The organism is Nitrosomonas halophila, assembly GCF_900107165.1.
In the GTDB taxonomy this organism is placed as follows: domain Bacteria; phylum Pseudomonadota; class Gammaproteobacteria; order Burkholderiales; family Nitrosomonadaceae; genus Nitrosomonas; species Nitrosomonas halophila.
Map to the genome: position 1 here is coordinate 1 of NZ_FNOY01000007.1, position 57,671 is coordinate 57,671.

The window sequence follows — 57,671 nt, forward strand, 5'->3', positions numbered from 1 at the left end:
CCGAGGTCGACGATGCGCTGCTCGTTCCCATCGTAGTTGCCATCTCTATTCCTCCTGTTCACTACATTTTTGTTAGAAACAGTAATGAAATACTCTGCTTTCATTACTCACTTTAGCAAATAACCACATTTTTTTTATGGTCTTTGCTTGATCTATGACTAAATACTTCATGTTTTGTTCCAGCAAAGTTTCATCCACCTCCACTAGATACATATGAAAGGCTAGTCACCTTACGACTTTTAGTCAAGCTTTTTTTCCACACCTTTATTAGGGAATTATAAAAATAAATAAAATCATAGGGTTTTATATTTACTCAATTACGGTATTTTGGCGTCGTAGATGGGCAAAATGTCCTCATAACATTACTGTTATAGTGGTTATATGGTCGGCTTTTTTGGAGTAAAAATTTGCACCATACAACCATACCACTCACCTCTTCTTAAAGCCCGATTGATTAACGAATCAGTCTTGACATCCAGACTGATATTTGAGCCAGGATTGTCGACTCAAATCCGTGCCTGCAGACCAGCCGATTAGTCCGCCCTGGCTTCAAAGTATATGCATTGGCGACGCGCTAGAAGTTAATCTTGGGGTGCAAGCGAGGCTTCGATGAAAACACCAAATGCCAAAGATAACTTGCTGATTTCTTTGCAGAGCGCATGATTTACAATCAAATCGCCATGGTCAAGCAGATTCGACAAGGTAAGATGACCATGCTTACCCTGATGCTGCAATACGTCATGCAATTGAATGGATTCACTACTGGGAATCACCCTGTCGCGCTGCCCATGGATTAAATTGACTGAAAATGTGACTTGCTCCAGCTTGTCTGCAAGATTGAATTTTTCTGCCCAGGATTCGCTTTGATCAACATCTGCAAACGCCCCGTAAACAATTCCCCGCCTGAAATCCACATCGTTCAGCATTTTCCAGAAAACACCTATATTATCGGGTGATGTGGCCTGTAACACTTGAGGAAGTCGCGGAACCTTTCTTCGGAAACCATTATCGGCTATCGCTACATCAAGCAAATTTACTAGCTCGTTATTATGCCGATCACTTCGTTGCAGAAAATTGCGCAGCAAAATATACCTTGCATATTCATCGATAGCTTCTTCTTCAACAACAAATCGCAGCACATTCCGGAAATCGGCGAAAGCACCCAGCAGGCAAATTGTATTGACACATGATGCAGTTTGGTAACGGGCTGCCGCCAGCATCGCGATTCCGCCAGAATACGATGCGGCAAAAATACTGATGGCGCGCTTACTCGAATTAATGCTGTCATCAGCGCGTATTGCCTCGATCAGAGCGGCAAACTTATCGATGGAAACCGGATGTATGCGCAACTGATCAATATCCGCCACATAGGGAGTTACGACTCGCATCCCTTGGCGCGCAAAAGCGCGTGAAAGTCTGGCCAGGCGCTTATCTCGATACCCATGAACAGAAAAGCCCGAAAAAGTGATCAGCGTCGCTGCAACCTTTCCGGGCGGCTCATAAACAAGAATTGGATAATTTTCATTCGCGGCGCGAATGATTTGCTGCGAAACTCGAACCCGACCAAAGTCAGGGATATAATTATTCAACAAAAAACGATAGCCCAACCGATAACAGGACATTTTCGCACTGATGGCAAATTGAAAATTACTCGCTCAGCTTCCGCTTGAGTATCGAATTGACTTGGGCTGGATTCGCTTTTCCTTTCGACACTTTCATTACTTGACCAACCAGTGAGTTGAAGGCCTTTTCTTTCCCGGACTGGTAATCGGCGACTTGCTGGGGATGAGCGATCAGCACGTCGTCCACCAATTTTTCAATCTCACTATCATCCGAAATTTGTTTGAGGCCTTTTGCCGCAATGATGGCATCAGCGTCATTTCCCTCACCAGACCATATGCTATCAAACACCTCTCTAGCCATTTTCCCCGAAACGGTTCCATCGCTAATCCGTCGCAACAGGCCCGCCAATTGCTCAGGATTAACCGGGCATTGCGCGATCTCAAGCCCTTCCTTATTCAATCGACCACTCACTTCACCCATGATCCAGTTAGCACTAAGCTTGCCTTGCCCGGGTAGCATCTCTACCGTTTGGTCGAAATAGTCCGAGAGTTCGCGTGTGACGGTCAGCACGCTGGCATCATATGCCGACAGACCATGCTGTTTGACGTATCGGGAACGCTTGTCTTCCGGCAACTCGGGCAGACTCTTTTTGGCATGTTCAATCCACTCTCCAGAAATGACTACCGGCAACAAATCAGGATCCGGGAAATAGCGATAGTCCTGCGCATCCTCTTTACTGCGCATGCTGCGTGTTTCATCCCGGTCCGCATCATATAGCCTGGTTTGCTGGATAATGCGGCCTCCTTCTTCCAGAATATCAATTTGCCTCGCCACTTCATGATCAATGGCTCTTTCAAGAAAGCGGAAGGAATTCAGGTTCTTGATTTCGCACCGCGTTCCCAGTTTTTCCGTCCCCAGTGGCCTTACCGAGACATTCGCATCACATCGGAATGACCCTTCCTGCATATTACCATCGCATATCCCAATCCAGCGCACCAGAGAATGCAGTGTCTTGGCATAGGCAACCGCCTCGGCACTGCTGCGCATATCGGGCTCAGAGACAATCTCCAGCAATGCTGTACCCGCGCGATTCAAATCGATGCCAGTCATGCCATGAAAGTCTTCGTGCATCGATTTTCCTGCGTCTTCTTCCAAGTGCGCGCGAGTCAGGCGTATGGTTTTCTCTCTGTCACCAACCTGGATACTGACATGCCCTCCCTCCACGATTGGGCGCTCGAATTGGCTAATTTGGTAACCTTTTGGCAAGTCGGGATAGAAATAGTTTTTACGCGCAAAAATCGAAGGCGAATTGATTTTTGCATCAATAGCCAGCCCGAATTTGATTGCACGTTCTACCGCTCCCTGATTTAAAACTGGCAGCACGCCTGGTAAGGCTATATCCACGGCGCATGCTTGTGAATTCGGTCGGGCGCCATAGGCAATCGATGCGCCGGAAAATATTTTAGACCGCGTTGAAAGTTGTGCATGTATTTCAAGACCAATTACAATTTCCCATTGCATGATCAGGCAATCCTTATCTTCTCTAAATTTTAATCAAGATTCACTGGTTAGGCGGACAAAGCGTGTGATTTCGCGGATGTCAAACAGCATACATCCTATGAATGACTCTTTTATGTCAAGGCATTGCAGCAGGGCCTAACGTCGTCCTGGTAAAGACGCCCAGCGTATGCTCAAGTTATTTATTAACGAGCCCTGAGGCCCAACCTTATAGACTCATGCCTTGACATCCGATGGCATCCGATGATGCCAATCCGTCACCTGCTGATAACGATGGGCAGCATTCAACATTTGCGCCTCCTTGAAATAATTGCCAATGATATGCAATCCTACCGGGCGATCCTTTTTGCCGAATCCGACTGGTATCGACATGCCTGGCAATCCTGCAAGACTGGCAGCGCTGGTATAGACATCCGACAAATACATCTGAATCGGGTCATCACATTTCTCGCCTATATCAAAAGCGACCGTCGGAGAAGTTGGCCCCATGATCAAATCGCATTGCTGAAAGGCATCAGTGAAATCCTTGGCAATCAGGCGCCGTAATTTCTGGGCCTGAAGGTAATAGGCATCATAGTAACCATGGGACAATACATAGGTACCAATCAAAATACGCCGCTTCACTTCCTCGCCAAATCCTTCCGCTCGCGTTCTTTTATACATGTTTTCCAGATCAGTGTATTGCGCGGCACGATAACCATAGCGCACACCATCAAAGCGGGACAGATTGCTGGAAGCCTCAGCCGGCGCCAGTACATAATAGACCGGGATTGCAAGCTTGCTATTCGGCAAGGATATGTCCACAAAGGTTGCACCCAATTTGCGGAATTCGTCCAGAGCAGCTTCTATCGCGCTGGCAACATCGGTGCTCATACCTTCTGCAAAAAATTCCTTCGGCAACCCAATACGCAATTGCTCAATCGGCTTTTCCAAGTCGCGCGCATAGTCCTCGATATCACGTTGCAAGCTCGTCGAATCGCGTTCATCGAACCCTACCATCAGATTCAAAAGCAACGCGAGATCTTCCGCGGATTTTGCCATCGGCCCGCCCTGGTCAAGACTGGAAGCAAACGCGATCATCCCATAGCGCGAAACCAAGCCATAAGTTGGCTTGATACCACTGATTCCGCACAATGCGGCAGGCTGGCGAATCGATCCACCCGTATCGGTCCCGGTGGCAGCCGGTGCCATGCGCGCGGCGACCGCACAGGCGGAACCACCAGAACTGCCACCGGGAACCGCCGATAGGTCCCAGGGATTTCTGACGGGCCCATAATAGGAAGTTTCGTTGCTGGAACCCATGGCGAATTCATCCATATTGGTTTTACCGAGATTCACCAGCCCAGCCTGATTAAATCGTTCGATCACGGTCGCATCGTAAGGCGACACAAAATTCGAAAGCATTTTCGACCCACAGGTAGTCAACCAACCCTGCGCACAAAAAATATCTTTCTGCGCCAGTGGTATTCCTGTTAACGGCATTGACCGCCCTGACGCAATCATCTCGTCAGCGTCTCGGGCCTGGGCCAGGCTTTTTTCCTCATCAAGAGTGATAAAGGCATTCAACCCGGAATTGAGCGTCTGGATACGGGCCAGAAATTCACTGGTAAGTTCGACGCTGGAAATTTTTTTTTCAGACAACAACAAGGAAAGTTGCTTAAGGCTGGCGTTTATTAGCATGTCCAATCAACAAGATTCTTGAAAAGAAGGTGATCGCGTAAATGCGCACAAGAGATTTCATTCAATCACTTTGGGAACCAAGTAAAATCCCGCTTCGACTTGAGGCGCAATGGATTGAAACAATACATGCTGATCAGACTCGGTGACGACATCCTCGCGCAGTCGTTGCACCATGTCCTGGGAATGACTCATGGGCTCGACGCTTTCGGTGTCAACGGCCTGCATTTGTTCGATTAAATTGAATATCCCCGATAAATGGGCCAGCGTTTGCTGCGCATCGCCCTCGCTAATTTCTATACGGGCCAGATTCGCAATACGTTTAACATCGTCAAGTGATAGGGTCATTTTCCTGAAGCTTTATATTGAGACACATAATAGAGTATCATGACGCGTTTGTTGAACGCATGATTTTTAATGCCTATAGCGTATAGCGTTTACTCGAAGAGACTTACCCCATACATACACATATACGAATCTGCCACGCTGGAATACTGCCATCATGTTTAACTTCCTAAGCAATAATTTTCTGGGTCATTATTTTTCGACCGATATGGCAATTGATTTGGGTACGGCCAATACACTGATCCATGTCCGTGGTCAGGGAATCGTACTCAATGAGCCCTCAGTCGTCGCTATCAGGCAAGAAGGTGGCCCGGGCGGCAAGCGCATGATTCAGCAAGTAGGTCTGGCTGCAAAACAAATGCTGGGCCGTACACCCGGCAATATCACCGCTATCCGGCCGATGAAGGATGGCGTCATTGCAGATTTCACCGTCACCGAGCAAATGCTCAAACAATTTATCAGAAAAGCCCACCCACCCCGCTTGTTCTCGGCCAACCCACGTATTGTGATTTCGGTTCCGTGTGGCTCGACCCAGGTAGAACGCCGGGCCATTCGTGAAGCAGCCTACGGCGCCGGTGCGCGCAAGGTTGAATTGATTGAGGAGCCGATGGCTGCAGCACTGGGTGCCGACTTACCGGTTGAAACACCCACGGGTTCCATGGTGGTCGATATTGGAGGGGGCACGACTGAAGTCGCAGTCATCTCGTTAGGTGGAATCGTGTATTCAAATTCTGTTCGCGTAGGGGGTGACAAGTTCGATGAAGCGATCGTCAACTACATTCGACGCAATTACGGCATGATGATAGGCGAAGTCACTGCAGAAATCATCAAATCGGAAATCGGCTCAGCTTATCCCGGCTCCGAAGTACGAGAAATAGAAGTCAAGGGACGTAATTTGGCTGAAGGCATTCCACGCAGTTTTACTATCTCCAGCAACGAAATCCTGGAAGCATTGGCCGAGCCCTTGAACAGCATTGTCAGCGCAGTCAAGACCGCACTGGAACAGACCCCCCCTGAACTCGGCTCCGATATTGCGGAAATGGGCATGGTCATGACCGGTGGCGGCGCATTATTGAGCGATATCGATCGGCTATTAATGGAAGAAACGGGACTATCAGTTATCGTCGCCGATGACCCCCTTACCTGTGTTGTCCGTGGCGCTGGTATCGCCCTTGAAAACATCGATAATTCAATTGGAATTTTTGCCAGAGACTATTGATTGCTCTCTGACAAGGCAATCCTCGAAACATTGATGCTGATCGATAGCGACGGATTACGCATATGATCTGGTCATGACTGAATTATGGTTGCAATCAACCCTCTTGCCTCGCCCAGTACTGACAAACCACTCATTGATGTGCGCAACCAGTCTAGGCATTGCCCGGAAAACGGCTTATCATACAAAAATATATGCCGGGCAGCGCCGGCCTTGTGTGATCAGTCTGTTGGCCTATCATAGTATTTTTCCCGGATCTGCTGACTCCCTAACACCTTCCTGAAATGTTGAAAAGTTAAGGCTGCATGCAAACTCCTCCACGATTCTTCAGGTTAGGCCCCAGTCCACTGGCTAAGTTGTTTTTTTTTGTATTGCTATCCATTTTTATCATGATAGCGGATCACCGGTCTGAACTGCTTTCAGAAGTACGACGCGTTATCGGCACCATCATCTATCCCTTGCAACAACTCGCGCATACCCCTTTTCAGTTGCGCAATCGACTGGAACGCTATGTATCCGATTTCAGACTCATCAAAGAAATCGATTTTCTCAGACGCGAATATCTCACCAGTCAGTACAAGTTTTTCCAGTTAAAAGCATTGACCGCCGAAAACAAACAATTGCGCGCTCTGCTTGGAGCTGCGCAACAAACAGAAATTGAAGTCGTGCTGGCAGAAATATTGCATACACCACGCGACCCATTCAATCGCAAAATAACCTTGAACAAGGGCAATACCAGCGGCGTCAAGGAAGGTCAAGTCGTCATCGATGATCTGGGCGTTATCGGACAAGTCACACAAGTATATCCGTGGACGTCGGAAGTCACTCTTATCACTGACAAGGATCATTCTGTCCCAGTACAGATCGCCCGCAATGCATTACGAACAGTGATTTCCGGTGCAGGCAGAAATAACCAATTAGAGTTACGGTTCCTGTCAATCAATGCCGATGTCCGCAATGGCGACTTGCTCATCACCTCGGGTATAGGCGGTGTTTATCCAGCAGGCCTGCCAGTAGGCCGCATCACCCATATCGAATATGACCGTTCGCGGGAATTTGCGCGAATTATTTGTGCGCCGGTGGCTGGTGTAGACCGCCACAGACAGGTACTGATTCTTATCGCCTCTCCGCTCACAACTTTTGAAGAAAAAACCAAACATCCCGACGCCCATGCCACTCAGCCCAACCAACAAACCCAAAGTCACGTGCCATGACTACCTTGGTCAGGAACTGCCGCTTCCAGCCAAAAGTTCACTGGTTTATTTAAGTCTCATTGCAGCTATTCTGCTTAATTTGCTGCCATTTGAGAACATGGCCGCCATACTCCGTCCGGATTTTGTTGCGCTGGCCCTGCTTTACTGGAGTATCCATCAGCCGCAGCAAACCGGCATGAGCATCGCCTTCGTCATGGGTCTGATCATGGATGTCATCGATGCAAGCATCATGGGGCAGCATGCGCTGGCTTATTGCCTGCTTACATTCTTTGCTCTAATCCTGCATCGGCGTTTACGCATGTTCAATGCCTTCCGGCAGATCCCGGCCGTTTTATGGATGTTATTCCTGGCTCAAATCGTGGTATTTTTGACCGGAACTCTGGCAGGCACATATTTCCCTGAATGGTATGTTTTGCTTTCGAGCGTCACGGGGGCACTTTTCTGGCCCTTAATTTCAATTATCCTGGGCAAATTCCTTAAACAACGCACCGATCCAGATGAAATATGAAGGAAACCGTCGAACTTCGCGATCATTTGCACGAACTCCGGCAATTCCGCATCAGATTGACAATCAGTGCAATTGGAATTCTGCTCCTATTCTGCCTATTATTCGGCCGCTTTGTTTATCTCCAGGTTTTACGCAGCGAACATTACAATACGCTCGCGGAAGCAAATCGCATTGCTATTATGCCGCTGGTTCCCAATCGTGGCCTGATATTCGACCGGAATGGCGAAATTTTGGCACAGAATTTCACGGCCTATACCCTGGAAATCATTCCTGATCAAGTCGCCGACCTTGAAGCAGTCATCGATGAATTGGCAACCTTAATCGAAATCACGCCCGAAGACCGCAGACGTTTCAACAAGCTCAAGCGGGAAAGCACGCGTTTCAAAAGCTTACCGATACGCTCCCGTTTAACGGATATCGAAGTCGCACGATTTGCCGAGAACCGCTACCGTTTTCCGGGGATGGATATCAGGGCACGTCTGCTTAGACATTATCCAAAAGGGGAATGGGTCTCACATGTCATCGGCTATATCGGCCGTATTAACGATAAGGATTTGGAACAACTCGAAGCCAATCAACAGTTAGAGAATTATCGTGGCTCTCTTCATATTGGCCGTACCGGCATTGAAAAAAGCTATGAAAGTGCGCTGCATGGATTGACTGGATTCGAGCAAGTCGAAACGGATGCTGTCGGCCGTCCTGTTCGCACTTTGCTGCGCGCACCACCCGTTGCTGGCAGCGATCTTACGCTTACTCTCGATATAGGTTTACAACAAGCGGCCATAGAAGCATTTGGTGAATTCCGTGGTGCGCTGGTAGCCATGGACCCTTCCAATGGCGAGATATTGGCCTTTGTCAGCAAACCGGGCTTTGATCCCAATTTATTTGTTGATGGCATTGATCACTATAACTGGCGCCTGCTGAATGAATCCAAAGACAGGCCACTGAATAATCGCGCCCTGCGTGGTGTCTACCCGCCAGGCTCCACCTTCAAGCCTTTCATGGCACTGGCCGGATTGGAATTGGGCAAACGCACACCTCATTACGCCATCAACGATCCAGGATTTTTCAGTCTGCCCGGCAGCTCTCACCGTTTTCGAGACTGGAAGCCGGGAGGGCACGGCCGGGTTGATTTGCATAAATCCCTGGTTGTATCCTGTGATACCTACTACTACATGCTCTCGCATGATCTGGGTATCAGCAACATTCACACCTTCATCGCACAATTTGGCTTTGGCAACAAAACCGGGGTCGATATTCCCGGCGAGATGAGCGGACTGCTGCCCTCCCCTGAATGGAAAAAAGAACGCTTTAACCAACCCTGGTTTCCAGGCGATACGATTTCAGTCGGGATTGGTCAAGGGTTTAACCTGGCTACGCCACTGCAACTCACTTTCGCAACCATGTTACTGGCAAATAATGGCAAGGCCTTCCGGCCGCATTTCATCAAACAACAGGCAAATCACCAGCAGGATTTGATCAAAGATAACTTTGCCGAGGAAATGTACAGACTGAATCTGAAGCAAGAACATCTCGACCATATCAAGCAGGCTTTGGTCGATGTCACACGTCCTGGCGGTACTGCCGCACATGCCGGCGCCGATGCAGCTTATACCTTTGCCGGAAAAACCGGCACGTCCCAAGTCATCAATATCAAACAGGGAGAACGCTATATCGCTAGCAAAATCGACGAGCGGCATCGCGACCACGCGCTTTTTACGGCCTACGCGCCTGCAGAACACGCTCAAATCGTCCTGACAGTACTCGTTGAGAATGGAGGATCGGGGGGGGCGACAGCAGCGCCGATTGCACGCAAAGTTCTCGACTATTTTTTTCTTGGGATAATGCCCGAGCCCATCGAAAAACCAGGATAATCCAACTGCTTGCTGAATCCGTTGGCGCTTTTGTTTTGATGGCTTGACCAGAGCACCCGACAGAAAATCGCCTCATGGCGCTCAACCGAGAAATCCAAGTTTATTGACGTCAGAATCCATTTTTCATGAATGCAGGCTAGAAACATGATCACTCTGAACGCAGAAAAATTATGGTATTACCTGACTCGCTATATCGATAATTTTCTGCTGGCGGGCATATTCTTACTAATGATCACAGGCATAGTCGTTCTGTTTAGCGCAACCGGCGGCAACACTGCTCGTGTGATAAGCCAGCTGCTCAACATGGCCATCGCGCTTGTGATCATGTGGAGCATTGCGAACATCCCTCTGCAGAAAATTATGCGCCTTGCCTTGCCCCTGTACATATTAGGTATCGTGCTCTTGATTGCCGTGGCATTATTTGGCGAGATTCACAATGGTGCGCGCCGCTGGCTGAATCTAGGGCTTACTCGTATTCAACCTTCAGAATTATTGAAAATCGCCGTCCCACTGATGATGGCATGGTATTTTGACAAGGCTAATCTCACCTTGCGGTTGCGCGATTATCTCGGTGCAGCTTTGATTTTATTGTTGCCGGTACTGTTGATCGCACGCCAACCCGATCTTGGCACGGCTTTGATGATCTCAGCCAGTGGATTTTATGTATTATTCTTGGCTGGATTATCATGGCGCATCATAATCAGCCTGACGATCGCAGCGGCGATCAGTCTGCCTCTTTTCTGGAGCTTCGGCATGCACGATTACCAACGCAAGCGCGTCATGACCATGCTCGATCCCTCGCAAGATGCACTGGGCGCAGGTTACCATACCATCCAGTCCAACATTGCCATCGGCTCCGGTGGGATCTCGGGCAAGGGGTGGCAGAAAGGCACGCAGTCTCAGCTCGATTTTCTGCCCGAACCCAGCACTGATTTCATTTTCTCGGTATTTTCAGAGGAATTTGGGCTGATTGGTAACGGTTTGTTACTGTTGCTTTACATAATAGTGATCGGACGCTGCCTAGTCATCACGGCCAAAGCCCCGACGCGGTTCACACGCCTGGTTGCCGGCTCGATCACATTGACTTTCTTTACTTATGTATTTGTCAATATTGGCATGGTCAGCGGCATTCTGCCTGTAGTTGGCGTTCCTCTTCCGCTCATCAGTTATGGGGGAACCTCAATGGTGACCATCCTGCTGGGTTTTGGTATTTTGATGAGCATTCACACGCACCCCAAACTGGTTAAAACTTGACGCAGCGCAAATATGACGAATCAACCTGATCTTTCTCGCCGCAACATGATGCCACTGATCCCCTTTCTGGTGATCGCTACGCTATATCTGACCAGTTGCAACAGTCTGTCTCCATCCAAACAATCAGCAAACCGCATTGATAAACAATATTCTTCACATGCAATCAAAGGGGGCGGCTATTATCTCGATGATGGTCCCGGGCACAACCCGCCCGCCAATCTGGATGCCATTTCCGATGCCGTGCCCCGCAAGGAAGCATTGAGAACCGCCAACATGCGTCCATATGTCGCCCTGGGCAAAACTTACACCCCGATGACCCGACTCGAGCCCTACAAAGAACGAGGGCATGCATCCTGGTACGGCAGGCGTTATCACGGCAAAAAGACAGCTTCGGGCGAGATTTACGACATGTACGCCATGACTGCCGCCCACCCCACCTTGCCGATACCAAGCTATGCCCGGGTCACGCATCTGCAAAACGGCAAATCTGTGATCGTTCGCATCAATGATAGAGGGCCCTTTCTATCCAACCGCTTAATCGATCTATCCTATGTTGCTGCCTATAAACTGAATATCCTTGCCAATGGCAGCGCATGGGTTGAAGTTGAAAGCATCGTTCCTGGACAAGCAAGCGCGCACCTTGATCAGAACCAGACCCCGTCCGCCATGGCACTCAAATCCAGCAGCCAGGCAAGCGAGCTCTATTATTTACAACTCGCCGCATTCGGCTCCGCCCGCAGCGCACATAATTATCTTGCACAATTGCGCTCGGATCTGCCGGCAATGAGTCAACAGGCTCGTATCGACGAAACCAGTGGTTTATATAAAATTCTGGTCGGACCTTTTGAAAACCGGCATTCTGCCGGGCAGGCAGCGGATATCATTACAGAATCAATCTCGATAAAACCCATGCTGGTCCAACATACAGCTGTGGATTGAGCGCGACCAGGCCGGGGAATCGCTCGCGGGCAGTGCCCACTCCCAAGGAAACGTGGATTCCCCTTGATTCTCACAAGATCAGTAGAACTGCACAAACCCATCAGCCTACGAACCAGCCAGCCGTTACTTATCATTCCCGCAGCCCTTGGCTAGGAGGCTGTCCGAGAATAGCAATCGTAGCGAGGACGAAGCTGGCTGAGCGGGATTTTTCGATCATTTGAGGCGAATAGTGGTTCTATTCAACGAAAAGGATCGGAAAATCCAGCCTGGCAGGTTCGTCCGCAGTAGATCAGTCTGTTCTCGGACAGCCTCCTAGTATCAGAAAAAATGCCAACATTTTGAACTGGTATGCATTTTCTTGCACAATGTCACTCTGCGCAGCCTTGCTGATTAACACTCTTATCGGCAAAGCCGATCATTCCGAATGCATCGGGCCTGCGCAAAAACTTTCCTCTTCCCGGTAAAATTGCAATATTAATATGCAATGCTGGCCTGTTTCTGGTTCCGAAATTGACTATATTTCGTTTAGCCGTTATATGATAGAAGGCCTTTAATACACAATGGGAAAAATATGATTAGAAAAGTACAATGCATCAAACTTGGACGTGAAGCGGAAGGGCTTGATTTCCCTGTTTATCCTGGAGAACTGGGGCAGAAGATATATCACAATATTTCGAAACAAGCTTGGGGGGAGTGGCTTAAACATCAAACCATGCTGGTCAACGAAATGCGGCTTAATTTGGCGGATATCAAAGCACGCAAATACCTTGCCAGCCAAATGGAGGCCTATTTCTTCGGTGATGGCGCGGATCAACCGGCTGGTTACATCCCGCCGGAGCAATAAAATTGCATCACAACCAATCAGCTTCTGTATACGTTATAACAATAACAGTCCTATCCCATGGCAGATAACGAATCCAGCCTTATTGCGACGAACAAGTCTGACATTCCCATTTCCAAGCAATTCCTTAATCGCGAACTCAGCCAGATCGAGTTTAATCGCCGAGTATTGGCACAGGCCGAGAATGAACAAGTTCCCTTGCTGGAACGTCTCCGTTTTATCTGTATTGTCAGTAATAATTTCGATGAATTTTTCGAGGTCCGTGTTGCTGGCCTGAAAGAGCAGATTAAATTGGACTCTCCCGGATTTGGACCCGATGGCATGGCGCCAAGCCAAGCTTTCAATCTGGTCTCGGAACGAGCCCATCAGGTGGTTGCGCGTCAATACCATCTTTTTAACAACAGCATTTTACCGGCACTGGCAAAACAAGGTATTCAATTTCTGCGCCGCAACACCTGGAACGATGCGCAACGCGAATGGATCAAGAGTTTCTTTTTTCGGGAGCTGATGCCCATGCTCACGCCGATCGGTCTGGATCCTTCACACCCTTTTCCGCGTGTACTGAATAAAAGTCTGAACTTTGCAGTGGAGCTGGAAGGTAAAGATGCATTTGGCCGCAACTCGGGTATTGCCATCGTCCAGGCGCCACGCATCTTGCCGCGAGTCATACGACTGCCCCAAGAAGTTAGCAAAGATCCCTATGGTTTTGTATTTCTATCATCCATTATTCATGCACATGTAGGAGAACTGTTCACGGGGATGCATGTTGTCGGTTGCTACCAGTTCCGCGTCACCCGGAACAGTAATTTATTCGTCGACGAAGAAGAAATCAAGAATCTTCGTATTGCTTTACAGGGCGAATTGCCCCAACGCCATTTGGGAGATGCGGTCAGGCTCGAGGTTGCCGATAACTGCTCGCAACATATGGCCGAATTCCTGTTGGAGCAGTTTTCCTTAAAAGATGTCGATCTGTTTCAGGTGAATGGCCCGGTCAATTTAGTGCGGCTCATACAAGTCTCTGATCTAATCGATCGCCCCGAACTCAAATTTCCCAAGTTCATTCCTGGCTTGCCATTTCTGTCGCAGAAAAAGAAGGCCAATAATATTTTTCAGGTCATCCGCAAGGGAGATATTTTACTGCACCACCCCTATCAATCATTCCAGCCGGTCATCGAATTCATTCAGCAGGCTTCAATCGATCCGGATGTCGTGGCCGTCAAACAGACCGTTTACCGGGCAGGGTCGGATTCGACTTTGATGGAGGCGCTCATAGCGGCAGCCAGCATGGGCAAAGAAGTGACGGTAGTGGTGGAACTGTTGGCCCGTTTTGATGAGGAAGCCAACATCAACTGGGCAGGCCGGCTTGAAGAAGTGGGTGCACATGTCGTCTATGGCATCGTTGGACATAAAACACACTGCAAAATGGCCATAGTAGTCCGACGAGAAGCTGGCCAACTCAAACGCTACGCACATCTTGGCACAGGAAATTATCATCCCGGCACGGCACGCCTTTATACCGATTTTGGCTTACTGACCTGTCATGAGGAAATTTGTGCTGATGTCAATGAAGTCTTTCTACAGCTGACTGGTCTTGGCAAAGCGAGCAAGTTGAAACATCTCTGGCAATCGCCATTCAGCCTTCACAACCAGATTCTCAATAGCATCCAGCAGGAAATCGAGCATGCGAACAAAGGCAAGCCGGCTGCAATCATCTCCAAGATGAATGCCTTGCTGGAGCCGGTGGTGATTCAGGCACTGTACGCAGCTTCCAGGGCGGGCGTCAAGATCAATCTGATTGTGCGTGGCGCCTGCGCCCTCCGTCCCGGTGTGCCAGGCCTGTCGGAAAATATTCGGGTACGTTCCATCATCGGCCGCTTCCTCGAACATTCCCGTATTTTTTATTTTCACAATAACAATCACCCTAACGTCTATCTCGCCAGTGCCGATTGGATGGATCGTAATTTTTTCCGGCGCGTTGAAGTCTGCTTTCCCGTTCTTGACTCCCGACTTAAGAAGCGCATAATCACAGAAGGACTCAAGCCTTATCTGCGGGACAACATACAGGCATGGGAAATGAACAGTGAAGGCGACTATAAACATAAGTCAGCCCGACGCAGCAGAAGATATTGCGCCCAGGAGGATCTGCTTGCAAAACTCGCAGCTGTCAAACAAGACTCGATCGAATGAACTGATGCCAATAGAAATCGAACTCAAGCTGGCACTACCCGCCCCCTGTTGCGCCAAGCCGGCGCAGGAAATGGCATGGCTGGAGCCACTGAATATCTCGGCAGCCATCACCCAAAAGCTGTATAGCATCTATTACGATACGCCCGATCTGAAACTCAAGCAAATGGGTTGCTCATTAAGGTTACGACGTATTGGCAAGGACTGGGTACAGACGATCAAGGCGGGCGGCAGTATTGTTGCAGGCCTGCATCAGCATGATGAATGGGAGACGCCATTAGCCGCTGCATATCCCGATTTCAGCGCAATTCAGCACCGCGGAATCAAACAACTCTTCAAAAATCCTCAATTTCGGGCAGCACTGCAGCCTGTATTCACCACTAAATTTACCCGCCATTTGCAACACTTGCACCTGGAGAATGGGAGTGAAATCGAGATTTGCCTCGATCATGGCAGAATCATCACCGGTACCGGTAACAGGCAAATGCCAATTTGCGAGATCGAGCTTGAACTCAAATCAGGGGAACCGATCAAGCTGCTGCAATTGGCACGCAGCATAGTCGATCGCGCCCCCTTTCCACTTAGGCTGGAGAATGCCAGCAAGGCCGAACGTGGCTACATCCTTTTTTCCCGGCAGCACCCCTCTCCGTTCAAAGCCATCAAGACCGAGATCAAACCAGAAATGCGCCTGCACCAGGCACTCAGAATGATCATGCATAACTGCCTCATTCAGGTTGGCAGAAATGAAAATGATATGCTCATGGCCAACGGCGATATTGAATACCTGCATCAAATGCGTGTCGCCTTACGGCGATTTCGCTCGGCCTTAAATACCTTCTCCGAAACCGCTCCAGGCGATGAAGTGACTGCTATCGGGAAAGAGTTGAAGTGGCTCTTTCGACAACTGAATCCAGCCCGGGACTGGGACATACTGGTAACCGAAACTCTTCCAGACATCATCTCCCACTTCCCCAAACAGACAGGACTTCCGTTAATCCGCGAGCATTGCCAGAAACTGCGTCAGCAATACAATGCAGCCGCACGCAAGCGTGTCAGTTCCAGGCGCTATACCAGATTGATGCTGGATATATTGATTTGGCTGAATAAGATTGACCAGAATGAATCGCTGGCCTCATTCGTTGGGCGTGATCAAGCGTCACCGCCAGGTGACATCAAAACATTCGCCACAACCAGCATGGCTGCAATGCATCAGGCAATCATGCAAACGGGTGAAAAGTTAAAAGGGCTGGATGCTCCGGCTCTGCACGCCTTGCGGATAGACATTAAGAAACAGCGCTATATCGCTGATTTTTTTCAGGCACTCTATCCCCAGGCATCCTGTAAACGTTATATCGCTCTACTTGCAGCACTGCAAGACGATCTTGGCGCGATCAATGACTATGCCGGCACCCAGAAATTTCTGGATGAACTGGACATCAAAAAAAACCAACGCGAGGAGCAATATGAAGCCATCGGCATTATTCGCGGATGGAGTATAAGCTGCATGCTTGAAAAGAAGAAAGCACTTGATCAATCCTGGGATGCATTCAGAAAAGCCAAACTTTTCTGGGGGAGGACAGTTAATTGATCAAACGCCGCATTGATCCGATTGCGACCTCTGTTTATTCGGATCATGCAGCGTTATATCAGTAGAACAAGGTTATTTAATGATGGCCTTTAATTCGCCACGCGCATAGCGGCCAGCCATTTCGTCCAGCATAATGGGCTTGATTTTGCTGGCCTGACCTGCGGAACCAAATGCTTCAAAGCGTGCTTTACAGATGTCCTTGGCGGCAGCGGTTGCATCCTTCAGGAATTTACGCGGATCAAATTCACTTTTGTTTTTGGCCAGATGGCGGCGTATCGCACCAGTCATTGCCAAGCGAATATCGGTATCGATATTCACCTTGCGCACCCCATGCTTGATCCCTTCCTGAATTTCCTCCACCGGAACACCATAGGTTTCTTTCATTTCACCGCCATATTCACGGATGATCTCCAACCATTCTTGCGGAACAGAGCTGGAACCATGCATTACCAGATGGGTATTGGGAATGCGTTGATGGATTTCCTTGACGCGCTCAATCGCGAGAATATCGCCTGTGGGTTTACGAGTAAATTTATAAGCACCATGGGAAGTCCCAATCGCAATCGCCAAGGCATCCACTCCGGTTTTCTTGACGAAATCTGCAGCCTGCTCAGGATCAGTCAATAATTGATCATGCGTCAGTTGGCCCTCGGCACCATGGCCGTCCTCGGCTTCTCCCATGCCGGATTCCAGCGATCCCAGGCAGCCTAATTCGCCCTCAACGGAAACACCCACGGCATGCGCCATCTGCACCACTTGAGACGTAACCTGTACATTGTATTCATATGAGGAAGGCGTCTTGCCGTCTTCTTCCAGTGAGCCATCCATCATGACGCTGGAGAAACCACTGCGAATCGCATTGATACAGACAGCTGGAGAAGCACCATGGTCCTGATGCATGACGACGGGAATATGCGGATAAGCCTCAACTGCAGCGGCAATCAAGTGACGCAAAAACGCCTCGCCCGCATATTTACGTGCGCCAGCCGAGCCTTGCATGATGACTGGACTATTGCATTCATCAGCCGCTTGCATGATGGCATGAATTTGCTCAAGATTATTGACATTGAAAGCTGGAAGCCCATATCCATTTTCTGCTGCATGATCCAATAATTGGCGTAATGATACGAGTGCCATTCAGGTCTCCTTTTATATAAATTTTGTATGATCTTTAAATAAAACTGGTATGCGCATGCGAGCATTCCGCGTAGCATCGGAAATCCCGCTAGCCTCATAAAAACCCAGAATAATGTGTAGACAGACAGCTATTACAGTAGAGTGACGACCGCCCCGCCATATAATTGCCCAATTTTACAAATTCAGTATCTATCGTCCTCGATTATACGTTGCCTTGCGATAGATGCATGCCAAGATTAGATACAACATCCAACCACCACCCCCGCTTTGTTGCCCGGCATCCAGCTGCCACTTCAGACATACTTTTTTCCTGCATTTCATCCGCACTCATCTTGTGGGGCAAAACAGAACAGTTGTCTCGACGAATAACGGCCCACTTCCTACTGGCAGGTGTAACAGGGCAGCATGTCCAACCTAAGGATCGTGGTCAACCATGCAAGATTATAGCAACGATGCGGATGCTTTTGTGGGTTCCAAATTGCCGGCATTATGACTCTCTGTTGGCACAAGAAATCTAAGCGGTCTCCTTGCCTGGCTGGGAAGAAAGCTTTTGATCCCCGACTCTCACGATTTTCAGGGTATTGGTTCCGCCCGCTTTCCCAACTGGTTCGCCGATCGTCATCACGATCAGGTCCCCTTCTCGTACGGCGCCGCGCTTGAGCAATTCTTGCTCGGCCATGTCAAGAATCAGTTCAGGATCACACAAACCCTGTCCAAATTCAATCGGGTATACGCCGCGAAACAAGGTCATTTTACCAAGGGTATCTTCCTGCGGGCTCAGCGCAAAAATAGGCACCTTGGAACTTCTGCGAGACATAAATCGCGCTGTCACACCACTCTGAGTCAGCGCGGCAATTGCACGAATCTTCAGGCCGGCTGCAGTATACATGGTCGCGCGTGCAATCGCCTCTTCAATACTTTCCGGCAACGAATCGGGAGGACGACGAAAATCCAGATTGACTGTATACTCCTTCTCAGCTTCCAGACAAACCCTCGCCATCGCTTCGACAGACTCGACTGGATACTGCCCTGCAGCCGACTCGGCCGACAGCATAACCGCGTCAGTGCCATCCAGAACAGCATTGGCGACATCCGAGACCTCTGCCCGGGTTGGAATCGGACTGAAAATCATCGATTCCATCATTTGTGTTGCCGTCACGACCAGTTTATTGGTTGCTCGCGCTGACCGGATCATTCTTTTCTGCAATGCAGGGACGGCCGCATCCCCCACCTCTACAGCCAGATCACCACGCGCCACCATGATCGCATCTGAAGCATCGAGAATATCATCCAGTGCCAGGATCGCCTCGGAACGCTCAATCTTCGCCATCAGCAAACTATGCCCCTGGGCCTCCTGCATCAACGCTCTGGCCATTCGTATATCCTCACCGGAACGAGGAAAGGATACAGCAAGATAGTCGGCTTTAAGAACCGCAGCAGTCTTGATGTCCAGCAAATCCTTGGCAGTCAGGGCCGGTGCACTCAAACCACCACCTTTGCGATTGATGCCTTTGTTATTGGAAAGGATGCCGCCTTGTACCACCTGGCAATGGATCTCGCTGCCGTTAACTTTGTTAACAGTGAGCACAATGCGCCCATCATCCAGCAACAAGGTTGCGCCAGCTTCCACATCATTGGGCAACTCGCGGTAGTCAAGTCCGACTCTCTCCTGGTTGCCTAATTCGCACTCGGCATCGAGTATAAATTCGCTTCCGGTTTTGAGGCTTATTTTTCCCTGATCGAATTTCCCAATGCGGATTTTTGGCCCTTGCAAATCAGCCAGCACGCCTACAGTCCGGCCGACCGAGCGCGCCAGCGAGCGTATCTGTTCCACATAGGCGATATGCTCTTCTCGAGTACCATGCGAGAAATTGATGCGAACAACGTCCACACCGGCTTCAATCATTCGCTCCAGGACTGCCGAGCTGCTGGATGCTGGCCCCAGCGTGGCCACAATTTTTGTTCTTCGCATCATTCCCAGGAAATGATTTCTTCAGGTTTCAACGTGCACGCAATTCAAGAATTTCAACAGCAGGCAATTTTTTTCCTTCCAGAAACTCCAGGAATGCACCACCGGCAGTAGATATATACGAGACCTTGTCATAGATATCGTATTTTTGAATGGCTGCGATAGTGTCTCCGCCACCGGCTAGAGTGAAAGCGCTGGTTTCGGCAATCGCTTTGGCAATCGCACGTGTACCTTCGCCAAATTGATCAAATTCAAACACACCGACTGGACCGTTCCAAACGACCGTCCCAGCCTGCATGATAATGTCAACCAGTTCCTGCGCGCTTTTGGGACCGATATCAAAAATCATGTCGTCATCAGCAACATTGTCCGCAGTCTTCAAAACTGCCGGCTCATCCGCTGAAAAATTCTTGCCCACTACGACGTCGACTGCGATTGGAATAGTCGCATTGCGCGCCTGCATTTTTTCCATCAGAGATTTGGCAACCGGCACCAGATCGTCTTCGCAGAGCGACTTGCCAACATTATGACCCGCTGCTCTGAGAAAGGTATTGGCAATTCCGCCACCAACCACTAGCTGATCCACCTTTTCGGAAAGGGATTCCAGAACCGTCAGTTTGGTAGAAACTTTGGATCCCCCGACAATCGCCACCATTGGTCGCGCCGGCTCATGCAGCGCCTTGGTGAGCGCATCGAGCTCCTCTGTCAGCAGAATTCCTGCGCAGGCGACCGGTGCATATTGTGCGACCCCATGGGTTGACGCTTCTGCCCGGTGCGCAGTACCAAAAGCATCCATCACGAAGATGTCGCATAGACTGGCATATTTGCGTGCAGTCTCCTCGTTGTTCTTTTTCTCACCCTTGTTGATTCGGCAGTTTTCCAGGACCACCAGCTCGCCCGCTGCGACTTCAAATCCCCCATCCATCCAGTCCTTGATCAGACGAACAGGCTTTCCCAGTCGTTTGCTAATATCATCAGCTACGGGTTGAAGGGAATTTTCCACAGTCCATACACCTTCTTCAGGGCGACCTAAATGGGAAGTAACCATCACTCTCGCGCCTTGTGCCACGCAGTGATTGATGGTAGCCATGGATGCAGCAATTCGCGCATCGGAAGTGACTTTCCCGTCTTTAATCGGCACATTGAGATCGGCGCGGATAAAGACACGTTTATTATTTAAGTCTAGATCGATCAGTTTAATGACGGACACATTAACTCCATATCTTGCGGATGTTGGTAAAGAAGCGGAAGATGGTTACCTTCCGGTATTTGAATTCAGGAAGAATAATCGCGAAAGCCCTGTTGCCGAAAGGCAGAAATGCGTGTTACTCGATGGTTGTCTCAAGCTGTTTATTCCTGTCTGCAATCACCAGGCACGGGATATAACAATTGACTGCATGACAATTGCTTGAAGGCTTGCCCGCTATGATTTTCAAGGAAAATTCACTGGTCTACCCCTGACGAAGTATGCGAAACCGATCCGCATGCTTCGTCAGGGACGTCCAATTCGGGCCATACGAGCACCTTTCATGGACACCATCCACTCTTGCAGGCTCTTGCTAATTCAGCATGGTCAGTGCCCGGCGATCACCCGTACCATTTCCAATACTTTGCAGGAATAGCCCCATTCGTTGTCGTACCAGGCAACAACCTTCACAAAGTTCCGGTCCAGCTGAATACCTGCTTCGGCATCAAAGACCGAGGTACAGCTCTCGCCCCGGAAGTCAGTAGATACCACTTTCTGATTGGTATAGCCCAATACGTTCTTCATCGGACCATCAGAGGCCGACTTCATGGCGTTACATATATCCTCGTAGGAGGCATCTTTTTCCAGCTCGACGGTCAGATCCACAACCGAAACGTCAGAGGTTGGCACACGGAATGCCATCCCTGTCAGCTTTTTATTCAACTCAGGAATGACCACGCCAACCGCTTTGGCAGCCCCCGTCGATGACGGGATGATATTCTCCAGAATACCGCGTCCGCCCCTCCAGTCCTTGTTGGAAGGCCCATCTACGGTTTTCTGAGTGGCGGTTGCAGCATGAACCGTCGTCATCAGCCCGCGCTTGATCCCCCAGGTATCATTCAATACTTTAGCAATCGGCGCCAGGCAGTTTGTCGTACAGGAGGCATTAGAAATAATGGCTTCGCCATGATAACTCTTGTCATTTACTCCATAGACATACATCGGCGTGTCATCTTTGGAAGGTGCTGTCATAACGACTTTCTTGGCACCTGCCTGCAAATGTTTGTCACAGCTTTCCTTAGTCAGGAAAAGTCCAGTTGATTCCACGACCACGTCAACGCCGGCTTCATCCCATTTCAATTCAGCTGGATCTTTGATTGCGGTCAGACGTATTTTTTTGCCATTGACGACCAGATTGTTGCCTTCTACCGATACTTCACCATTGAAACGGCCATGCACGGAGTCGTGCGTCAACATGTAAGCAAGATAATCCGGTTCAAGCAAATCATTGATCGCGACGACATCTATATCACTAAACTTCTCAATAGAAGCGCGAAAAACCATTCGCCCAATACGCCCAAAACCATTAATACCAACTTTAATTGTCATACAACTCTCTCCTTATGCAAAAACTTGTGCCATCGACGAAAAATAAATTTCATCCATTCATTTACAGAATCTTTTTCACCGCATCAACGACGTTGTCGACCGTAAATCCGAAATACTTGAATAGCTCCCCTGCTGGTGCCGATTCACCGAATGTATCGATTCCGATCACCACGCCATCCAAGCCGACATACTTGCGCCAATAATCGGTCACACCGGCTTCCACCGCCACACGCTTGATCCCGGCCGGCAATACACTCTCGCGATAGTCCTGTTCCTGCCTATCGAATACGCTCGTGCAAGGCATTGAAACGATGCGCACCATCACATTGGATTCAGCCAGCACTTTCTGCGCAGCCATGGCCAATCCCACTTCGGAGCCGGTCGCAATAATGATTGCCTGAGGTTTTCCATTGGTTGCTTCGGACAGAACATAGCCACCTTTGCTAACCAAACCAATTGTCATCGCATCCCGTTTCTGGAACGGCAAATTCTGACGGCTAAATATGAGGGAAGTGGGTCCCTCACGCCGCTCTATGGCACGCACCCAAGCAATGGTAGATTCCACGGTATCACATGGCCGCCAAACATCCATATTCGGAATCAGTCGCAGCGTTGCTGTCTGTTCGACTGGCTGATGGGTCGGTCCATCTTCACCCAGGCCGATCGAATCATGGGTAAATACAAAAATATTACGAATTTTCATCAATGCTGCCATGCGCAAGGCATTGCGAGCATACTCCGAGAACATCAGGAAGGTGCCACCGTACGGGATAATGCCCCCATGCAGTGACATGCCATTCATGATGGCACTCATACCAAATTCCCTGACGCCATAGTAAACATAGTTACCCGTACTGTCCGCACTCACCCCCTGGGAGCCTGACCACATTGTCAGATTGGAACCTGCCAGATCAGCTGATCCGCCCACCAATTCAGGCAACACCGGCGCCAGCGCCTCAATCGCATTCTGCGAGGCCTTGCGCGTAGCAATAGTTTCCTCTCTGGCATTGATTTGACTGATGACCCCATCGACATAATCAGACCAGTTGGCCGGCAGCTCGGCAGCCATGCGGCGATTGAACTCCGCAGCCTCAGCTGGGTATTTGTTGGCATATTCTGCAAACATCGCATTCCACTGGCTTTCCAACGCTTGGCCCTTGGCTCGCGCATCCCATGCATCGTAGACATCTTGCGGAATTTCGAAAGGCAAATGATGCCAACCGATATGCGGACGGGCAGCAGCAATTTCCTCGTCTCCCAATGCCGCACCATGTACTGCGTGGGTATTGGCCTTATTTGGCGAGCCCATTCCGATAACCGTTTTGCAGCAAATCATGGTGGGTTTATCCTGCACTTTTTTCGCCGCCTCGATGGCCGCCTCGATCGCTTCAGGATCATGTCCATTCACATCAGGTATGACGTGCCAGCCATAGGCTTCGAAGCGTTTGGGCGTATCGTCCGTGAACCAACCTTCCACATGACCATCAATGGAAATCCCGTTATCGTCATAGAAACAGACCAGCTTACCCAGTTTTAACGTGCCGGCCAACGAACAGGCCTCATGCGAAATACCTTCCATCAGACAACCATCACCCAAAAACACATAAGTGTGATGATCCACGACCGGGAATCCGGGGCGATTGAATTCTTGTGCGAGAATTTTTTCCGCTAGTGCCATGCCCACTGCATTGGTTATGCCCTGCCCCAATGGGCCTGTCGTCGTTTCAACCCCCGGTGTATAGCCATACTCTGGATGACCGGGCGTCTTGGAATGCAATTGACGGAAATTCTTGATATCCTCGATGGTTACGTCATAACCCGACAAATGCAGCAATGCGTACAACAACATGGAACCATGGCCATTTGACAGCACGAAACGATCACGATCGGCCCATTTGGGATTGGCGGGATTATGGCGCAAATGATGAATCCACAGCACTTCGGAGATTTCTGCCATGCCCATTGGCATACCAGGATGACCGGAATTGGCTTTTTGGACAGCATCCATAGCCAGTGCGCGGATGGCACTAGTCAAATTTTTGAATACTGGCGCGTCGAAATCCTTAAATGCTTCCTTCATTTATTCTCACCCTTGAATTATTCAAAAGACTCAGCCCGATCTTCCGCGCCATACGACAACAAAAGCCGGCAAAAACGTATATTATCTCTTAAGTTAAAATACTTCACAACTGAATGTTTGCTTGTCTATTCACATTACAGGATTTATTCCGGGGTTGCTGTAGAGGCGCTCACTGGTAAAATGCTCCTGGAGCAGGTATCATGCGCACAAGCACAGCACGAGTAACTGGAAGTCAAGCAGCATAGGAAGAGTGGCCGAGTGGTTGAAGGCACTGGTCTTGAAAACCAGCAACAGGAAACTGTTCGTGGGTTCGAATCCCACCTCTTCCGCCACCTATCCGGAATGTTTCTGAACAAACCAGGGCGATACTGACCAGTCTTTGCATTTAGACTATGTGTTTATTCAAGACTCTTTCGACAAAAAAACGCCTGACAAGAGATGAGATGGATTGGCCACTACTGACCGCCGTCATTCTTCAACGCCTGGCGGTGAGAGCGCCCAAACAAACAGAATAGATGCGCATACCTATAAATGGAGAAATTTTAAATGAGCGTCCCATTTTTGCAGCAATATCGAGTCGGTAGTTACATTCTCAAACAAAAACTACAGGGCAATAAACGCTACCCGCTGGTATTGATGCTCGAGCCTCTGTTTCAATGCAACCTGGCCTGCGCGGGATGTGGCAAGATTGATTATCCAGAGGAGACGTTGCGCCGCCGCTTGAGCGTGGATGAATGCTTGCACGCAGTCGACGAATGCGGGGCGCCGGTTGTTTCCATCGCTGGTGGAGAACCGCTCATTCACAAGGAAATGCCTCAGATCGTACAAGGCATCATCGAGCGCAAGAAATTTGTCTATTTGTGCACCAACGCGCTCTTGCTGGACAGTCGCATGGATGACTACCAGCCATCACCCTACCTGACTTTCTCCATTCACCTGGATGGCAATCGGGAGCGGCATGACACCTCCGTCTGTCGGGAAGGCGTGTATGACAAAGTGATCCCGGTCATTCGACAAGCGCTAGAAAGAGGGTTCAGGGTTACGGTCAATTGCACCCTGTTTCAACAAGAAACCGCAGAAGAAGTGGCCGAATTTTTCGATACCGCCACCGAACTGGGCGTCGAAGGCATCAATGTTTCACCGGGTTTCAGTTACGAGCATGCCCCCCGTCAGGATGTCTTTTTGCAACGTTCTGTTAGCAAGCGGCTATTTCGTAACATTTTTCAGCTCGGCAAGAAGCGCAAACAACCCTGGAAATTCAATCATTCCAGTCTCTATCTGGACTTTCTGGCCGGCAACCAGAATTACCAATGCACGGCCTGGGGCAATCCCACGCGCAATCTCTTCGGTTGGCAACGGCCCTGCTATTTACTGGTGGATGAAGGTTACGCAACGAGCTTTCGCGAGCTGATGGAGGAAACCGATTGGGATCAGTATGGCGTAGGGAACAATCCAAAATGCGCGAATTGCATGGCGCATTGCGGCTTCGAGCCCACTGCAATCAACGACACCTTCGATCATCCGATTAAAGCACTGCGTGTGAGCATGCGCGGCCCACGTACTGAAGGGCCCATGGCGCCGGATCCCTCACAGAAACCCAATCTGTCTCCAGACAACGGCAGCAAACAGTCAGCCTTTCCTTTACCGGTGACCGTTGAACGCAAGGCTTCCGCAACATCGCAGGATAACTCCTCACGTTCGGACAATTAAGCAGCGTTGCCGGGCAGCCGCCCTGGCCGCCCGTCAGGAAACGACTGGAGCGCAGAGAACCAGTGATCTGGAAACGCCTATCCCCGGCTTGACACAGAACGCGCCCAACGAAAAAAGGGCGACGTTCCCCAGCGCACTCTCAGGAACTCAAGTTGCGGTCCGTCATGCATATCTTAACTATTGAACGCATGCCACTCTATCCGTAACAATGAGTACAGTTGCAATCTACTTGGCGCTTGCCGGCACATTTTTCTGGTGGGTGATTTTGCTGGCCCCATGGCAGGCTTGGCGCACCCGCGAATTGCTCGAGCCCAACGAAAGGCTAGTCGGAGCCGATACGGCAGCCCGGGCATTCAGCGAAGTGACCATTTTGATTCCGGCACGCAACGAAGCCCAGGTTATTGCACAAACCTTAGACGGCTTACTGGCCCAAAGTCACGACCTGCGAATAATTGTCATCGACGATCAATCAGATGACAATACCGCCGCTTTAGCAAGCCAAAAAGGGGCGCAGGTAATATCTGGCACATCTCCGCCCAAAGGCTGGAGCGGCAAACTCTGGGCATTGCAACAGGGATTACGGGAAGCGCATACCCGCTACACGCTCCTGCTGGATGCGGATATCACATTGGCACCTGGAACTTTAGCTGCCCTACTCGATAAAGCGCAGCAGGAAAACCTGTCGCTGATTTCCTTGATGGCCAAACTGTCGACCGAACGTTTTTTCGAGCGCCTGCTGATACCAGCCTTTATTTTTTTCTTTAAACTGCTATATCCATTCAAACTGGCGAATGACCCGGCATCCCGCATGGCAGCCGCTGCGGGAGGATGTATGCTAGTCGAAACCCGCGCACTTCGGGCTATCAATGCATTTGCCAGTATCCATGACGCGCTCATTGATGATTGCACGCTGGCAAAAAAAATCAAACTGGCCGGTTTCAAGACTTGGATAGGACTCAGCCATGCAGCACAAAGCCACCGGGGTTACAATCGCCTGGGAGAGATTTGGAACATGGTTGCACGAACCGCCTATACGCAACTGCATTACTCCTTACCCTTGCTGCTACTATGTAGCATGATCATGACAAGCATGTTTTGGTTTGCGCCCATGTCCGTCATACTTTCATCAGATACACTCTTCCTCGTCACGGGAATACTGGCTTGGCTGGCCATGTCGGTCGTTTATATACCGACGCTCAGGTTCTACCGCTGTTCATTACTCTGGGTATTGACCCTGCCCGTAATCGGCACGCTCTATCTGATGATGACATGGACCTCAGCGATTCGCTACTGGCAGGGCCAACGTGCCCAATGGAAAGATCGAAACTATGAGACTCCCAACAATGTTTAAAAAAGCGCTTAGTTTTCTGTTAATTGCGACCATGCTGACAACGGTGACTGCCACCTGGGCAGAGCAACCGCACCAGCAGGATCCCGAACAAGTGATCACCATACTTCAAGAGACGCTCATTCAAGCCATGCAGCAAGGGCAGCAAATCGGCTACGCCGGGCGTCTGAAGCTACTGGCGCCCGTTATCGAACAATCGCATGATCTCGCAACGATCATCCGCACCGCACTGGGCGCGCATTGGGCCGGACTGAGCACCGAGCAGCGGCAAGCCATCATCAAAACGTTCTCGGAACATAGCATCGCCACTTATGCGGACAGATTCGATCAGCACGACGGTGAGCACTTTACCATCATCGAACAACGACAGCTTCCACGCGAACGAATACTGGTTCGCAGCCAGCTCGTTCAGGCTGATCGCACGACCATCACCTTCGATTACGTGCTGCATTATGTCGGCAATCAATGGCGCATTATCAATATCGTAGTCGATGGCGTCAGCGACCTGGCATTAAAGCGCGCCGAATACAACGCCGTCCTGCAGAAGGATAATATTGAAACCTTGATTGGCATCCTGGAAGATAAAACCGCTCAACTGGGCCGGAATTGACCATCACCAGCATCAATCGAAAACGCAACTATATAAAAAATGACAATTTATCATCTTTATAACCATATGTTATCTATATAGAATCGCGATCAACCCAGAATTCCAGGTTCAATATGCCCAACCCATACAGCACCAGCCAACGACTTTTTCTTGGCTGGATCGAATTTTCATATCGTCATGCCGCCTGGATCCTGTTGACTTTACTGCTGCTGGCAGTCATTGCAACGGGCTACACTGCACGCAATCTGGGTATTTATACCGACACGGCAGATATGCTTTCCGAGGATTTGCCATTCCGCGTCAATCTCGCGCGCTTTAATGAGTCCTTCCCTCAATACGATGAGACACTATTATTGGTACTGGATGCGCCCACACCTGAGCAAGCGCACCAGGCCGCCACACGGCTGACTGCTTTTTTGCAGGCTGCTCCCGCTAGCAGCGGAGAAATATACCACCTCAGCGGTGAAGAATTTTTCCAAATCAATGGCCTGCTCTACAATGACCCCGACGAACTGGCGCAACTGGCTGATCGGCTGTCCGCCGCCCAGCCACTGATCGCCAGAATCTCGCGTGATCCGACACTCCATGCTTTTCTCGAGGTGCTGAATGAGGCAATCGAAGCATTGCGCACAGGCAGGGAACTGGAACTGGCCGCCATTCTGCGAGATGTCGCCACCACACTCAAGGCCAATGAAAGCGGAACAAGGCATCCATTATCCTGGCAGGCATTGTTTCAGGAAGATGACAGAAAAACCAGCTATCGCGAATTCATCACTCTGAAACCGGAATTAGATTTTGAGCAACTTTTTCCAGCTGAGCAGATCATCTCCACCATCCGTGACGCCGTGCGCGAGCTCGACTTGGAGGGCCAATACGCAACCCAATTGCGCATCACGGGAGAAGTCGCCTTATCACACGAGGAGCTCAACAGCGCCATGCTCGGCGCGCAGGATGCTGGCGTCATCGCTCTGATCTGTGTTGCAGTCATACTGTTCGTCGCGCTGCGCTCGATCGGATCCGTGATCACGGTACTCGTCAGTCTGATGCTGGGGCTGATGCTGACCGCAGCTTTTGCCACCGTGGCTGTCGGTCATCTCAACCTGATCTCGATTGCATTTGCCGTACTCTATATCGGGTTGGGCGTAGATTACGCGATTCATCTGCTGCTGCGCTATGCTGAATTGGCGAAAGACCACCGTCCCGGCACCGAAATTCTGTTGATCGCAGGACGCGACACGGGGCGATCATTGATCATTTGCGCCCTCACCACGGCGATTGGCTTCTATGCCTTTACCCCCACGGACTATAGCGGCATCGCCGAACTCGGTGTAATTTCCGGCACAGGCATGCTCATCAGCCTGGTTGTTACCCTGACCGCCGTCCCCGCACTGCAACGCTTCCTGCCGGTCAAGGCAGAAGCGCTTCACAAAAGAACTATCACATCATGGCTGGCGACACACTGGCTACGCAAACCCAGAGCCGTTTTACTGGTTACCCTGCTAACTGCCCTGGCCTCGGCGACAACACTGCCCTATGTGCAGTTTGATCACAACCTGCTGAATATGCAAAATCCGCAAGGAGAAGCCGTTCGCACCTTCCGTGAATTGCTGGCCGATAAGGATCACACACCTTGGTTTGGAGCGATTCCGGCACACAGCCTCCAGAAAGCAGAACAATTAACCCGGGAACTGGCCCAGCTGCCCGAAGTCAACAAAGTGATTAGCATCTCGGATTTCGTGCCCACGCAGCAAACCGAGAAACTTGCTCTGATCGATGATATTGCCTTAACTCTAGGGCCGGATTTTTTTGCAGAAATACCGCAGCGGGCGAATGCCCATCCCATCGAACAACAGCAGGCGATACTGGAGACGTTACAACAATCCCTGGAACGTTTTGTGGCAGAAAGGCCGGAACACCCCACCTCATCAGCTGCATATGAACTCAGCACCACCATCGGCGCATTGCGCTCGCGTCTGGCTGCACTGAATCCGCCTCAATCCATGGCATTGCTGGAAGCAATCAATCAGGATTTGCTGGGATTGCTGCCCGATTCGCTTGAACGCCTACAAAAAGCACTGACTGCCGAGGCAGTTGATATCCAAACACTTCCAGAGTCCCTGCGCGTGCGCTGGCAGAGCGCAACCGGTGACTATCTTGTCCTGGCCTACCCCGCCAGCAATATTGACGATAACGAAGCATTGCGAAGATTTGTGCGCACGGTACAACAGCATGCGCCGCAGCTCAGCGGCACCCCTGCGATCATTCTTGAAGCCGGCGATGCGGTCGTGAACGCTTTCATACAGGCCTTCGCGCTGGCACTGATTGGCGCTGTACTCACATTGCTCTGGCTGCTCCGGAGCGTGGCTTCAACCGTGTTGGTTCTGATCCCGCTGCTACTGGCCGCCTTGTTCACCGTTACGGCAACTGTTGTATTCCACATTCCGTTCAACTTTGCCAACATCATTGCCCTGCCATTATTACTGGGAATCGGCATCGACAGCAGCATACACATGGTGACCCGTAGCCGCCACCATCGCCTGACTGGCCACGGTCTCTTGCACACCAGCACGGCACGTGCAATTTTCTACAGCGCCATGTCGACAATGGCAGGCTTTGGCAGCCTGAGTTTCTCCACTCATCTGGGAACCGCCAGCATGGGATTGCTGCTTGCCATAGGCGTATTTTTCATCCTGGTCTGTGTATTCCTGGTTCTGCCCAATCTGCTGCAAGTACTGGACAGGACATCCATGACAATCAACAAACGTGAATCAGGCGCTTGATGCTAAAATGGCTCGCTGTCAGTCTATGTACAACCGAGTAACATGCCGCTCCCCGGTCTCATAGCCAAGGCTTCACATGTGGGTGATGAAACATGGAGGCTGATTCTAATCCCTGGAAAAATACATTACGCAAAATTCTCTGACCGGCCGATCATGACTATTCTTTACGTGGTTATTGCATCATTTCCCTAGTAAAAAACCTTCATTCGCGGCCTGATTAACATTATTTCACCATTACCGAAGTCTATACATGGATCAATTCGCAAAGGAAACCCTGCCCATCAGCCTTGAAGAGGAGATGCGGCGTTCTTATCTCGACTATGCAATGAGTGTCATCGTGGGCAGGGCCCTGCCCGATGTACGTGATGGACTAAAACCTGTTCACCGCCGCGTACTTTACGCCATGCATGAATTATCCAATGATTGGAACCGGCCCTACAAAAAATCCGCTCGTATCGTGGGTGACGTGATCGGTAAATACCATCCACATGGCGATACCGCTGTCTACGACACCATCGTGCGCATGGCCCAGCATTTCTCTTTACGCTATATGCTGGTTGACGGCCAGGGCAATTTTGGTTCGATTGATGGCGACAATGCAGCCGCCATGCGTTACACTGAAATCAGGATGTCGCGTATTGCGCATGAGTTATTGGCTGATCTTGACAAGCACACAGTCGATTTCGGGCCGAACTATGATGGCTCGGAACAAGAGCCGCTCATTCTACCGGCCAAAATACCCAATTTATTGATCAATGGGTCATCGGGTATTGCAGTGGGAATGGCCACCAATATTCCGCCGCACAACCTGAACGAAGTCATTGATGCCTGCCTGCTGCTGCTCACAAATCCCGAAGCCGATATCAGCGAATTGATGACCTACATTCAAGCGCCTGACTTTCCGACAGCCGGCATCATCTATGGCACGGCCGGGATAAAAAACGGTTATCAGACCGGGAGAGGACGCGTGGTGATGCGGGCCCGCACACACTTTGAGGACATCGATAAAGGTCACCGTCAGAGTATTATCATTGATGAGTTACCTTACCAGGTTAACAAAGCCAATTTATTGATCCGTATCGGCGAATTGGTCCGCGACAAGAGAATCGAAGGTATTTCTGATTTGCGCGATGAATCGGACAAATCCGGCATGCGTGTCGTCATCGAGCTCAAGCGAGGGGAATTACCTGAGGTCATCCTGAATAATCTGTACAAAGAAACACAGATGCAGGATACATTCGGCATGAATATGGTCGCCCTGGTCGATGGACAGCCGCGCTTGCTCAATCTCAAGCAAATGCTGGATTGCTTCTTGCGCCATCGGCGCGAGGTCGTCACACGGCGAACACTTTTCGAGCTCAAGAAAGCACGGGAGCGGGGCCATTTATTGGAAGGCCTGGCCGTCGCACTATCGAATGTGGACGAGATCATCGCCTTGATCAAGGCAGCACCCAATCCACCCGAAGCCAAGAAAGCCCTGATGGCCAGACCATGGCGTTCACAATTGGTTGAGGAAATGCTGCGACGTGCCACCATGGATGCCGCCACTTTCCGCCCCGATACACTGGCAGATGGGTTCGGCCTGTCGGATCACGGTTACCGTTTGTCGGACGCGCAGGCTCAAGCCATTCTCGACCTCAGGCTGCAACGCTTGACCGGTCTCGAGCAAGAAAAAATCGTCACAGAATACCGGGAGATCATCGACAAGATCGTCGATCTCATGGACATTTTGGCAAACCCGGAACGCATCACGACCATCATCAGTGAAGAGCTCACGGCTATCAAGCAACAATTCGGCGACCCCCGGCGCAGCGAAGTCGTGATCGATACCCAGGAACTGAATACCGAGGATTTGATCACCCCGGCCGACATGGTGGTCACTTTATCGCATGCCGGTTATATCAAATCCCAGTTACTGGATGATTATCGTGCACAAAAGCGCGGTGGCCGTGGCAAACTGGCCATCACCACCCGAGAAGATGATTTCATCGACAATTTATTCATCGCCAACACGCATGATTACATTCTGTGCTTTTCCAGTCTGGGACGCATCTATTGGATCAAGGTATACAATGTCCCGCAAGGGAGTCGCTCCGCGCGCGGCAAACCGATCAACAATCTGGTTCCCTTGGAACACAATGAAAAAATCAATGCTGTCTTGCCGGTTAAATCCTTTGACGACACCCGCTATGTGTTTATGGCAACAGCCTATGGCACCGTTAAAAAAACACCGCTCTCCGAGTTTTCACGGCCGCGCGCCAGTGGCATCATCGCCATCGGCCTGGATGAGGGGGACTACTTGATTGGTGTTGCCCTGACCGAAGGGAAACACGATGTCATGCTTTTCTCCGATGCCGGCAAAGCCATGCGTTTCGATGAAAATGATGTCCGTCCTGTAGGACGCAGTGCACGAGGTGTACGCGGCATGAAACTTGGAGCAGGCCAGCAAGTAATTTCCCTGCTGGTAGCTGATAACGAAAACTTGACGGTACTCACTGCCACCGAAAATGGTTACGGCAAGCGCACACCTATCAGCGAATACACCCGACACAGCCGCGGTACTCAAGGTATGATTGCAATTAATACCAATATTCGTAATGGAAAAGTTGTCGCGGCGCAACTCGTCGAGCCCAATGATGAAATTATGTTGATTACAACTGGTGGCATCATGATTCGTACCCGTGTCAGCGAAATTCGCGAGATGGGCCGGGCCACGCAAGGTGTCACCCTGATCAATCTGGATGTAGGTGAGAAACTTGCCGGATTGGAAAGAATCGTTGAAACTGACGAAAATTCACCGAGCATATAACGTCATGAATAAAGTCTACAATTTTAGCGCAGGACCAGCCGTTCTGCCGGAGGAAGTTCTCCGGCAGGCTCGTGACGAAATGCTGGATTGGCATGGCAGCGGCATGTCAGTCATGGAAATGAGCCATCGTGGCAAAGAGTTCATGGCTATAGCAGAGAAAGCTGAACATGATTTACGTGCCTTGGCGGATATCCCCGCAGACTATAAAGTGCTTTTTCTTCAGGGCGGGGCATCCAGTCAATTTGCCATGGTGCCGATGAATCTTCTGGGCGGGCACCATTGTGCCGACTACATCAATACTGGCCAGTGGTCACAAAAAGCCATCGCCGAGGCCAGACGCTACAGTACCGTTCATATTGCGGCCTCATCAGAGCCAGATGGATTCAATTCCATACCGCTGCTCGATCAATGGAAGATCACACCTGACACGGCTTATCTTCATTACACCCCCAACGAAACCATCGGTGGCGTCGAGTTTCACTGGACCCCTGATCCATCCGCTGTGAGCGGTGGGAACAGAGATATTCCGTTGGTGGCGGACATGTCGTCCAATTTTCTTTCCCGGCCACTTGATATTCGCAAATTTGGACTCATTTATGCCGGTGCACAAAAAAATGTCGGCCCTGCTGGGCTGGTCATCGTCATCATTCGGGAGGATCTGCTGAACCTTCCCCCGCTTGATGGCACGCCCACCATGTATCGTTACAAAACACACGCCGAGCATGCCTCCATGTATAACACACCACCCACTTACGCCATATATATCATGGGACTGGTCATGGAGTGGCTGCAAAAGCAAGGTGGGCTGGCAGCGATGGAACAACGCAATATAGCCAAGGCCAACCTGATTTATGAGCGTATCGACAACAGCGACTTTTATCGCTGCCCAGTCACCAAAACCGACCGGTCGCGCATGAACGTTCCCTTCACCTTGCATGACGCCCGCCTGGACGAAGTTTTTTTACAGCAAGCCAAGGCCCGCGGTTTGATACAACTGAAAGGCCATCGTTCTGTTGGCGGCATGCGTGCATCAGTCTACAACGCCATGCCGCTGGAAGGTGTGCTGGCTTTGACAACATTCATGCAAGAATTCGAGCAAACCCATGCCTGACATGACACGCCAGATTTTCAAGGTTCTCACCCTCAACGCGATCGCTGCAGTGGGACTCAAGCGCCTCCCTCCGGAGCTTTTCCAAATCGGCCAGGACATGACCGATCCGGATGTGGTATTGGTGCGTTCTCATAACATGCATGACATGCACATTCCCGAGAGCGTCATCGCAATCGGGCGCGCAGGTGCGGGCACCAACAATATTCCGGTCAACCGGATGAATGCACGCGGCGTCCCAGTCTTCAACACGCCTGGTGCCAATGCCAATGCCGTCAAAGAACTCGTGCTGGCCGGCATGCTGATGGCGTCACGCAACCTGATTCCTGCCCTGCGCTTCGTCGACAACCTGGAAGGCGATGATCAAACCCTGCACGAACAAGTTGAAGCCGGCAAGAAGCAGTTTTCCGGCATGGAACTGCCTGGCCGGACGCTGGGCATCGTGGGCCTGGGCAAAATCGGCCGGTTGTTGGCAGATGCCACGCTCAAGCTCGGCATGAAAGTACTGGGTTACGATCCCAAGATCACGGTCGAGTCTGCATGGAGCCTCTCGGCAGAAGTGCAAAAAGCGCATCAAATCGAAGATCTGGTCCGCCGCAGCCACTTCATTTCGCTACATGTCCCGCTCAACGACTCTACCCGCCATCTGATCGATCACGACCTGGTGGCATGTATGCAGAAAAATACTATTTTGCTCAATTTCTCCCGCGACGCCATCGTTGACGAGGATGCCATACTCATGGGCATCGAAAATGGGACCATCAAGTATTATGTCTGCGACTTCCCGAGCCGGAAATTACAACATCAACCAGCAGTCATTACGCTTCCCCATCTCGGTGCCTCGACCCAGGAAGCAGAAGAGAACTGCGCCATGATGATCGCTGACCAGATCATCGACTATGTGCAAAACGGCAATATCCTGCATACCGTTAATTTCCCGGATGTCACAATGGAGCGGGAATCCCCTTTCCGAATTGCCGTCGCCAACGCCAATGTTCCCAATCTGCTCGGACAAATCTCAACCTGCATGGCAAATGCCGGCTTGAATATTCATAACATGGTCAACAAATCGCGGGGAGAAATGGCCTATACCCTGGTTGATACTGACAACCCCGTCCCGGCGGAAACCATTACGGCCATTGCCGGGATCAGCGGTGTTCTTATGGTGCGTTATTTACCCGAACCCTCATTCAAAGCAAATTTATGACCATGACCCCCAAGCCTGGCCAGGTGGTGCAATAAGCAAACCCGATGAGAGACGTGACAACCACAAATAACGGCTGACTTAAATGTTTTTACCGGTTGACAGACTGTAAATTTATACTCGATGACTGAACAATTGACACGATTGCGCGACGAAATCGATGCGATCGATAATGAGCTGCTCCAACTACTCAACACGCGCGCCCGACTGGCTCAAGAAATCGGACGAAAAAAATCTGGTACTGCTTATCGCCCGGAGCGCGAATCGCAAATTTTTACGCGCCTGAAACAATTGAATGCTGGGCCACTGAGCCACGAGCGCATCATCCAGCTTTTCACAGAAATCATTTCAGCCTGCCGCGCACTGGAGGAGCCCTTTACCGTCGCATATCTTGGACCACAAGGGACTTTCTCCGAGGAAGCGGTTACCAAACGATTTGGCAGCGCCATTAATACGCTTGCCAGCAGCTCTATTGACGATGTTTTCCGCAAGGTGGAATCCGGAACGGCTCATTACGGCGTGGTACCGGTAGAAAACTCAACCGAGGGCGCTGTCGGCAGAACCATGGATTTGCTGCTGCAAACACCTTTAAAAATTTGTGGAGAAATCGAACTGTCCGTGCATCAATGCCTGATGGCACAACATTCCGAGCTAACCAAGATCAAGAAAATTTACTCGCATCCACAATCATTCGCACAATGCCAGAAATGGCTCAAAGAGAATCTGCCCAACCTGCATGTCATGGATCGCATCGATGCCGCCAGCAATGCGGATGCAGCTCGTCTGGCCGCGTCTGACCCGCATGCTGCCGCCATAGCCGGCAAAAAAGCGGCAGAAGTATTTGGACTGACACTGTGCGCCCGCAACATTGAAGACAACCCCAATAATACTACGCGTTTCCTGATTATCGGCACTCAGCATATTGCGCCTTCCGGCAAGGACAAAACTTCGCTGGCCATGGCAACCAATAATAGGCCGGGCGCGGTTCATGAGCTATTGGCCCCCCTGGCACACCACCGGGTCAGCATGACTCGCTTGGAATCACGCCCCTCGCGTGCAAATCTGTGGGACTATGTCTTTTTTGTGGATATTGAAGGCCATCAGGAAGATGAGCATATCGCCAAAGCGCTCCAGGCGTTACGCAACAACGCAACTTTTCTGAAGATACTGGGCTCTTATCCTGCTGCGTGAAATCACCACTTATCCTTCTTAAAAATATTACTGATTCCGAATTATTATGAACCTTTGCGAACTCGCCCCGGAATATATCCGGGCCATCCAACCGTACCGGCCAGGCAAGCCCATTTCAGAGCTGGTACGGGATCTTGGGCTCAATAAGAGCGAAGTCATCAAACTCGCCTCCAACGAGAACCCGCTCGGCACCAGCCCGCTTGCCAAAGAGGCCATGATACAGGCGCTCTCGGAAGCGGCACGTTACCCGGACGGTAGCGGCTACGAGCTTAAAGAAGCGTTATCCGAACGTTTGGGGGTATCGACCGAGCAAATCGTGCTGGGAAATGGCTCCAATGATGTGCTCGAGCTTGCCGCCCGCATTTTCCTGAGACCCGGTGCCGCTGCGATATATTCACAGTATGCTTTTGCCATCTATCCCCTGCTGGCTCAGGCTGTCGGTGCAACTGGAATCCGCGTGCCTGCACGAGATTTTGGCCATGACCTGGCAGCCATGCTGGACGCGATCACACCGGAAACTCGGATCGTATTTATCGCCAACCCCAATAACCCGACTGGCACCCTCTGCGAAGCCAGGGATCTCCTGCGTTTCATGGAACGGGTCTCGCAGGATGTACTGGTCATTCTGGACGAGGCTTATGATGAATATCTGCCGGAAGCGAATAAGGCCAACAGCATTGCCTGGCTGAAGAATTTTCAGAATCTGGTCATCACCAGAACCTTCTCCAAGGCCTATGGCCTAGCCAGTGTCCGGGTCGGCTTTGCGTTAGCCCACACCGATCTGGCCAATCTCATGAACCGCATCCGCCAGCCTTTCAACGTCAACAGTATCGGGTTGGCTGGCGCGCTTGCGGCATTACAAGATGTCGAATTCGTCAAGCATTCTTATACGACCAACCGGACGGGCATGCTGCAAATGACCAGCGGCCTGCGCCAATTGGGCATCGAATATATTCCATCTTATGGCAATTTCGTCAGCTTCCATATCTCCGGTAATCCAACCAATGGCTTGAAGGTATACAAAAACCTCCTGCAACAGGGCGTCATCGTTCGTCCTCTAGGCAACTATGACATGCCCAATCATTTGCGGGTCACAATTGGCCTGGAAGCAGAAAACAAGAAATTTCTGTTTGCCCTGGAACAAGCACTAAAGGAAATTGGTTGATCAGTCAAGAAACTGCGCCCGCTGTCCCGCCCCTGCCGCACATCTCAAAACTGGTCATCATTGGCGTAGGGCTGATCGGCGGTTCATTTGCCCTGGCCCTGCGCCAGGCCGGCCTTGTTGAACATGTCCTGGGGATTGGACGCAGTCCCGAAAACATGCAGCGTGCGTTGGCACTGGGCGTCATTGATGCATACACTGACGACTTCGCTGCTGCTCTGCCAGGGGCCGATTTCGTTTTGCTTGCCGTACCCGTCAGGCAAACCGCTCATATCATGTCCAACATGGCGCCCTATCTTGATACCAATACCATTGTCTCGGATGTCGGCAGCACCAAACAACATGTGGTACTGGCCGCCCGCGCCCACTTGCATGCACACCTAGACCGGTTCATACCTGCACATCCGATTGCGGGCACAGAGTTCAGTGGTGCACAGGCAGCCGACCCAAATCTGTTTCGTAACAAACCGCTCATTCTGACTCCCTTGCCGGAAAACAGTCCGCAAGCACTCGCTTTCGTAGAGGCCCTATGGCAGCACTGCGGCGCGAAAATCTCACACCTGCCAGTCGAGCGGCATGATCAGATTCTTGCTGCGATCAGCCATCTCCCGCATATGCTGGCGTTCACGCTGATGCAGCATATCCGTACCCTGGGTGGAAATGATCCGATGGCACTCTTGCGTCTCGCAGGCACCAGTCTGGATGATATGACGCGTATTGCCGGCAGTTCACCGGAAATGTGGCGCGATATCTGCCAAGACAATCGTGCAGCATTGCTGGCCCAAATCGAGGCCTATCAGGCTCAACTCTCAAACCTCCATCAAATGCTGGCCCAACATGATGACCAGACGCTGGAGCGGCTATTTGCCGAAGCACGGGAAACCCGCAGGCATTGGCTTGAGACTAAAAACCAGTCCCCCTAGGAGGCTGTCCGAGAATAGCGATCGTAGCGAGGGCGAAGATGGCTGAGTGGGATTTTTCGATCATTAGGGCTCGTTAATGAATAACTTGAGCATACGCTGGGGTCGCTTTTGGCGCAGACCAAGGCGCAAGACACGCCGTTGTGTCATTCACAACAAGTGGCTTGCAACGCCGGTATGCGCCAAAAGCGACCCCAGCCCGAAGGGTTGTTGCGTATTCGGGCATCTGCGGCGTTGCGAGGCTTGCATCTTTCCCGAATACGTAACAACGTATATCCAAGTTATTCATTAACGAGCCCTAAGAGGCGAATAGTGGTTCTATTCAACGAAAAGAATCGAAAAATCCAGCCTGGCAGGTTCGTCCGCAGTAGATCAGTCTCTCGGACAGCCTCCTGGTACTTCTGCCCAGCAAGTCCGGTCAACCTATCTTTTGTTCCGCACCGGCTCACAAAGCAGCTTGCCTGAGGATCCTCAATAGATACTGCCCATAACCATTTTTGGCCAGAGGCTGGGCAAGCGTTTCCAGTTGCGCCTGATCAATCCACTTATTCCGGTAGGCCACTTCTTCCGGGCAAGCAATTTTGAGTCCCTGACGACGCTCAATCGTCGCCACAAATTGGCTTGCATCCAGCAACGATTCGTGAGTACCCGTATCCAGCCACGCGTAGCCCCGCCCCATGATTTCCACGTTGAGCCCACCTTCTGCAAGATACAGCAAATTGATGTCGGTAATCTCCAGCTCGCCGCGCGCGGACGGCTGGAGCGTTCTGGCCATGCTCACAACATCCTGATCGTAGAAATACAAACCGGTCACCGCATAATTGGATTTAGGGGATTGGGGTTTTTCCTCCAGATTGATCGCATGCCCTGCGCGGTCAAATTCCACAACGCCGTAGCGTTCCGGGTCATGGACATGATAGGCAAATACACTGGCACCGCTGGTTCGCCGCATGGCACTGCCGAGCAAATGGTGAAAATCATGTCCGTAGAAAATATTGTCGCCTAGGATGAGCGCACTCGGATCGTTCCCGATAAATGAAGCACCAATGATGAATGCCTGCGCCAATCCATCAGGCGAAGGCTGCACGGCATATGAGAGATTAAGCCCCCATTGCTCCCCGTCCCCAAGCAAATTTTCATAACGGGGAATATCTTCGGGTGTCGAAATAATCAGGATGTCCCGAATCCCTGCCAGCATCAGTGTGCTGAGCGGATAATACACCATCGGCTTATCAAAGACAGGCAACAATTGCTTGGAAACGACCTGGGTCACTGGGTAAAGCCGTGTGCCGGAGCCACCCGCGAGAATAATCCCTTTCCTGCTAAAATTGGCAGAAACTTCCCGCCCTGTTTCTGGTTGCTTGATCATTTATCCTCTTGGCAATGCAATTCAAATCCTCTAACCTAGCGAACCGGGCCAAGTCGATGACAGCAAACACACCCGAAATACGTCAGCAAAAGACATGATTCCAGCTGCACGGCCGATCACAAACCCGGCTAGGAGGCTGTCCGAGAATAGTGATCGTAGCGAGGGCGAAGCTGGCTGAGCGGGATTTTTCGATCATTTGAGGCGAATAGTTGTTCTATTCAACGAAAGGGATCGAAAAATCCAGCCTGGCAGGTTCGTCCGCAGTAGATCAGTCTGTTCTTGGACAGCCTCCTAGCGCATGCTGCCCGGATAATCGCGGCCCCCTTCCAAGCTTCTATTATAAGCCAAGCTGATTATCAGCCGCCCTGTGAGCTGATATAGTTTCATCCATATTTTCTATTTTTGTGATCGATATTCTCTCTTACTCATGTCATTCAAGCCATCGACTATCGAAATAGTACCGCTCCGCCGTTTCCTGGCATGGAGCACGCCTTATTGGACATCACTCATTCCGGCAATCCTCGCCGGCAGTCTGATTGCCCTGGCAGTCTCCTGCATGCCGTTCGTGACCAGCCAGTTATTCATTCATGCCCTGCCCGGCGGTAATAAACAATTGCTTCAAGAACTCCCGGTACTATTGACAGTCCTTTTGATAGCAGCCGCCCTTGCCAATCTGGCCAGCCATCACTCACTCTGCCGCATCTGTAACCGGCTCGCGCTGGAATTGCGCATGCAATTATTCGAGAAACTATTGGCCCTACCGCATGCCCGGTATGATTTTTCCACCACCACGATTAGTGCACGTTTCTTCACCGACATGGAAAAATTGTGCCACCTTGCAAGCCGTCTGGGCACCAATCTCTCCCGGGACTTATTGATCTTCATCGGGCTGTCCGCCGTCATGATGCACCTGAACACGGAAATGGCAGTACTTGTATTTGCCATGCTGATTGCATTATATCTCGTCATTCAGATGTCTCGTGGCAACGCTCACCACCACGGAACACGCTCCCAGACGCGGGCAGATCTATCCAGAGCCCTACACAAAGCGATACAACATTTCAGAGCGATACATTTGGATCAGGGCAACCAGCAGGAAAGCCAGCATATCCGTGGTCTCCTTGAGCGCTATCAGGATGACATGATGGCGCAGGCACGCCAAATCAGAATCGTTGGGCTATTGGCCATGATGTTGCTAATTGGCATGCTGACCGCCTTTCTTTACTACCTGATACAGCAACTCACGCTCGGCAAGCTGGCGCTGGATGATGCCGCAGCATTCCTGATGGCCATGCTCTTGCTCGTCTTCCCATTGCTGCGGCTGATCGATCTCAGATCGACAGTGGCTGAATGCAGCCAATTGCTGCGCTCACTGTTCTCCTTGCTGGATCAGCAATCCGGGGTAATTTCGGAATCCTCACCATTGTTGCCGACAAACAGGCCCATCAGGGGGAAATTGGAAATCGAAGCGGTCAGCTTCAGAAACAGTGGTCAACGTAAAACGTTACCCTCTCTTAGCATCAAACCCGGCAAGAAAATCGGCTTGATTGGTGGTGACAATCCGGTCAAGCGACTGCTGGCTGATCTGGTTTGCGGTTTCATACGCCCCGAGACTGGAAAAATCCAGCTCGACAATCAAACCATCGGGCGCATGAGCCGGGCGAATTTATATGCGCATATTGCCTGGATCACACCGGATAAAACCCTATTGTCCGACACCATGGCCGCTAATATTGCCTACGGCGCAATGCGCTGCAGTACTGAAGCCGCTATCACTGCAGCCGCCCAGGCCAGTCAGGCATCTGAATTCATCCGTGAAATGCCGCATGGCTTGCAAACGAAAGTAGATCATCAGGCTGCGCAGCTTTCCGACAACCAGCGCCAGCGTATCCTCATCGCGCGGGCATTACTCAAAAACCCCGCAATTGTGATCCTAGATGAAACCCGTGCGTACTTCGACATGAGCTGTCTGGCATTACGTGCCGGTCTGGCAACATTGCTCCGGAATCGAACTGCGTTGATCCTGTCTTCACGCCCGGCCATGCTGGCCTTCGCTGATCATGCTTATCGAATCAACCCGAATGCATAGCGGCGGCTCGCATCCGTCAGCCAGGCTCTCTCTACAGGGCTGCTGCAAAGACCGGAGGCAATCCTGGAATGGCTCGAAGCATAATGGAGCCCGCAGGCTCCATTATGCTTACTCGGCAATGGTTACATTGATTTTTTTAGGTTGAACCGATTCACGTTTTGGAATCACAATTTCCAGCACGCCATTTTTGGTGCCTGCCGTGATCGCATCGGGATTGGCTGTATCCGGCAGGCTGAAACGACGGTAGAAAGACCCATAAGTCCGCTCTACCCGCTTGTATCCTTCCTGCTCAGTTTTGGCCTCAGTGCGTTTCTCGCCTTTGATCGTGAGCACACCGTTTTCCATGCTGACATCGATATCTTCGGGTTTGACTCCAGGCAAATCCGCCTGCAAAACAAACTTATCACTTGCCTCCTTGATATCCACAGCAGGCGCCCATTCAGCAGTTGCTGATGAGCCATCGCCGGAGACATCATCCCGGACCCGCTCGAGTTCGCGCTGTAACTGTGTCAGTAATCCCCATGGTTCATATCGTGTAATTGCCATAATAGCCTCCATACAAATCAAGAACACTCGTAACACGACAGGTTGTCATTGTCTGCTAGGGTGCGACATACCTGCGCCCAACCAAAGCTTGGCCAAACATCCTGAATCTCTGTCACCAGAAGGTCAGGCCGACTGTTGATTATCAACTTACAACCAATATGCGTTTGTTCTGGACAATTTCAAGCCTGCCAATACAAATTCAATCCAAATTCCCCACCACTCACTTCCCTTTCTCGAGCGCTCTGCGATATTCCTCAAGCTTGGCATGATAATCCTGCGCGTCCCCGTATTCCATAAATCTGGCGTAGCGGGAATGCGTGTCCAGGAGCTTGCGGGCATGCTTAATCGGGCAAAAGTACTGCTCGGTTCTCGCAATGATCTCTCTCATATAGGCAATCAGACCATTCGCATATTCGCAATAGGTACAATGAAATTTTTCTATGAAATTCAGGTAATTAAGATATTTTCGATCAAACACGATATAGTCTGAACGACGCACTTTCTGAATACCGTAAATCGGAAAGCAGGTCACCTGATATAAGCTGATACAGAAATCGGTAATCAGCAATGGAACTATCATGGCATAGATAATCGGCCCGGTTATCAGATTTTGCGGACGATTGACAACCAGCCAGCGAAAAAAATTTGTCTTAAGGCGCTGATGGGCTTCCTTAATCGATTGCTCGAATTTAATGCGCTTTCCCTGGATCTGAAAAACGATCGTGGATTGCTGCTCGTTCAGGGCCGCTCGCAACTCATCTTCCAACACGGTAATTTGTGCGAGTAACTGACTGATTCTTTCATTCACAACTGGTTTTTTCCCTGCTTTGACTCGATTGATCGTATGCAGCCGCGCCTCATCCCTATCCCTATCCTTATACAAGACTGATTCGCCAGCAACCTGGCGATGCAGATATAGGTACTCAAGCCAATTGCAGCCAGTCCTTGCCGATCAGGAAATCGGTATAGAGCTTCGATTCCGGACTGCCTGGCTGGGGCGACCAGTCGTAACGCCATTTAACAATGGGAGGCAAAGACATCAAAATGGATTCGGTCCGGCCGCCCGTCTGCAAACCAAAGAGTGTACCGCGGTCCCATACCAGGTTGAATTCCACGTATCGACCGCGCCGGTAAGCCTGGAAATTCCGCTCACGCTCACCATAGGGCGTTTCGTACCGCTTCTGCAAAATTGGCACGTAAGCAGGCAGGAAATGATCACCCACGCTCTTTGTCAAACTAAAGCAAGTCGCAAAATCCGGCTGATTCAGATCATCAAAAAATATGCCCCCGATACCACGTGGCTCCTTACGATGCTTCAGATAGAAATACTCATCACACCATTTTTTGAAACGCGGGTAATACGCTTCTCCTGATGGCTGGAGCGCATCCCGGCAGACTCGATGAAAATGCTCTGCATCCTCCTCGAAACCATAATAAGGTGTCAGATCCATCCCGCCGCCAAACCACCAGACAGGTTCAGCGCCCTCCTTGGTTGCTTCGAAAAATCTGACATTCATATGGACGGTCGGTGCATAAGGATTACGCGGATGCAGCACCAGCGAGACCCCGGTTGCCTCAAATGCCCTGCCGGCCAGTTCGGGCCGGGCGGCAGTCGCCGAAGCAGGCAGACCACTGCCGTAAACATGAGAAAAATTAACACCCCCCCGTTCCAGCACATTGCCTTCCTCGATCACACAACTTGCCCCCCCGCCCCCTTCCGGCCGATCCCAGGCATCGCGGCGAAACGATTTGCCATCCACTCGCTCCAGTTCACTCACGATCCGGTTCTGCAGATCGAGCAAATATTCCTTGACTTGTGCGGTATTCATAATCCTCCTGGTTGACTCCGATACAATATTGACACTCGCCCCATTTTACCCGCATGCATTGGAATTTGACACGCCCATCAGCATAGTAAACAACGCTGCCTGTCCATCTTCTCACTTTTGCTTATGTTAGACTTCACTTCTCGATTTACCAAGGATTAGGAATGTCTGGCAATACACTCGGAAAATTATTTTGTGTGACGTCATTTGGCGAATCACACGGCCCTGCCATTGGTTGTATCGTCGATGGATGCCCGCCCGGTTTGCAATTATCCACCGAAGATATTCAATCGGAACTCGATCGGCGCAAACCCGGCACCTCCCGTCATGTCACGCAGCGGCGTGAAGCAGACCGGGTAGAGATTCTCTCGGGCGTGTTCGAGGGCACAACAACCGGCACGCCCATCGCACTCCTGATACGCAACGAAGACCAGCGCAGCAAGGATTACAGCAAGATCATGGATACCTTCCGGCCAGGTCATGCCGATTATACCTACTGGCAGAAATATGGCATCCGTGACTACCGTGGTGGCGGGCGCGCCTCTGCACGCGAAACGGCTGTCCGGGTCGCTGCGGCAGCGATCGCAAAAAAATGGCTGCGCGAGCGTTATGGTGTTGTGATCCGGGGCTACATGGCGCAACTTGGCCCGATAGTCATTCCGTTTGAATGCTGGGAGGATGTCAATCAGAATCCTTTCTTCGCTGCGAACAACGACTATGTCCCGCAACTGGAAGCCTTTATGGACAGTTTGCGCAAATCGGGCGATTCGATCGGCGCCAGAATCAGCGCGGTTGCGGAAGGCGTGCCGGTCGGTTGGGGTGAACCGGTCTATGACCGGCTGGACGCTGAAATCGCTTATGCGATGATGAGCATCAATGCCGTGAAAGGTGTTGAGATCGGGGCCGGTTTTGGCTGCGTCACACAGAAAGGCACCGAACATTCGGATGAAATCACGCCGGACGGTTTCCTGAGCAATCATGCCGGCGGTATTTTGGGCGGAATCTCAACTGGCCAGCCGTTGGTGGTCAATGTGGCGATCAAGCCGACCTCCAGCATCCGCCTGGAGCGGCGTTCGATCGATAAAGCAGGTAATCCGGCCATCGTCCAGACACATGGCCGTCACGATCCCTGTGTCGGCATCCGTGCCACACCCATCGTGGAAGCCATGCTGGCCATCGTTTTAATGGATCATGCACTCCGTCATCGTGCCCAGAACGCTGATGTCGTAGCGACCACGCCGCGCATACCAGGCCACTATACCGGCCAGCCCGAGCAAGATAAACCATCTTGCCCGTCTGTTATCACAGAAGATCCAGAGCCCAATGAAGCCTCATGACTTGCGACTCCACCTACGAATTCCCGCTCAAGCCGGCGCAGACGCGCTGCTGGCGGGATAAATGCCGGGAAAATGCCGTGCCATATCTTGCGGCGACAGCGCTTGCATGAATTGCAAAAGCTGCCAGGCATCCTCCGCTGGCAGCATAAAACTTCCTCAAGCAGGGTAGCTAATTTGCGCTCTGCCGGGAAAAATCTCGCAAGCGAAATCCCAACAGCCACAAGCAGGAAAAATAAACCAGCGCACCCAACAGCACAATCCCCCCCAGTCGCAATGCACGCTCCGCAGCACCGGCAGCAAGCCACTCAGCACTGCTGCCGGCAGCCAAACCAACTACCCCGCCCATCACTGCCAATGCGATCATGATTTTCAACATAAACACCCCCCAGCCAGGCTGGGGTTGATAAATGCCATGAACGCGCAGTTTATGATAGAGCAATCCCGAATTCAGGCACGCGCCCAATCCTATGGCCAATGCCAGGCCAGCATGCTGTAATGGAATAATGAAGGCCAGGTTCATCAGCTGGGTAGCCGCAAGCGTCATGACTGCAATTTTGACTGGTGTTTTGATGTTCTGCCGGGCATAGAAACCCGGTGCCAGGACTTTGACCAGTATCAGCCCGAGCAAACCGACGCTATACGCCATTAACGCTTGCCGCGTCATCCAGACATCCTCAGTCGTGAAAGCGCCATAATGAAACAGGGTCGTGATCAGGGGCGTCGCCAGTAACGCCAATGCCATGGCAGCCGGCAAAGTCAGCAAAAAAGTCAGGCGCAGGCCCCAGTCGAGCAAACGTGAATACGCCTCCGTGCTGTGTTGGGCATAATGCCGCGAAAGAGAAGGCAGAATCACCGTGCCAAGCGCCACACCCAGCAAGCCGGCCGGAAATTCCATCAAACGATCCGCATAATAAAGCCAGGAAACGCTACCAGTCACCAGGAGCGAAGCAAAGATGGTATTGATCAGCATGCTGATCTGCCCGATCGATACGCCGAATACGGCCGGCCCCATCAAACCGAGCACCCGCCATGCGCCGCTGTTCCGAAAGTTGAAACGCAATCGCGGCATTTTTTTGAGGTGCAACAAAAAAGGGATCTGGAGCGCCAGCTGAAGAATGCCCCCGATAAATACCGCCCAGGCCAGGGCCAACACTGGCGTATCCATCACTGGGGCGAGCCATAGGACGCATCCAATGAATGAAAGATTCAGTAAAACCGGGGTAAAGGCGGGTATAGAAAAATAACTGTAAGTGTTGAGTATGCCGCCGGCCAATGCGACCAGTGAAATAAACAGAATATAGGGAAAAGTGATCTGCAGCAATTCGACCGTCAATGAAAACTTGTCCGGATCGGTAGAAAAACCAGGTGCGCTGACGTAAATAATCACAGGCGCCGCGATGATGCCTAGCAGGGTGATGGCAAATAGCGCCATGCCCAACAGGGTCGCAACATGATCGATCAGCTCACGCGTTTGCGCGTCCGAACGGTTATTCTTGTATTCGGCCAGAATGGGTACAAATGCCTGGGAAAAAGCGCCTTCAGCAAACAAGCGGCGCAACAAGTTAGGAATGCGGAATGCGACAAAGAAAGCATCGGTGGCCACGCCTGCGCCAAATATCCTTGCTATCATCAAATCCCGGACAAACCCCAAAATACGTGAAATCAGTGTCATGCCACTGACGGTGGCAAGTGCCTTGAGCAGGTTCAATTATCCAAGATCCTTCAATTGATTGCCGCCTGGCATAACCAGAGGGTTGCAATGATTAAGCATAAGTTGCGGCTTGATAGGCCTTCAAACCATAGACTGTATAACATATGAACGATCGTATCGCCGCACGAGGCATGGCTGGACAATTCCAGGCTGAACGGCCCAAAGCAGCAGGGGTTCAGAAAATCACTCCATCCTGAGAATCCAGGCGATTATCCCGGATTTCATAGCCAATCGCCACTGATTGATTGCAGCGATTTCATAATACGCATGGGATGACTGCAGCAAAGCTATGTCTGGCACTGCTGCCAGAAACGGCACATGCCAGTTCATTCAACCAAAAGCCAGGGTTAAAGGATCTTCCTTATCGGAGAAGCAGGCACTGAATCTGAAACGAATGTATATAGCGTGTAAAACACTCAAGCTCGGACCAACGGGAATCTGCCGGACTTGAGATAAATCAACTATAGCAATGGAAGTGGATAAGTTGGCTATAGTTTCAATTTTGACATCTGTGCACGGCAAGCTTGCCGACACACGCACATGCCTCAAGTCCGGCAAAGGCCCCCAGGAGAAAAATCGCGCATATCTCTTTGGGTGATTGTAAACAAGGTAGAGGAGACCATGGCACCAATCAGGCAGCACACTGTTGTTTGGTCTTGGATTTCAGCGAGTTTTGCTTGGTCTTGCCTGCGCGCGATGGCACATGGCAAAGGCCGCAGATATGGTTGGACTGGATATCCAGGCTATGCACCAAAAAATGACCGTTGCATTTGACGCAAGGCGTCACTGACAAAACATTGCTTTCGATGAAACGTATCAGCGTCCAAGCACGTGTAAAACTCAGCACGCGCTGTAATTGATTGACCTGAACATGCTCCAGGTAAAGCTGATAACTCTTGATAATGGCCTCTATGTCATGCACACCCGCGTATTGCACCAAATAATTATAAATATTGACGAACAATGAGGAATGCATGTTGGGTTGCCAGCCCATAAACCAATCCTCCGAATAGGGCAGCATCCCTTTCGGCGGCGAAACACCTCTGACTTCCTTGTACAATTTCACGAGCCGCTCACGGCTGAGACTGGTGGACGCCTCCAGAACTTGTAATCGTGCGCCCAGTTTAACAAGTTCGGTTGCCAGTTGGATTTGCTTGCCTTCGGATAAAATGCTTTTTACTCGCATAACCCTTCTCCCGTTGTCATCAGAATTAGGAAACCGTGTCGGCAGGCTGACCTGCCATGAGAATTGCGGCATGGGATTGTGTCAACGCTGGGTCCTGTTTATGGTTCGTCAGTATTTCTGCGATCAGGCTATCCTCGAACCGGAACCGGCACAGCAACGTATTGGATCCAGCCATTTTCAACAATTGACTCGTAGTCAGCTTGTCTAAAATACCCGCCACATCGTCATTGATCCCCAAACGATACATTGCTGCCGCCTTATCTTCGCGCAGCATATGCTGGGCCAGCAGCAAGTAGCCAAGATTGACTTCCCTGATTTCATCGAGAATTTGATTCGTCTTCATGCTGATACTCCCCATACTGAATTGAGCCAAACCGGATTGGCAGAAATGTTAGGTGCATTCTTAACTCTGACGCAAAGGGAGTAAAGGGCAACGCTGCCAAATAAACAGTAGGAATAGAGCCGGTTTGTTTGTAGGAAAAACTCCTACAAACAAATAAACAAGACTTTAAAGAGATTGTTTTTAAATAACTTTTTGATGTGACAAAGCAGCCGACACCACTGCCTGTCTGCCTGAAGAGACGCTAAAATACTGGAGCCACATAGGAAAAATAGGGCACAGAATCGATCATTGCGGTCATATTGGAATAGTCCAGCCTTTCTTGAATAAAAGCCATATCTATCCATTGTTGCCTGAAATTTTCATGCAGAGACACATTGTACTGCCTGCCGCATGGCATACTGTTACCTGAACAGAAGCTGGACCGCCCCTTATTTCTACTCGCAATGCCATTAAAGGGCCCCGCAGGACAGAATAATCAGGAGAGATTATTCAGATTAACGGGCATTTGACCAGAAAAAAACACCCCATGAGCACGTATGATTTGACCATCACAGATTTCCATTCAGTTTGATAGAATTCCTTTTACCTGCCTATCCTGTCAGGATATCAACAAGTTGCAACGATAAGGAGAAACAGCTTGCCGCTCGGCGTGATCCAGAACCGCTTTGTCCTCGAAGCCATCGCAATTTTCTTCACTGGACTCCTATTGACTGCCTGGGCGGGGTATGCAACCCATCAACATGAGGTGACGCACCAGCGTGACGAAGCCCTTGTTGTGGCCAGCAATCATGCCACTTTTGTACGCCTGAACATACATCAGACGCTGACCGCCACCAGCGCACTGGCGGCACTGGTGCGCCAAGGCAACGGCACAGTACCGAATTTCACCGCAGTGGGACAGGAAATCATGGCGCTTTATCCAGGCATTGGTGCCGTTCAGCTTGCGCCAGACGGTATTGTGCAAAGCAGTTATCCGTTAGCAGGCAATGAACCAGCGATCGGACACAACCTGCTTGCTGATCCCGGTCGGAACCAGGAAGCTTTCCTTGCACGTGATAGCAAGACACTCACACTTGCAGGCCCATTCAATCTGATCCAGGGCGGCCTCGGCGCAATCGGCCGTCACCCGGTTTTCCTCCCCAATGAAAACGGCGAGGCGCATTTCTGGGGATTCACCAACGTCCTGATCCGCTTCCCGCAAATCCTGGAAACGACCAACCTCAATGGTTTGGCGAAACGCGGTTATCACTATGCCCTCTGGCGCATTCGCCCTGACACGGGTGAACGCCAGATCATCGCCACCAATGCAGGACTGGAATTACTGCATGATCCAGTCGAAATCGAAGTGCCGGTACCGAATGGCAAGTGGATATTGAGCACCAGCCCGACCACAGGCTGGGGTGCGCCCACAACGGCCATACTGATCGGTCTTGCTGGAGCTTTGATCAGTCTGTTGGCCGCACAATTCTATGCCAATACGCGTCAGCAACTGATGCTGCACCAGGCAGTCATTCGCCGCACCCGGGATCTGGCGGCGAGCGAAACACGTTACCACGAATTATTCAACCGCTCCCGCGATGCCTTGATGACATTGGCGCCGCCGGCATGGCGGTTCACCGATGCCAATCAGGCGGCCCTGGATCTTTTCGGGGTGCAGCATATTAATGAATTCACCCAACTTGGACCCTGGCAACTCTCACCGGAGCGGCAACCCGATGGACAATTATCAAGCGACAAAGCGCTCGAAGAAATAAGCCAGGCTGTCCGGACAGGCTCGAACTTTTTTGATTGGGAATACCAGCGATTGAATGGCCAGCGCTTCCTCGCCGAGGTGCAGCTCACTCAAATCGTTGCCGGCAAACAAATCTTTCTTCAGGCATCCGTACGGGATATCTCCGATCACAAAGCAGCCCAGCGCGCAGCCGCGCGCCTTTCGGAATATCTCGCACTGATGTCCAAACTGGCAACGGAATTGATCGATTTACCGCTCGAACGCATTGACGATGCGATTCATGCAGCACTCGAGCAGATCAGCCATTTTTTTTCCGCAGACCGGGCCTATGTTTTCACTTATGATTTTGTCTCTCGAACCACTTCAAACACGCATGAGTGGTGCGCGCCTGGCGTATCCCCACAAAAAGACAATCTCCAGCATATCCCGCTTGACCAGATTCCCGAGTGGATCAGCCCGCATTTACAGGGCAATCCGCTATTTATTCAAAATGTCGCCGATCTACCATCCAGTGCCCTGCGAGATATCCTGCAAGCGCAGAAAATAGAAAGCCTGTTAACGGCACCGCTGATGCGCGGCAGCGATTGCCTCGGATTCGTCGGACTTGATGCGGTCCATTCACGTTTGGCATTTGGCGCGGAAGAAGCCGAGCTACTCGGCACTTTTGCCAAGCTGCTGGTCAGCGTCGCGCAACGCCGGCATGCTGAAAATGCAGTTAGAAAAGAACGCCAACGCCTGGCTGATATCCTGTGGGGCACTCACGCAGGCACCTGGGAATGGAATCTTCAGACGAATGAAGTACATTTAAATTCACGCTGGGCCGAGATCATAGGCCATACACTGGATACACTGGGCCCGATCACCACCAAACCCTGGCTAGCGCACACACACCCCGATGATCTCGCGCCTATCGACCAGGCGCTGCACAGGCATTTCCACGGTGAAATGGAAACCTTCGAATGCGAGGCGCGCGTGCGCCACAAGCATGGCCATTGGGTCTGGGTGCTCGATCGAGGCAGGGTAATCAGCCGGACACCGGATGGTCAACCGCTATGGATGTCCGGCACACGCCTCGATATTACCGCCCGCAAGCATACTGAAGAGGCCCTGAAGGAAAGTGCTCATCAACTCAGCGAAGCCCAGCATATCGCCCGAATCGGCAGCTGGAAGCTGGATCTTGTCCAGGACAAACTGTTTTGGTCCGACGAGATTTTCCATATCTTTGAGATAGACAAGGCACATTTCGGCGCCAGTTACCAGGCCTTTATCAACACCATCCATCCCGATGACCGCAAGGCAGTCAACACAGCCTATAGCCGCTCGCTGCAGACCCGTGAACCCTACGAGCTCACGCACCGCCTGCTCATGAAAGATGGTCGAATCAAATATGTCCACGAACAATGTGAAATCCACTTCGATGCCAAAGGCGACCCATTATGCTCAGCGGGCACGATTCAGGACGTGACTGAACAGCATCTGGCCGAGCAAGCCCTGGCCGCGCTCGCCACCACACTCGCGCCGCTCACCGGCAGTGCTTTTTTCGAAGCCGTGAGCCGACACCTCATCGAAGCGCTGGGACTGGACTACGCCTTTGTTGGACAGCTGAACCCAAGCCGTGATGGGGTCCATCTCATCGCAGGCTGGGCGCAAAACCAGCCCATGACACCTTTCCACTATGCATTGGCCGATACCCCCTGCGCCAGGGTCATGGAACATGGCTATCAAATCCACCCGGTCAACGTTCAGGCCCTGTTCCCGGAAGACAAACTGCTGGTCCAAATGAACATTGAGTCCTATATCGGTGGCGCACTGTTTGACAAGCAATATCAACCGATGGGCATCCTGGTCGCTCTGGGCACTCGCCCGCTTCAGCAGCCGGAACTGGCCAAGCGCTTGCTTGAAGTCTTTGATGACCGCGTGAGTGCCGAAATATTTCGTCAGCAGGCCGAGAGAAACTTGCGCGCCAATGAAGAAAAATTTCGTGCCCTGGTCGAAACCACCAACGACTGGATCTGGGAAATGGACATCCATGGCCGTTACACTTACGTCAGCCCGCAAATCGAATCCCTACTGGGCTACACACCGGAAGAGGTTCTGGGAAAAACACCCTTCGACTTCATGCCGAAGGAGGAAGCGGCATCTATCCGTCGCGCGTTTCATACCATTGCATCGGAAGGCAGGCCATTCCAGAATCTGGAAAACATCAATCTGCACAAAAATGGCAGCCTGGTCGTGCTGGAAACCAATGGCATGCCCATTCTTGATGAAAACCAGAAGCTGACCGGTTACCGGGGGATAGATCGCGATATCACCCTGCGCAAACAGGTCGAGCAACAGCTACGCCAGGCTGCAAGTGTATTCGATCATACCCACGAAGGCATCATGATCACTGACCCGAGCGGCACAATCGTCGATGTCAACGGGGCTTTTTCCCGCATTACCGGCTTCTCGCGTGACGAAGTGTTAGGAAAAACCCCGCGTATCCTCAGATCGAACCGGCAAGGTCACACCTTCTACACCGCCATGTGGCATGATCTGAAGCAGAAGGGTTACTGGGCCAGTGAAATCTGGAACCGGCGCAAGGATGGCTCCATCTACGCACAATATGAAACCATCAGCGCCATCTACGACACCAAGGGCGAGATCAGCCGTTATGTCAGCCTATTCTCGGATATCACTCAGCTCAAGGAGCAACATCACAGGCTCGAGCGCATTGCTCACTACGACGCGCTCACCGACTTGCCCAATCGTGTGCTGCTGGCCGACCGTCTACGCCAGGCCATGACCCTGGCGCAGCGTCATGCCACCCTACTCGCCGTGGTCTATCTTGATCTCGACAGCTTCAAGGCAGTCAACGACTCACATGGACACGATATGGGCGACAAGCTGCTCACATTGGTATCGGGTCGCATGAAGCAGGCGTTACGTCAAGGCGATACGCTGGCGCGCCTGGGAGGTGATGAATTCGTCGCCGTACTGCTCGATTTGCATCACAGCGATGCGAGCATACCGATCCTCGAACGGTTGTTGGCCGCAGCCGCTGAACCGGTGCATATCAACGGTCACACACTCCGCGTCTCAGCCAGTATGGGCGTCAGTTTCTTCCCTCAGACAGGCGATCTGGTGGATGCCGATCAACTGTTTCGGCAAGCCGATCAAGCCATGTACGAGGCCAAGCAAGCCGGCAAAAACCGATACCATATCTTTGATGCCGCGCATGATCAGGCCGTGCGGGGACGCCACGAAACCCTCGGGCGCATTCGCCAGGCATTGGAAAATGGAGAGCTCGTGCTCCATTATCAGCCCAAGGTTGATATGCGCAGTGGACAGATCATCGGCGCCGAAGCACTGATTCGCTGGCAGCATCCAGAACACGGCTTGCTATTGCCAGTGGAATTTTTACCTGTCACCCAGAGTGATGCGCTTTGTATCGAAATCGGTGATTGGGTACTGGAAACGGCAGCCAAACAAATCGAAGCCTGGCGACACGCTGGTTTGGCACTTGCGGTCAGCATCAATGTCGATGGCCTGCAATTCACACAACCCGATTTCATGGACAAGCTGCGACAATGCCTGGTCCGCCACCCGCATGTGCAACCCGGCGACCTGGAGCTGGAAATCCTGGAAACCAGCGCTCTGGAAGACGTTACCCGAATCGGCGAAATTATCACAGCCTGCCAGGAAATTGGCGTCGGCATTGCGCTGGATGATTTTGGCACGGGTTATTCGACACTCACCTATTTAAGGCGCCTGCCCGCGCAGCTTCTCAAGATTGATCAAAGCTTTGTACGCGGCATGCTCGATGATCCCGATGACCTGACCATCCTCGAGGGCGTGCTCGGGCTGGCCAGCGCTTTCCGGCGAAGAACCATTGCCGAGGGTGTCGAGACAGCCGCACATGGTGCGATGTTGTTATCACTCGGTTGCCACCTCGCTCAGGGCAACGGTATCGCGCGCTCAATGCCGGCTGAAGCCATCCCGGATTGGGTCGCCAATTGGCGTCCCGACCCGACCTGGTCAAAGTACCCGCGCATCCACAGCGACAACCTGCCGGTACTGATCTCGATGGTCGAGCTACGTGCCTGGGTCATGGCAATGGGCGCCTACCTGCGCGATGATGATAATATCCCGCCCCCCCTGGATCCCCACAAGTGCCGCTTCGGCCGCTGGCTGGACAACATCGGCCGTGCACGCTATGCAAACCACCCGTCACTCATGCAGATTTTAGCGCTTCACGATCATATCCATGACAAAGCCAACGAACTGGTCAATCTCAAACAAGCGGGCCACACCCATACCACACAGCGCCTCGGTGAAATCGAAGCGCTACGCGATACACTGCTAACCGAAATGGAACAGTTACTCTAACCGGATGCCGCGCGAGATGCCAGCCACAGTTGCAATTGCGCATTCAAACGGCTTCAGCAAGGTCTCCCGGCTGGGGCGTATGCTGACAAACGCTGTTCCCGCCATGTCACTGCAGATTCTCAGATTTGCAATCGGCGCGCTCCAGTACGCCAAATTCATTCAGCAGCACGCCATCTCCCGGCTGGAATAAAGGTGGACGCTGCTCGGTTACGGTGTAGTGGCTGCCATCAGGCAGAGTGAGATGAATTCTGAAATAAACGGTTTCTTCGATATTTTTTTCCGCCGGATAGTAGCCACTGGAACCTACCACCGTTACATTGGCAAAGAATGATTGATCACCAAACCGCCCAAAAGGAATCGCCACCATCCCCGAAAGCGGAGGATTCGTGGCTCGATCAATATCGCCATAATCCGGATGCAGAAAATGTTCTATATGGCTGACCACACCACAATAACCCACCGGTGGTGGGTAGGAATAGGCAAAAATTGGGAGCACCGCACCACTACTGATACGACGGGAAGAATATCTTGTTGCCGGCTCGCTCATGTGGCCAACTTCCTGGGTAGAGAGCGTGACCGCGCCACGAGATACTTGACCAGGAGGCGCTGTATTACCTGTGGATGAAGTGGCAACCGAGCGTGTCCCCGGTTGCGCACTATGCACCGCTGGCGTGTAGCCTGCTGATATGCTCGCGATCAGAAGCCAACAACACCCCATGAAAGCGTTATGGTAATCATTATTCAAGTCATCGAGCATGTGTTTCTGGCAGTTGAACCTGGATTTCCCGGTCGGACGGGCACAGGATGGAATAACAAATACATGCTATAGCAACGGCCATTCTACCGCTCACTTGAGACCCCATCCGGAATAACCGGGCACCTTGTCGCATGGTATAACCCCTTGTTCAGTCACCCCCAGTTAATCTTCCTTGCGCAATTGCGGAAACAGAATCACGTCCCGAATGCTGGGCGCATCGGTAAACAGCATGACCAGGCGATCGATACCGATACCCTCCCCGGCAGTCGGCGGCAGGCCGTATTCGAGCGCATGAATATAGTCGGCATCATAATGCATCGCTTCCATGTCGCCAGCATCCTTGGCCTGGACTTGTTCCAGGAATCGCTGCGCCTGATCCTCGGGATCATTCAACTCCGAAAATCCGTTGGCGATTTCCCGCCCGGCAATATAAAGCTCGAAACGGTCGGTAACATCCGGGTTGCCATCATTGCGCCGCGCCAGCGGAGAGACTTCCGCCGGATAATCAACAATGAACGTCGGCGCAAACAACAGATGTTCGGTTGTTTCATCGAACAGCGAGAGTTGCAAGCCACCGATACCATCGTTCGGATTGTACTTCACGCCCAATTCCTGCAATGTGGTAATCAGAAAGTCACGATCGCAAAGTTGTGCCGCGGAATACTCGGGATGGTGCGCCAGTATCGCCTGGGTAATAGTCAAACGGGAAAAAGGTTCCGCCAGATCCATTTCACGTTGCTGGTAGACAATTCGTGTCGTGCCCAGCACATTTACCGCCACCTCCCGCAGCATAGATTCAGTCAAATCCATCAGGTAATTATGATCCTGATATGCCTCATAAAACTCCAGCATGGTGAATTCAGGATTATGGCGCGTCGAAATGCCTTCATTCCGGAAGTTGCGATTGATTTCAAACACCTTTTCCATACCCCCCACGACCAAACGCTTCAAATAAAGCTCGGGCGCGATGCGCAAATAGAGATTCATGTCGAGCGCGTTATGGTGCGTAATAAAGGGTCGCGCCGTTGCGCCGCCCGGAATCGAGTGCATCATGGGTGTTTCAACTTCCAGATAATTCCGTCC

At 51.2% G+C, this 57,671-nt stretch carries 41 protein-coding genes and 1 tRNA gene (1 of these 42 running past the window's edge); 24 read left to right on the forward strand and 18 right to left on the reverse strand.

Annotation, left to right across the window (positions count from 1 at the left end):
• Positions 1-581: 581 nt before the first annotated feature.
• The 4 genes from BLV85_RS02755 to gatC form a co-directional block, all read right to left on the reverse strand.
• Positions 582-1,622: an alpha/beta hydrolase gene (locus BLV85_RS02755; RefSeq protein WP_090411898.1), complete on the reverse strand. Its 1,041-nt coding sequence runs from the start codon at positions 1,620-1,622 to the stop codon at positions 582-584.
• Positions 1,623-1,647: 25 nt separating this feature from the next.
• A complete protein-coding gene (gatB, locus tag BLV85_RS02760; protein ID WP_090411900.1) occupies positions 1,648-3,084 on the reverse strand; it encodes an Asp-tRNA(Asn)/Glu-tRNA(Gln) amidotransferase subunit GatB in 1,437 nt (478 codons plus the stop codon).
• 213 nt (positions 3,085-3,297) lie between these two features.
• Positions 3,298-4,761: an Asp-tRNA(Asn)/Glu-tRNA(Gln) amidotransferase subunit GatA gene (gene gatA, locus BLV85_RS02765; RefSeq protein WP_090411902.1), complete on the reverse strand. Its 1,464-nt coding sequence runs from the start codon at positions 4,759-4,761 to the stop codon at positions 3,298-3,300.
• Positions 4,762-4,818: 57 nt separating this feature from the next.
• Entirely contained in the window at positions 4,819-5,106 is a 288-nt protein-coding gene (gene gatC, locus BLV85_RS02770) for an Asp-tRNA(Asn)/Glu-tRNA(Gln) amidotransferase subunit GatC (RefSeq protein WP_090411904.1), read from the reverse strand.
• Positions 5,107-5,260: 154 nt separating this feature from the next.
• On the opposite strand from gatC, the gene BLV85_RS02775 reads away from it, so the two are divergent.
• The 9 genes from BLV85_RS02775 to BLV85_RS02815 all read left to right on the forward strand — a co-directional run bounded on the left by BLV85_RS02775 (position 5,261) and on the right by BLV85_RS02815 (position 16,721).
• On the forward strand, positions 5,261-6,322 hold the full coding sequence (locus BLV85_RS02775) for a rod shape-determining protein (protein WP_090411907.1): 1,062 nt from the start codon (positions 5,261-5,263) through the stop codon (positions 6,320-6,322).
• 302 nt (positions 6,323-6,624) lie between these two features.
• Positions 6,625-7,533, forward strand: coding sequence for a rod shape-determining protein MreC (gene mreC, locus BLV85_RS02780; protein WP_090411909.1), 909 nt, complete (start codon positions 6,625-6,627; stop codon positions 7,531-7,533).
• On the forward strand, positions 7,490-8,041 hold the full coding sequence (mreD, locus tag BLV85_RS02785) for a rod shape-determining protein MreD (RefSeq protein ID WP_090411911.1): 552 nt from the start codon (positions 7,490-7,492) through the stop codon (positions 8,039-8,041). The genes mreC and mreD overlap by 44 nt, the downstream gene beginning before the upstream one ends.
• The gene (mrdA, locus tag BLV85_RS02790) at positions 8,038-9,915 is read left to right on the forward strand and encodes a penicillin-binding protein 2 (protein ID WP_090411913.1); all 1,878 of its coding nucleotides are present in this window, start codon (positions 8,038-8,040) and stop codon (positions 9,913-9,915) included. Before mreD ends, mrdA begins: the two co-directional genes overlap by 4 nt.
• A 144-nt stretch (positions 9,916-10,059) precedes the next feature.
• Complete coding sequence (gene rodA, locus BLV85_RS02795; RefSeq protein WP_090411915.1) at positions 10,060-11,169, forward strand: rod shape-determining protein RodA; 1,110 nt, start codon at positions 10,060-10,062, stop codon at positions 11,167-11,169.
• 12 nt (positions 11,170-11,181) lie between these two features.
• A complete protein-coding gene (locus tag BLV85_RS02800; RefSeq protein WP_245725064.1) occupies positions 11,182-12,108 on the forward strand; it encodes a septal ring lytic transglycosylase RlpA family protein in 927 nt (308 codons plus the stop codon).
• Positions 12,109-12,679: 571 nt separating this feature from the next.
• Positions 12,680-12,952 (forward strand): oxidative damage protection protein, encoded by a 273-nt coding sequence (locus BLV85_RS02805; RefSeq protein ID WP_090411917.1) that lies wholly within the window; start codon positions 12,680-12,682, stop codon positions 12,950-12,952.
• A 57-nt stretch (positions 12,953-13,009) separates the two neighbouring features.
• Complete coding sequence (ppk1, locus tag BLV85_RS02810; RefSeq protein ID WP_090411919.1) at positions 13,010-15,136, forward strand: polyphosphate kinase 1; 2,127 nt, start codon at positions 13,010-13,012, stop codon at positions 15,134-15,136.
• A gap of 4 nt (positions 15,137-15,140) precedes the next feature.
• Positions 15,141-16,721, forward strand: coding sequence for a CYTH and CHAD domain-containing protein (locus BLV85_RS02815; protein WP_090411921.1), 1,581 nt, complete (start codon positions 15,141-15,143; stop codon positions 16,719-16,721).
• A 72-nt stretch (positions 16,722-16,793) separates the two neighbouring features.
• Here BLV85_RS02815 and fba read toward each other — a convergent pair whose 3' ends face one another.
• The 3 genes from fba to BLV85_RS02830 form a co-directional block, all read right to left on the reverse strand.
• Positions 16,794-17,858, reverse strand: a complete 1,065-nt coding sequence (fba, locus tag BLV85_RS02820) for a class II fructose-bisphosphate aldolase (protein WP_090411923.1) — start codon at positions 17,856-17,858, stop codon at positions 16,794-16,796.
• Positions 17,859-18,372: 514 nt separating this feature from the next.
• Positions 18,373-19,833 (reverse strand): pyruvate kinase, encoded by a 1,461-nt coding sequence (gene pyk, locus BLV85_RS02825; RefSeq protein ID WP_090411925.1) that lies wholly within the window; start codon positions 19,831-19,833, stop codon positions 18,373-18,375.
• 25 nt (positions 19,834-19,858) lie between these two features.
• Positions 19,859-21,028, reverse strand: coding sequence for a phosphoglycerate kinase (locus BLV85_RS02830; protein WP_245725067.1), 1,170 nt, complete (start codon positions 21,026-21,028; stop codon positions 19,859-19,861).
• Between BLV85_RS02830 and BLV85_RS15615 the strand changes: the two genes are divergently transcribed.
• Positions 20,916-21,239: a hypothetical protein gene (locus tag BLV85_RS15615; protein WP_245725068.1), complete on the forward strand. Its 324-nt coding sequence runs from the start codon at positions 20,916-20,918 to the stop codon at positions 21,237-21,239. The genes BLV85_RS02830 and BLV85_RS15615 overlap by 113 nt on opposite strands.
• Positions 21,240-21,400: 161 nt before the next feature.
• Here BLV85_RS15615 and gap read toward each other — a convergent pair whose 3' ends face one another.
• The gene (gene gap, locus BLV85_RS02835; protein ID WP_090411928.1) at positions 21,401-22,402 is read right to left on the reverse strand and encodes a type I glyceraldehyde-3-phosphate dehydrogenase; all 1,002 of its coding nucleotides are present in this window, start codon (positions 22,400-22,402) and stop codon (positions 21,401-21,403) included.
• 61 nt (positions 22,403-22,463) lie between these two features.
• Positions 22,464-24,482, reverse strand: a complete 2,019-nt coding sequence (tkt, locus tag BLV85_RS02840) for a transketolase (RefSeq protein WP_090411930.1) — start codon at positions 24,480-24,482, stop codon at positions 22,464-22,466.
• A 244-nt stretch (positions 24,483-24,726) separates the two neighbouring features.
• Between tkt and BLV85_RS02845 the strand changes: the two genes are divergently transcribed.
• From BLV85_RS02845 to BLV85_RS02895, 11 genes are all read left to right on the forward strand, one after another.
• Positions 24,727-24,814, forward strand: a tRNA-Ser gene (locus tag BLV85_RS02845).
• 214 nt (positions 24,815-25,028) lie between these two features.
• A complete protein-coding gene (gene hpnH / locus BLV85_RS02850) occupies positions 25,029-26,192 on the forward strand; it encodes an adenosyl-hopene transferase HpnH (protein ID WP_090411932.1) in 1,164 nt (387 codons plus the stop codon).
• A gap of 208 nt (positions 26,193-26,400) precedes the next feature.
• On the forward strand, positions 26,401-27,543 hold the full coding sequence (locus tag BLV85_RS02855; protein ID WP_090411934.1) for a glycosyltransferase: 1,143 nt from the start codon (positions 26,401-26,403) through the stop codon (positions 27,541-27,543).
• Entirely contained in the window at positions 27,536-28,150 is a 615-nt protein-coding gene (locus BLV85_RS02860) for an ABC transporter substrate-binding protein (protein ID WP_245725065.1), read from the forward strand. Before BLV85_RS02855 ends, BLV85_RS02860 begins: the two co-directional genes overlap by 8 nt.
• A gap of 113 nt (positions 28,151-28,263) precedes the next feature.
• Positions 28,264-30,930: an MMPL family transporter gene (locus tag BLV85_RS02865; RefSeq protein WP_090411936.1), complete on the forward strand. Its 2,667-nt coding sequence runs from the start codon at positions 28,264-28,266 to the stop codon at positions 30,928-30,930.
• A 250-nt stretch (positions 30,931-31,180) separates the two neighbouring features.
• Positions 31,181-33,739 (forward strand): DNA gyrase subunit A, encoded by a 2,559-nt coding sequence (gene gyrA, locus BLV85_RS02870; protein ID WP_090411938.1) that lies wholly within the window; start codon positions 31,181-31,183, stop codon positions 33,737-33,739.
• 4 nt (positions 33,740-33,743) lie between these two features.
• Complete coding sequence (gene serC / locus BLV85_RS02875) at positions 33,744-34,850, forward strand: 3-phosphoserine/phosphohydroxythreonine transaminase (protein ID WP_090411940.1); 1,107 nt, start codon at positions 33,744-33,746, stop codon at positions 34,848-34,850.
• Positions 34,843-36,054, forward strand: a complete 1,212-nt coding sequence (locus tag BLV85_RS02880; RefSeq protein WP_090411941.1) for a 3-phosphoglycerate dehydrogenase family protein — start codon at positions 34,843-34,845, stop codon at positions 36,052-36,054. Before serC ends, BLV85_RS02880 begins: the two co-directional genes overlap by 8 nt.
• 120 nt (positions 36,055-36,174) lie before the next feature.
• Positions 36,175-37,242, forward strand: a complete 1,068-nt coding sequence (gene pheA, locus BLV85_RS02885) for a prephenate dehydratase (protein ID WP_090411943.1) — start codon at positions 36,175-36,177, stop codon at positions 37,240-37,242.
• A 46-nt stretch (positions 37,243-37,288) separates the two neighbouring features.
• Positions 37,289-38,407: a histidinol-phosphate transaminase gene (gene hisC, locus BLV85_RS02890; protein ID WP_090411945.1), complete on the forward strand. Its 1,119-nt coding sequence runs from the start codon at positions 37,289-37,291 to the stop codon at positions 38,405-38,407.
• Positions 38,404-39,327 (forward strand): prephenate dehydrogenase, encoded by a 924-nt coding sequence (locus BLV85_RS02895; protein ID WP_245725066.1) that lies wholly within the window; start codon positions 38,404-38,406, stop codon positions 39,325-39,327. Before hisC ends, BLV85_RS02895 begins: the two co-directional genes overlap by 4 nt.
• A 442-nt stretch (positions 39,328-39,769) precedes the next feature.
• Here BLV85_RS02895 and rfbA read toward each other — a convergent pair whose 3' ends face one another.
• Entirely contained in the window at positions 39,770-40,693 is a 924-nt protein-coding gene (gene rfbA, locus BLV85_RS02900; protein WP_090411947.1) for a glucose-1-phosphate thymidylyltransferase RfbA, read from the reverse strand.
• Positions 40,694-41,120: 427 nt separating this feature from the next.
• Between rfbA and BLV85_RS02905 the strand changes: the two genes are divergently transcribed.
• On the forward strand, positions 41,121-42,782 hold the full coding sequence (locus tag BLV85_RS02905; protein WP_090411949.1) for an ATP-binding cassette domain-containing protein: 1,662 nt from the start codon (positions 41,121-41,123) through the stop codon (positions 42,780-42,782).
• A gap of 108 nt (positions 42,783-42,890) precedes the next feature.
• Here the strand turns inward: BLV85_RS02905 and BLV85_RS02910 are convergent, their stop codons facing one another.
• The 3 genes from BLV85_RS02910 to hemF all read right to left on the reverse strand — a co-directional run bounded on the left by BLV85_RS02910 (position 42,891) and on the right by hemF (position 45,157).
• Positions 42,891-43,328 carry an Hsp20/alpha crystallin family protein gene (locus BLV85_RS02910; protein WP_090411951.1) on the reverse strand — a complete coding sequence of 146 codons (438 nt, stop codon included), beginning with the start codon at positions 43,326-43,328 and terminating at the stop codon, positions 42,891-42,893.
• 220 nt (positions 43,329-43,548) lie between these two features.
• Complete coding sequence (locus BLV85_RS02915) at positions 43,549-44,136, reverse strand: hypothetical protein (protein WP_090412021.1); 588 nt, start codon at positions 44,134-44,136, stop codon at positions 43,549-43,551.
• 115 nt (positions 44,137-44,251) lie between these two features.
• Complete coding sequence (hemF, locus tag BLV85_RS02920) at positions 44,252-45,157, reverse strand: oxygen-dependent coproporphyrinogen oxidase (protein WP_090411954.1); 906 nt, start codon at positions 45,155-45,157, stop codon at positions 44,252-44,254.
• Between the two features lie 161 nt (positions 45,158-45,318).
• Here hemF and aroC point away from each other — a divergent pair, with 161 nt between their 5' ends.
• Complete coding sequence (aroC, locus tag BLV85_RS02925; RefSeq protein WP_090411956.1) at positions 45,319-46,491, forward strand: chorismate synthase; 1,173 nt, start codon at positions 45,319-45,321, stop codon at positions 46,489-46,491.
• A 169-nt stretch (positions 46,492-46,660) separates the two neighbouring features.
• On the opposite strand, the gene murJ is transcribed toward aroC, so the two are convergent.
• The 3 genes from murJ to flhD all read right to left on the reverse strand — a co-directional run bounded on the left by murJ (position 46,661) and on the right by flhD (position 49,731).
• Positions 46,661-48,199, reverse strand: coding sequence for a murein biosynthesis integral membrane protein MurJ (gene murJ / locus BLV85_RS02930; protein ID WP_090411958.1), 1,539 nt, complete (start codon positions 48,197-48,199; stop codon positions 46,661-46,663).
• A 634-nt stretch (positions 48,200-48,833) separates the two neighbouring features.
• On the reverse strand, positions 48,834-49,388 hold the full coding sequence (gene flhC, locus BLV85_RS02935; RefSeq protein WP_090411961.1) for a flagellar transcriptional regulator FlhC: 555 nt from the start codon (positions 49,386-49,388) through the stop codon (positions 48,834-48,836).
• A 25-nt stretch (positions 49,389-49,413) separates the two neighbouring features.
• Positions 49,414-49,731: a flagellar transcriptional regulator FlhD gene (gene flhD / locus BLV85_RS02940; protein WP_090412022.1), complete on the reverse strand. Its 318-nt coding sequence runs from the start codon at positions 49,729-49,731 to the stop codon at positions 49,414-49,416.
• A gap of 637 nt (positions 49,732-50,368) precedes the next feature.
• Here flhD and BLV85_RS02945 point away from each other — a divergent pair.
• Positions 50,369-55,831: a PAS domain S-box protein gene (locus BLV85_RS02945; RefSeq protein WP_090411963.1), complete on the forward strand. Its 5,463-nt coding sequence runs from the start codon at positions 50,369-50,371 to the stop codon at positions 55,829-55,831.
• Between the two features lie 106 nt (positions 55,832-55,937).
• Here the strand turns inward: BLV85_RS02945 and BLV85_RS02950 are convergent, their stop codons facing one another.
• Both BLV85_RS02950 and lysS read right to left on the reverse strand, forming a co-directional pair.
• On the reverse strand, positions 55,938-56,576 hold the full coding sequence (locus BLV85_RS02950; RefSeq protein WP_176973903.1) for a hypothetical protein: 639 nt from the start codon (positions 56,574-56,576) through the stop codon (positions 55,938-55,940).
• Positions 56,577-56,750: 174 nt separating this feature from the next.
• Positions 56,751-57,671, reverse strand: the 3' portion of a protein-coding gene (lysS, locus tag BLV85_RS02955; protein ID WP_090411967.1) for a lysine--tRNA ligase. Its footprint extends 588 nt past the window's final position; the window shows 921 of its 1,509 coding nt (coding positions 589-1,509); its start codon lies off the right edge, out of view; it ends in the stop codon at positions 56,751-56,753.

Coding starts and splice junctions, on each gene's coding strand:
- BLV85_RS02755 (WP_090411898.1), bottom strand. CDS start 1,622: ATGTCCTGTTATCGGTTGGGCTATCGTTTTTTGTTGAATAATTATATC.
- gatB (WP_090411900.1), bottom strand. CDS start 3,084: ATGCAATGGGAAATTGTAATTGGTCTTGAAATACATGCACAACTTTCA.
- gatA (WP_090411902.1), bottom strand. CDS start 4,761: ATGCTAATAAACGCCAGCCTTAAGCAACTTTCCTTGTTGTTGTCTGAA.
- gatC (WP_090411904.1), bottom strand. CDS start 5,106: ATGACCCTATCACTTGACGATGTTAAACGTATTGCGAATCTGGCCCGT.
- BLV85_RS02775 (WP_090411907.1), top strand. CDS start 5,261: ATGTTTAACTTCCTAAGCAATAATTTTCTGGGTCATTATTTTTCGACC.
- mreC (WP_090411909.1), top strand. CDS start 6,625: ATGCAAACTCCTCCACGATTCTTCAGGTTAGGCCCCAGTCCACTGGCT.
- mreD (WP_090411911.1), top strand. CDS start 7,490: ATGCCACTCAGCCCAACCAACAAACCCAAAGTCACGTGCCATGACTAC.
- mrdA (WP_090411913.1), top strand. CDS start 8,038: ATGAAGGAAACCGTCGAACTTCGCGATCATTTGCACGAACTCCGGCAA.
- rodA (WP_090411915.1), top strand. CDS start 10,060: ATGATCACTCTGAACGCAGAAAAATTATGGTATTACCTGACTCGCTAT.
- BLV85_RS02800 (WP_245725064.1), top strand. CDS start 11,182: ATGACGAATCAACCTGATCTTTCTCGCCGCAACATGATGCCACTGATC.
- BLV85_RS02805 (WP_090411917.1), top strand. CDS start 12,680: ATGATTAGAAAAGTACAATGCATCAAACTTGGACGTGAAGCGGAAGGG.
- ppk1 (WP_090411919.1), top strand. CDS start 13,010: ATGGCAGATAACGAATCCAGCCTTATTGCGACGAACAAGTCTGACATT.
- BLV85_RS02815 (WP_090411921.1), top strand. CDS start 15,141: ATGCCAATAGAAATCGAACTCAAGCTGGCACTACCCGCCCCCTGTTGC.
- fba (WP_090411923.1), bottom strand. CDS start 17,858: ATGGCACTCGTATCATTACGCCAATTATTGGATCATGCAGCAGAAAAT.
- pyk (WP_090411925.1), bottom strand. CDS start 19,833: ATGATGCGAAGAACAAAAATTGTGGCCACGCTGGGGCCAGCATCCAGC.
- BLV85_RS15615 (WP_245725068.1), top strand. CDS start 20,916: ATGGATGCAGCAATTCGCGCATCGGAAGTGACTTTCCCGTCTTTAATC.
- gap (WP_090411928.1), bottom strand. CDS start 22,402: ATGACAATTAAAGTTGGTATTAATGGTTTTGGGCGTATTGGGCGAATG.
- tkt (WP_090411930.1), bottom strand. CDS start 24,482: ATGAAGGAAGCATTTAAGGATTTCGACGCGCCAGTATTCAAAAATTTG.
- hpnH (WP_090411932.1), top strand. CDS start 25,029: ATGAGCGTCCCATTTTTGCAGCAATATCGAGTCGGTAGTTACATTCTC.
- BLV85_RS02855 (WP_090411934.1), top strand. CDS start 26,401: ATGAGTACAGTTGCAATCTACTTGGCGCTTGCCGGCACATTTTTCTGG.
- BLV85_RS02860 (WP_245725065.1), top strand. CDS start 27,536: ATGTTTAAAAAAGCGCTTAGTTTTCTGTTAATTGCGACCATGCTGACA.
- BLV85_RS02865 (WP_090411936.1), top strand. CDS start 28,264: ATGCCCAACCCATACAGCACCAGCCAACGACTTTTTCTTGGCTGGATC.
- gyrA (WP_090411938.1), top strand. CDS start 31,181: ATGGATCAATTCGCAAAGGAAACCCTGCCCATCAGCCTTGAAGAGGAG.
- serC (WP_090411940.1), top strand. CDS start 33,744: ATGAATAAAGTCTACAATTTTAGCGCAGGACCAGCCGTTCTGCCGGAG.
- BLV85_RS02880 (WP_090411941.1), top strand. CDS start 34,843: ATGCCTGACATGACACGCCAGATTTTCAAGGTTCTCACCCTCAACGCG.
- pheA (WP_090411943.1), top strand. CDS start 36,175: ATGACTGAACAATTGACACGATTGCGCGACGAAATCGATGCGATCGAT.
- hisC (WP_090411945.1), top strand. CDS start 37,289: ATGAACCTTTGCGAACTCGCCCCGGAATATATCCGGGCCATCCAACCG.
- rfbA (WP_090411947.1), bottom strand. CDS start 40,693: ATGATCAAGCAACCAGAAACAGGGCGGGAAGTTTCTGCCAATTTTAGC.
- BLV85_RS02905 (WP_090411949.1), top strand. CDS start 41,121: ATGTCATTCAAGCCATCGACTATCGAAATAGTACCGCTCCGCCGTTTC.
- BLV85_RS02910 (WP_090411951.1), bottom strand. CDS start 43,328: ATGGCAATTACACGATATGAACCATGGGGATTACTGACACAGTTACAG.
- hemF (WP_090411954.1), bottom strand. CDS start 45,157: ATGAATACCGCACAAGTCAAGGAATATTTGCTCGATCTGCAGAACCGG.
- aroC (WP_090411956.1), top strand. CDS start 45,319: ATGTCTGGCAATACACTCGGAAAATTATTTTGTGTGACGTCATTTGGC.
- flhC (WP_090411961.1), bottom strand. CDS start 49,388: ATGCGAGTAAAAAGCATTTTATCCGAAGGCAAGCAAATCCAACTGGCA.
- flhD (WP_090412022.1), bottom strand. CDS start 49,731: ATGAAGACGAATCAAATTCTCGATGAAATCAGGGAAGTCAATCTTGGC.